51 protein-coding genes and 1 pseudogene (1 of these 52 running past the window's edge) are annotated in these 57,671 nt (G+C 32.6%); 40 read left to right on the top strand and 12 right to left on the bottom strand.

Translation table 11 applies throughout. The features are described 5' to 3' along the window. Positions 1 to 479, top strand: the final stretch of a protein-coding gene (locus ABW636_RS17065) for a M12 family metallopeptidase (RefSeq protein WP_367591280.1). Its footprint begins 514 nt before the window's first position; 479 of the gene's 993 nt are visible here — the last part of the coding sequence; the start codon falls outside the window, past its left edge; its stop codon occupies positions 477 to 479. Positions 480 to 580: 101 nt separating this feature from the next. Here ABW636_RS17065 and ABW636_RS17060 read toward each other — a convergent pair whose 3' ends face one another. Together ABW636_RS17060 and ABW636_RS17055 are read right to left on the bottom strand one after the other, a co-directional pair. Continuing rightward, complete coding sequence (locus tag ABW636_RS17060; RefSeq protein ID WP_367591279.1) at positions 581 to 2,176, bottom strand: FAD-binding protein; 1,596 nt, start codon at positions 2,174 to 2,176, stop codon at positions 581 to 583. Between the two features lies 1 nt (position 2,177). Then, complete coding sequence (locus ABW636_RS17055) at positions 2,178 to 2,510, bottom strand: hypothetical protein (RefSeq protein WP_367591278.1); 333 nt, start codon at positions 2,508 to 2,510, stop codon at positions 2,178 to 2,180. Between the two features lie 835 nt (positions 2,511 to 3,345). On the opposite strand from ABW636_RS17055, the gene ABW636_RS17050 reads away from it, so the two are divergent. The 3 genes from ABW636_RS17050 (at position 3,346) to ABW636_RS17040 (ending at position 5,941) form a co-directional block, all read left to right on the top strand. Continuing rightward, positions 3,346 to 3,993, top strand: a complete 648-nt coding sequence (locus ABW636_RS17050; protein WP_367591277.1) for a hypothetical protein — start codon at positions 3,346 to 3,348, stop codon at positions 3,991 to 3,993. Beyond that, positions 3,983 to 5,041: an alpha/beta fold hydrolase gene (locus ABW636_RS17045; protein WP_367591276.1), complete on the top strand. Its 1,059-nt coding sequence runs from the start codon at positions 3,983 to 3,985 to the stop codon at positions 5,039 to 5,041. Before ABW636_RS17050 ends, ABW636_RS17045 begins: the two co-directional genes overlap by 11 nt. A 132-nt stretch (positions 5,042 to 5,173) precedes the next feature. Then, complete coding sequence (locus ABW636_RS17040; protein WP_367591275.1) at positions 5,174 to 5,941, top strand: hypothetical protein; 768 nt, start codon at positions 5,174 to 5,176, stop codon at positions 5,939 to 5,941. A gap of 13 nt (positions 5,942 to 5,954) precedes the next feature. Here ABW636_RS17040 and ABW636_RS17035 read toward each other — a convergent pair whose 3' ends face one another. Continuing rightward, positions 5,955 to 6,854: an EamA family transporter gene (locus ABW636_RS17035; RefSeq protein WP_367591274.1), complete on the bottom strand. Its 900-nt coding sequence runs from the start codon at positions 6,852 to 6,854 to the stop codon at positions 5,955 to 5,957. Positions 6,855 to 6,943: 89 nt separating this feature from the next. Here ABW636_RS17035 and ABW636_RS22585 point away from each other — a divergent pair, with 89 nt between their 5' ends. Continuing rightward, on the top strand, positions 6,944 to 7,201 hold the full coding sequence (locus ABW636_RS22585; RefSeq protein ID WP_445012696.1) for a hypothetical protein: 258 nt from the start codon (positions 6,944 to 6,946) through the stop codon (positions 7,199 to 7,201). Between the two features lie 446 nt (positions 7,202 to 7,647). Here the strand turns inward: ABW636_RS22585 and ABW636_RS17030 are convergent, their stop codons facing one another. Further along, positions 7,648 to 9,477 carry a cation:proton antiporter gene (locus ABW636_RS17030; RefSeq protein ID WP_367591273.1) on the bottom strand — a complete coding sequence of 610 codons (1,830 nt, stop codon included), beginning with the start codon at positions 9,475 to 9,477 and terminating at the stop codon, positions 7,648 to 7,650. A gap of 195 nt (positions 9,478 to 9,672) precedes the next feature. Between ABW636_RS17030 and ABW636_RS17025 the strand changes: the two genes are divergently transcribed. From ABW636_RS17025 to ABW636_RS16960, 14 genes are all read left to right on the top strand, one after another. After that, entirely contained in the window at positions 9,673 to 9,972 is a 300-nt protein-coding gene (locus ABW636_RS17025; RefSeq protein ID WP_367591272.1) for a hypothetical protein, read from the top strand. Then, a complete protein-coding gene (locus ABW636_RS17020; protein WP_367591271.1) occupies positions 9,959 to 10,933 on the top strand; it encodes a Gfo/Idh/MocA family protein in 975 nt (324 codons plus the stop codon). Before ABW636_RS17025 ends, ABW636_RS17020 begins: the two co-directional genes overlap by 14 nt. Before the next feature lie 92 nt (positions 10,934 to 11,025). Further along, the gene (locus tag ABW636_RS17015; RefSeq protein ID WP_367591270.1) at positions 11,026 to 12,387 is read left to right on the top strand and encodes an NAD(P)/FAD-dependent oxidoreductase; all 1,362 of its coding nucleotides are present in this window, start codon (positions 11,026 to 11,028) and stop codon (positions 12,385 to 12,387) included. An 87-nt stretch (positions 12,388 to 12,474) separates the two neighbouring features. Then, positions 12,475 to 12,663 (top strand): hypothetical protein, encoded by a 189-nt coding sequence (locus ABW636_RS17010; RefSeq protein WP_367591269.1) that lies wholly within the window; start codon positions 12,475 to 12,477, stop codon positions 12,661 to 12,663. Continuing rightward, positions 12,654 to 13,832 carry an MFS transporter gene (locus ABW636_RS17005; RefSeq protein ID WP_367591268.1) on the top strand — a complete coding sequence of 393 codons (1,179 nt, stop codon included), beginning with the start codon at positions 12,654 to 12,656 and terminating at the stop codon, positions 13,830 to 13,832. The genes ABW636_RS17010 and ABW636_RS17005 overlap by 10 nt, the downstream gene beginning before the upstream one ends. Next, a complete protein-coding gene (locus ABW636_RS17000) occupies positions 13,804 to 14,346 on the top strand; it encodes a sigma-70 family RNA polymerase sigma factor (protein WP_367591267.1) in 543 nt (180 codons plus the stop codon). Before ABW636_RS17005 ends, ABW636_RS17000 begins: the two co-directional genes overlap by 29 nt. Positions 14,347 to 14,370: 24 nt before the next feature. Beyond that, a complete protein-coding gene (locus ABW636_RS16995) occupies positions 14,371 to 15,549 on the top strand; it encodes a MalY/PatB family protein (RefSeq protein ID WP_367591266.1) in 1,179 nt (392 codons plus the stop codon). Between the two features lie 412 nt (positions 15,550 to 15,961). Next, positions 15,962 to 16,153, top strand: a complete 192-nt coding sequence (locus tag ABW636_RS16990) for a hypothetical protein (protein WP_367591265.1) — start codon at positions 15,962 to 15,964, stop codon at positions 16,151 to 16,153. Between the two features lie 193 nt (positions 16,154 to 16,346). Next, complete coding sequence (locus ABW636_RS16985) at positions 16,347 to 17,108, top strand: helix-turn-helix domain-containing protein (protein ID WP_367591264.1); 762 nt, start codon at positions 16,347 to 16,349, stop codon at positions 17,106 to 17,108. 53 nt (positions 17,109 to 17,161) lie between these two features. Next, entirely contained in the window at positions 17,162 to 18,454 is a 1,293-nt protein-coding gene (locus ABW636_RS16980) for an aspartate aminotransferase family protein (protein WP_367591263.1), read from the top strand. 165 nt (positions 18,455 to 18,619) lie between these two features. After that, entirely contained in the window at positions 18,620 to 21,868 is a 3,249-nt protein-coding gene (locus ABW636_RS16975) for a GEVED domain-containing protein (protein ID WP_367591262.1), read from the top strand. Positions 21,869 to 22,108: 240 nt separating this feature from the next. Beyond that, complete coding sequence (locus ABW636_RS16970) at positions 22,109 to 22,486, top strand: VOC family protein (protein ID WP_367591261.1); 378 nt, start codon at positions 22,109 to 22,111, stop codon at positions 22,484 to 22,486. Positions 22,487 to 22,618: 132 nt separating this feature from the next. Continuing rightward, complete coding sequence (locus tag ABW636_RS16965) at positions 22,619 to 23,311, top strand: helix-turn-helix transcriptional regulator (RefSeq protein ID WP_367591260.1); 693 nt, start codon at positions 22,619 to 22,621, stop codon at positions 23,309 to 23,311. Positions 23,312 to 23,327: 16 nt separating this feature from the next. Continuing rightward, the gene (locus tag ABW636_RS16960; RefSeq protein WP_367591259.1) at positions 23,328 to 23,816 is read left to right on the top strand and encodes a hypothetical protein; all 489 of its coding nucleotides are present in this window, start codon (positions 23,328 to 23,330) and stop codon (positions 23,814 to 23,816) included. Between the two features lie 16 nt (positions 23,817 to 23,832). Here ABW636_RS16960 and ABW636_RS16955 read toward each other — a convergent pair whose 3' ends face one another. Then, a complete protein-coding gene (locus ABW636_RS16955; RefSeq protein WP_367591258.1) occupies positions 23,833 to 26,079 on the bottom strand; it encodes an APC family permease in 2,247 nt (748 codons plus the stop codon). Between the two features lie 243 nt (positions 26,080 to 26,322). Here ABW636_RS16955 and ABW636_RS16950 point away from each other — a divergent pair, with 243 nt between their 5' ends. Both ABW636_RS16950 and ABW636_RS16945 read left to right on the top strand, forming a co-directional pair. Continuing rightward, a complete protein-coding gene (locus ABW636_RS16950) occupies positions 26,323 to 27,165 on the top strand; it encodes a YitT family protein (RefSeq protein ID WP_367591257.1) in 843 nt (280 codons plus the stop codon). A 351-nt stretch (positions 27,166 to 27,516) separates the two neighbouring features. After that, the gene (locus ABW636_RS16945; protein ID WP_367591256.1) at positions 27,517 to 32,841 is read left to right on the top strand and encodes a T9SS type A sorting domain-containing protein; all 5,325 of its coding nucleotides are present in this window, start codon (positions 27,517 to 27,519) and stop codon (positions 32,839 to 32,841) included. A 92-nt stretch (positions 32,842 to 32,933) separates the two neighbouring features. Here the strand turns inward: ABW636_RS16945 and ABW636_RS16940 are convergent. Continuing rightward, positions 32,934 to 33,837 (bottom strand): annotated as a pseudogene (locus tag ABW636_RS16940) (IS982 family transposase). 325 nt (positions 33,838 to 34,162) lie between these two features. Here ABW636_RS16940 and ABW636_RS16935 point away from each other — a divergent pair. The 4 genes from ABW636_RS16935 to ABW636_RS16920 all read left to right on the top strand — a co-directional run bounded on the left by ABW636_RS16935 (position 34,163) and on the right by ABW636_RS16920 (position 36,484). Next, on the top strand, positions 34,163 to 34,726 hold the full coding sequence (locus ABW636_RS16935) for a hypothetical protein (RefSeq protein ID WP_367591255.1): 564 nt from the start codon (positions 34,163 to 34,165) through the stop codon (positions 34,724 to 34,726). A 113-nt stretch (positions 34,727 to 34,839) separates the two neighbouring features. After that, positions 34,840 to 35,100: an immunity 17 family protein gene (locus tag ABW636_RS16930; RefSeq protein WP_367591254.1), complete on the top strand. Its 261-nt coding sequence runs from the start codon at positions 34,840 to 34,842 to the stop codon at positions 35,098 to 35,100. Between the two features lie 574 nt (positions 35,101 to 35,674). Further along, positions 35,675 to 35,932 (top strand): ArsR/SmtB family transcription factor, encoded by a 258-nt coding sequence (locus ABW636_RS16925; protein ID WP_367591253.1) that lies wholly within the window; start codon positions 35,675 to 35,677, stop codon positions 35,930 to 35,932. A 102-nt stretch (positions 35,933 to 36,034) separates the two neighbouring features. Beyond that, on the top strand, positions 36,035 to 36,484 hold the full coding sequence (locus ABW636_RS16920; RefSeq protein ID WP_367591252.1) for an SRPBCC domain-containing protein: 450 nt from the start codon (positions 36,035 to 36,037) through the stop codon (positions 36,482 to 36,484). Between the two features lie 115 nt (positions 36,485 to 36,599). Here ABW636_RS16920 and ABW636_RS16915 read toward each other — a convergent pair whose 3' ends face one another. The 4 genes from ABW636_RS16915 to ABW636_RS16900 form a co-directional block, all read right to left on the bottom strand. Continuing rightward, positions 36,600 to 37,178: a PhnA domain-containing protein gene (locus tag ABW636_RS16915; protein ID WP_367591251.1), complete on the bottom strand. Its 579-nt coding sequence runs from the start codon at positions 37,176 to 37,178 to the stop codon at positions 36,600 to 36,602. A 56-nt stretch (positions 37,179 to 37,234) separates the two neighbouring features. After that, on the bottom strand, positions 37,235 to 38,035 hold the full coding sequence (locus ABW636_RS16910) for a TerC family protein (protein WP_367591250.1): 801 nt from the start codon (positions 38,033 to 38,035) through the stop codon (positions 37,235 to 37,237). After that, positions 38,035 to 38,412, bottom strand: a complete 378-nt coding sequence (locus ABW636_RS16905) for a DNA topoisomerase IV (protein ID WP_367591249.1) — start codon at positions 38,410 to 38,412, stop codon at positions 38,035 to 38,037. Before ABW636_RS16905 ends, ABW636_RS16910 begins: the two co-directional genes overlap by 1 nt. A 66-nt stretch (positions 38,413 to 38,478) precedes the next feature. Next, on the bottom strand, positions 38,479 to 38,973 hold the full coding sequence (locus ABW636_RS16900) for a helix-turn-helix domain-containing protein (RefSeq protein ID WP_367591248.1): 495 nt from the start codon (positions 38,971 to 38,973) through the stop codon (positions 38,479 to 38,481). Between the two features lie 371 nt (positions 38,974 to 39,344). Between ABW636_RS16900 and ABW636_RS16895 the strand changes: the two genes are divergently transcribed. From ABW636_RS16895 to ABW636_RS16870, 6 genes are all read left to right on the top strand, one after another. Continuing rightward, positions 39,345 to 40,490 (top strand): M14 family zinc carboxypeptidase, encoded by a 1,146-nt coding sequence (locus tag ABW636_RS16895; protein ID WP_367591247.1) that lies wholly within the window; start codon positions 39,345 to 39,347, stop codon positions 40,488 to 40,490. A gap of 86 nt (positions 40,491 to 40,576) precedes the next feature. Continuing rightward, positions 40,577 to 41,056, top strand: coding sequence for an Lrp/AsnC family transcriptional regulator (locus ABW636_RS16890; RefSeq protein ID WP_367591246.1), 480 nt, complete (start codon positions 40,577 to 40,579; stop codon positions 41,054 to 41,056). Positions 41,057 to 41,177: 121 nt separating this feature from the next. Further along, the gene (locus ABW636_RS16885; RefSeq protein ID WP_367591245.1) at positions 41,178 to 43,763 is read left to right on the top strand and encodes a phosphoenolpyruvate carboxylase; all 2,586 of its coding nucleotides are present in this window, start codon (positions 41,178 to 41,180) and stop codon (positions 43,761 to 43,763) included. An 84-nt stretch (positions 43,764 to 43,847) separates the two neighbouring features. After that, positions 43,848 to 44,363, top strand: a complete 516-nt coding sequence (locus ABW636_RS16880; RefSeq protein ID WP_367591244.1) for a DinB family protein — start codon at positions 43,848 to 43,850, stop codon at positions 44,361 to 44,363. A gap of 784 nt (positions 44,364 to 45,147) precedes the next feature. Then, a complete protein-coding gene (locus ABW636_RS16875; protein ID WP_367591243.1) occupies positions 45,148 to 46,176 on the top strand; it encodes a sensor histidine kinase in 1,029 nt (342 codons plus the stop codon). 98 nt (positions 46,177 to 46,274) lie between these two features. Next, on the top strand, positions 46,275 to 47,039 hold the full coding sequence (locus ABW636_RS16870) for a LytR/AlgR family response regulator transcription factor (RefSeq protein WP_367591242.1): 765 nt from the start codon (positions 46,275 to 46,277) through the stop codon (positions 47,037 to 47,039). Positions 47,040 to 47,117: 78 nt separating this feature from the next. Here ABW636_RS16870 and ABW636_RS16865 read toward each other — a convergent pair whose 3' ends face one another. Further along, positions 47,118 to 48,995, bottom strand: a complete 1,878-nt coding sequence (locus ABW636_RS16865; RefSeq protein WP_367591241.1) for a transthyretin-like family protein — start codon at positions 48,993 to 48,995, stop codon at positions 47,118 to 47,120. Between the two features lie 179 nt (positions 48,996 to 49,174). On the opposite strand from ABW636_RS16865, the gene ABW636_RS16860 reads away from it, so the two are divergent. The 9 genes from ABW636_RS16860 to ABW636_RS16820 all read left to right on the top strand — a co-directional run bounded on the left by ABW636_RS16860 (position 49,175) and on the right by ABW636_RS16820 (position 56,737). After that, complete coding sequence (locus tag ABW636_RS16860; RefSeq protein ID WP_367591240.1) at positions 49,175 to 49,351, top strand: hypothetical protein; 177 nt, start codon at positions 49,175 to 49,177, stop codon at positions 49,349 to 49,351. A 205-nt stretch (positions 49,352 to 49,556) separates the two neighbouring features. After that, positions 49,557 to 50,114, top strand: coding sequence for a hypothetical protein (locus ABW636_RS16855; RefSeq protein ID WP_367591239.1), 558 nt, complete (start codon positions 49,557 to 49,559; stop codon positions 50,112 to 50,114). Positions 50,115 to 50,582: 468 nt separating this feature from the next. Next, positions 50,583 to 51,311: a hypothetical protein gene (locus ABW636_RS16850; RefSeq protein ID WP_367591238.1), complete on the top strand. Its 729-nt coding sequence runs from the start codon at positions 50,583 to 50,585 to the stop codon at positions 51,309 to 51,311. A gap of 7 nt (positions 51,312 to 51,318) precedes the next feature. Continuing rightward, entirely contained in the window at positions 51,319 to 51,744 is a 426-nt protein-coding gene (locus ABW636_RS16845; protein WP_367591237.1) for a hypothetical protein, read from the top strand. A 319-nt stretch (positions 51,745 to 52,063) separates the two neighbouring features. Next, positions 52,064 to 52,744, top strand: a complete 681-nt coding sequence (locus tag ABW636_RS16840) for a DUF2461 domain-containing protein (RefSeq protein WP_367591236.1) — start codon at positions 52,064 to 52,066, stop codon at positions 52,742 to 52,744. 284 nt (positions 52,745 to 53,028) lie between these two features. Then, positions 53,029 to 54,123 (top strand): HBL/NHE enterotoxin family protein, encoded by a 1,095-nt coding sequence (locus ABW636_RS16835; RefSeq protein WP_367591235.1) that lies wholly within the window; start codon positions 53,029 to 53,031, stop codon positions 54,121 to 54,123. Then, positions 54,120 to 55,211: an HBL/NHE enterotoxin family protein gene (locus ABW636_RS16830; RefSeq protein ID WP_367591234.1), complete on the top strand. Its 1,092-nt coding sequence runs from the start codon at positions 54,120 to 54,122 to the stop codon at positions 55,209 to 55,211. Before ABW636_RS16835 ends, ABW636_RS16830 begins: the two co-directional genes overlap by 4 nt. Continuing rightward, positions 55,180 to 55,803, top strand: coding sequence for a hypothetical protein (locus ABW636_RS16825; protein ID WP_367591233.1), 624 nt, complete (start codon positions 55,180 to 55,182; stop codon positions 55,801 to 55,803). Before ABW636_RS16830 ends, ABW636_RS16825 begins: the two co-directional genes overlap by 32 nt. Next, positions 55,790 to 56,737 carry an HBL/NHE enterotoxin family protein gene (locus tag ABW636_RS16820; RefSeq protein WP_367591232.1) on the top strand — a complete coding sequence of 316 codons (948 nt, stop codon included), beginning with the start codon at positions 55,790 to 55,792 and terminating at the stop codon, positions 56,735 to 56,737. Before ABW636_RS16825 ends, ABW636_RS16820 begins: the two co-directional genes overlap by 14 nt. A 227-nt stretch (positions 56,738 to 56,964) precedes the next feature. Here ABW636_RS16820 and ABW636_RS16815 read toward each other — a convergent pair whose 3' ends face one another. Next, positions 56,965 to 57,507, bottom strand: a complete 543-nt coding sequence (locus ABW636_RS16815) for a hypothetical protein (RefSeq protein WP_367591231.1) — start codon at positions 57,505 to 57,507, stop codon at positions 56,965 to 56,967. Positions 57,508 to 57,671: the final 164 nt, after the last annotated feature.

Below are 57,671 nucleotides of genomic sequence, written 5' to 3'. Positions count from 1 at the left end.
AATTTAATTTTAATAGCCCAACAAGCTCTGCAGATATAACCATTTCTTTTGAGGACGAAGGATATTGGTCTTATGTAGGTACAAAATCCAAGGAACGTAACCCATCGATGAGTTTAACAGGTATCCAAAATGAAAACCCTGCTAACTTTAGAGGAACTGTTTTGCATGAATTTGGTCATGCCCTTGGTTTAATACATGAACATCAAAGTCCCGGCGCTAATTTTGAATGGAACGAAGATGTAGTTATTCAATACTATGCAGATAACTATGGATGGAGTGAGGAAGAAACAATTGCCAATGTAATTTATAAATATAGTTTTGATCAAATGAATCATGAAGATGTAACAGTATTTGACCCAGAATCAATTATGATGTATTATATCCCCAAAGAATTTATAAAATATGGATATGAATCTTTTGAACGCAACAATACCTTATCTCTAATAGATAAGAAGCTAATAAGTGATAAATATTACTAGAAATTAGGATGAATAGTTTACTACTACTTATTTATGTCAAAAAAGTTTTAGCACTTGCTAAAACTTTTTAAGTAGTTGGTAATGTGGTGATTTGTCATTGCTTATGCAATGAGATCTTCATTAATTGGTAATGGATCTGAAAGTTTTGTAGTATCTAAAAAAGGACTAGAAAATACATCTTGCATAGGCATGGATAAAAGAGAATTTCTAACTTTTTTCCACTTTTTAACATTATCTCCAAACATATGATTTACCAAGTCAGGAAAACTCCAATCAGCATTTTTACCCCAGTGTATGGTAAAAGGTATATTATTGTTTTTTAGGGCCTCAATCATTTTGGTACAATAGTTTTTTAGACTGATGATGTTTTCTTGATCGTTCCATTGTATCCCATCAATTTCTATCATACAAGTAAACGGAAATTTTGAAAAGGCCATCGTAGCTTCTGATTGCTTAATAAAACGCATAGCAAAGATCCCAGGTACAGGATGTTCTCTTGTAAGTTTAGCTAGTACTTCTAATGCTTTGGAAGAATTCGAATGATCGACACCAAAAGAACAGGCAAAAGCTTTTCCTTGGTAGCCTGCATCCCAGAAAATTTCAGATAATTTTCCTACGGTAGTTTTCTCTTCTTTTGGAAGGATAGAGGTTTTAAGAAGATTGATAAGCTTAGGAATCGCCTTTGGTAATTTTTCTGCTATTTTGATAAACAAGTATATAAGATCTAGATAAACAAACTCTTTCTGAAAAGGGATTGGATTTCCAAAATCTGCTTTATAATTTTCGTAGTATTTTATTTTATAGATAAACTCTACCGCATATTCCTTTTCATCTGTATTATAAGGATTCATGAAGATTTTATAATGAAAAGGGCGTGAGCCTTTAAAATCGGCTTGTGGAATTTTAGGGTCATAATTGCTAAAGTCTAAAGTGTCTGCAAGTTGAAGCGCTTCTTGTTTATCGATTTTTTTTACATATCTATGAAGAAGGTATAAATCCTCTGTTTCAATAACCACTCCATGTATAAACCCCATTGATCCTAATCCTACTAAAGCAGCATTAAATATGTCGTCATCCCGAATTATTCTGGTTTTATAACTTTTTAAGTAAGTGTCATTTAGTGCAGGTTTGGATTTTCGTTCTATATAGATATTATCTTCTGGATTAGGACCGGTAATAAGGTTGAGTCCTACTACATAATCCTGTACAGAACCAACATCGATAGTAGAACCGTGTACACCGGTAGAAATACATCCTGCAATTGTTTGACCGTTACTTGCTCCAGAAGTTTTTAGTGACTTTCCTCGTTGTTCTAGATGACGTGAAATTTCTTTAATTTGATTTCCACATTGAAACCAAAATAAATTATTGTGATTATAATTAGAATTCTCATGAAGTTCACCTTCAAAAATTGAGAATTTTAAATTCATAAAACTATTAAAATGCATACGATCCTTACAATGCGCTATATTAGACATAGACCATTTGGAGCCAATGGCTCGAAAACGTTCGTGATTATCGGCAGCTTCTTTAATAAGTTTCTGAATTTCTTGTGCAGCATCATTATATTTTTCACGCTTCGAAAAACGAGAAGATCCTTTTTCTAGTTTGGTAGTAAGAAATAGTTTTAAAGGAAAAGGGCCATTCTTATGTAAGGTGTCCCAACGTGTTCTTTCATCAATTTTTGTAGTAGCCATGTTACAAACTGTTTTCTTTTATACAAACATATTTTATTGATACTTTTTTCTTTCTTCCAAAAGTGATCGCATTTAATAAAATACCACCAAAAGTAGATCTGTACTCTACTGTATGAAGGGCTCCCGAGGGGCAGTTCGATATGTTAAAATAATGTTCTCTTGTAGTTAATTTTCGTGTAACTATGGTATCTAGTTCATACACATTATATCCAGCATATGCATCTTCTCTTTCGGTATCTGCGGGTTCCCATTGCCCATTTTCTACCTGAAACCTTATAGAATAGCAAGAGTTCATCATCAAAATAAGACTGCACCAAATTATTGTTCTAATCAAGAAAGGCATAGTGTTTTTTTTAGGATATACATCAAAAATAACTCGTTTCTAGGTATTTACAAAGAGGTAATTCTCCCTTCTTTAGAGAGGTTTTTCCCCCTTTCTATAAAATTATCTCTACCCAACACTTATTGTTAAATGTCATTTACAGATTGTATCGAGCCATTAACAGATAAAATTACAGTAGAAAAATGCTTGCCAGTACTTTTGAAAATAAAGGAAACTAAAAATATAAGGGATATGACGAAGCTAATATTACTGGGCATTGCAATTTTTTATGTAGTGTAACAAACCTATTCACAGTCATTAAAAAGAACAAATGATGATAAGAAATACTATCGAAAACATACAAACAACTAATTAGTAAAAAAGTAACACAGGTAGGTAAAGGTTTAATGGCTGATAGAGAAGATGTAGCAAATTTAGTTACCATTGATATTAGTACCGATAGTTTTAATCAAGACTAATTTTATAATAAGACAAATTCTTAATAATATATGACAACATAAGATGGTCCTGTACTCCTTAAATCACATTCATTTATCAATTCAGAAATACTTATTACTAAATAAAAAATGTCCATATTGGACATTTTTTATTGCATAAAGTTTGGTTTGATTAGGTTTTTAGAGATGTTTATGTAAGGTTTTTTTATATATATTATTGCTTTAGGTTAGTTAATTCAAATAGCTTATAATGTGTCAATTGAAATTTTTTTTAAGTTTTGTGATTTATTTTTTTTGCAACGACGAGATTCTACGTACGTCATTTAAAGCAGATTTGATCCGGACAAAGAGATTCGACAATTAATTAAAACTTAAACAAATAATTATAAATGAAAAAAATAGCACTCTGCTGTTTCTATTTTATTTCATTACAAAATCATGCTCAGCTTATTTCAGAAAAACAAAAGGTAGTAGATTCTACAGCTAGTTTTTTAGAGAAAACAGAGTTTAAGCTGGGATATTTCGGAAACGTACTCTGGAATCCAGGATTAAGTAGTGGGGCAGAATATGTGATTAGAGAAAAAATTAGGATCAAAGAAAGAAAAAGAGGAAACAAGACTGTTACAAAGCAGTTATTACTGAATGGTAATTTAGGTTTTTACTGGGATCCCCGAAGTCATGTAGGTGTTTTTACCGATTATGGGATCACTTGGCGACGCACCAATAACAAAGGAAAGCAAATTAGTATAGAGTTTAATCCCTTGGGATATCATCGCTCTTTTTTACCAGAAACTTATGAAGTGAAAAATGGAGAAGTAGACAAAGTATTTCTTCCAGGAAGAGGTTATTATGCTCCCTCACTCTCATTAGGTTTTGGTAGACTAAGAAAAGGTAGGAAATTAACAGCTAGTTATTTTAATATCAATTTTAAGCTGTTAACACCTTATAATACTGGATCTTTACCTATGGTTTCTTTTAACTATGGATATCGTTTTAAATTAAAAAAGAATAAAAAACATACAAAGGATGAGAAATAACTACTTAAAAATTGGATTATTTTTTGTATCGGCTTTATTCTTCATGTCTTGTGCAAAAGAAGATATTAATGATCTTAGTGATACATTTTATGTTCGTCATAAAGGAGCCGATATGCCCGCTCATATTTATGGAAATGCATCAGAAAAAGTGTTTTTGATTCTTTTGCATGGTGGACCTGGGGATAGTGGTTTGAGCTATCGTTTTGGTACCATCAAGAATAGGATAGAAAAATCTTGTGCAGTAGTATATTTTGATCAAAGAGGTTCTGGAATGTCTCAGGGAAGATTTTCTGAGAATGATTTTAATATTGATGTCATGACCGAAGATGTCATGGCTCTTGTAAAAGTGATTCAGCACAAATATGGAAATGATAGTCGTTTCTTTCTAATGGGACATAGTTGGGGAGGAACCTTAGGAATTGCTACGTTACTAAAAAATAACAATCAAGATTTTTTTAAGGGATGGATTAATGTTGATGGTGTGCATGATTGGAGACAACTTTATTTTGGTTATATAGAAAATTATAAGGTGTTATCTAAAGAGCAAATAGCATTAGGAAATAGGGTTGACTATTGGCAAAAGGTTTTAAATAAAGTAAAAACGGTGGATCCATTGAAACCAAACTTAGAAGATTTTTTTAAGCTTAATAGAGAAGCTTTTATTGCTGAAACAAATATAAGAAGGGATGGTTTCATAGTAAGTGATGATGACTATGAAAAAGAAATTGTAAATAATTATGTGTTCAAAAATAATTTGCTTACCACGTTTTGGAGTGGTGCAATGGCTAGAAATGTATTAATAAGAGAAGATATTTTTAAGAATTGGAGTTTTGAAGACAGACTTAATGAAATAAAAATACCTTCTTTGCTTTTATGGGGAAAACATGATGTAGTGATTCCTTATCAAATTGGAGAACGTATTTCTGTTAAAATGGGGTCTAAGTATAAAAAACACGTTCTTTTTGAACAATCGGGTCATTTTCCTGGGGGGACTGAATCACAAAAATTTGCAGATGAAGTAGAGGCATTCATTAGTATGAATAAATAGAGGCTATATTCATTTATTATTCCCCTAGGATTAGTTTGGTCTTGGGGGATACTTCAAAAAATAATTAAAACTGGATATATTTATAGTAAAGTTAGGAGAAATTTCTCTATTTTTTACAAAACATATTTAGTGATGAAAAAAATAACCGTTTTTGTGTTTCTATTGATAACGTATATGAACTTTGCGCAAGAAACCTGTGGTAAAGAAGTTATAGAGAATTTTATTCAGGAAAAACTAGGAGAGAGTAGGCAAAAAGAAGTACAAAATCAAAAAAGATATGAAAAAGCGGTGGGTAAGTTAGCCGTTCTTAATAAGTGGGATAAAAAAGCAGAGTTGGCATACCTATCAAAGGTGTTAACTTCAGAATCATATCAACAATCTACCAAAGTGAAATATACAATCATAAGTGAAGTAATGGATTTGCTTTCTACGGTTGATGCAAAGGCTTCTTCAGGAAATTGTAAAATATTGACATCATTACAAGATATGTTGCAAAAGGTGATTCAGAAAAATAATGAAGAGTGGAATAAATTGATAGATGAAGTAAATAGCGATTATGAAAAGGTGGCTGCTACAAAAGGAACATCACCAGAATCATCTGAACGAGAAGAGATAGAAGAAGTAACTCCTAATCCTTTGAGGCCAGTTGCATTCATTGGTACCTGGTTAGATACAGAAAAAGAAGAAAATTTTGTGTTTGCTCCAGATGGCACCGTGTTTAATCAAAAATCTGGAACCGATAACTTATATAATATGCGTTATTGGTATAGTAAAGAAGGAAAAATTTGTTTTACTTCTTCTGATGAAACCGAGGGAGGTATCTGTGTCCCTTATTTGCTTGATAACGATACACTATCAATGACTATTTTTGGAGATGAGATGAAGTATCAAAGAAAGTAGTATAGCTATTGGATTAAGAATATAAAATAAAAAACACACCAAGTAAAATACCAAATAGCGGGATTAATTTTTTTCTTTTGTTTTTTTCCTTAAAAACAAGCCCACCAATAACCACAGCAATGAGTATTTGACTTCGCTTTATAGCAGACAATAACATAATTAATGCTTCTGGATCTTGTAAAGCTTTAAAATAAAAATAATCCGCTGCTTGTAATAATACTCCAACAGCTGGTATGCTCCAACGCCATTTAAATTCTATTCTTTTTTGACGATAAGGAAACCATGTTAAAGATAAAATGATGAGTAGGATTAATACAGAGTACCAGCAAAACCAAAATTGTAAGGTTTGGGGGTTTAAAGCCAGATTCTGAATTAAAAACTTATCGTATAAACCACTAGAGGCTCCTAAAAATGTGGCACCAATAATAGCAAATATCCATTTATTTCTTTTAAAATTAATTCCCTCTTTTTTACCGATCCTAGAGTAGAGTAATACCGATAGAATGATAAGAAAAAAACCAATCCATTGTAAGAAGTTTGGTTTCTCCTGATAAATTAAAATAGCACCGATAAACGTAAAAAAGGGACCAGCAGAACGTATTGGAGTTACAATTGTTATAGGTAAATGTTTTAGTGCCTGATAGGCAAGTACCCAGGAACTTGCCATGATCATTGATTTTATAAAGATGTAACCATGAGTTTTCCAGGAGATTTCTGCGATATGAAACCCAATTTGTTGAGTTAATTCTGGAAAATAAAAAGATAGTATTGAAAAAGGGAGGAGTGCTAAAAACCCTGATCCAATGGTACCCAATAATACAGGAAACACTTCATTTCCTTGCACTGCATGTTTTTTACATAAATTATGTAAACCCAAAAATAATGCTGCCAAAAGGCCTAAATACATCCACATGGCCGCGAATATAGTTTTTTAAATCTTTACCGCAATTTGAACACATTGGTATTTAATTAGGTTAGGAGTAACCTACTTGTGATACAGTTATTTATAGTATTATTTTTTTATCTGTTAATAATGCTATCACCAGTTTAATTAAAACAGGATTGATTAGCTCTGCCAGTTTAAGTTCTAGCGAGTCTATTGTATTTAATACTTGTTTATTCAATTCAAATTCATTGAAAACCAATACATTTTGTTTTCAGTTTTTAAATAAATTGATGAATTTAGATGACCTCTTAAAATTAGAACTAGTTATAGAGCGTGATATTCCTATAAAGAGTTTGCTTTATCAAAATTTATGACGAAAAGTTATCCGACTTTACTATTACAAGAGGAAGATAATGTTACCACGATTGCTTCAGGTTATTTTGATCTAAAAACCGTAGAAAGTAAATTAATGTAATTAGATAGCTCTGTTATAAAAACAACAAGACAATAACCACAATTATTGTAAAATAAACAGAGATTGTTAGCAAAAATACAACAAAAGAAAATTGTAAGAAATATGAAAAGACTCTGTAATTACTACATGTTTACAACGTTTTAAACCAATTTTATTAGCTACGTTTACTACTGTTTTAGGTTTAATTCCTTTGTATTTAACAGATTGTAAAAAAAGCTGGAATTTTAGTGGGGTTAATTGGGCAATTTTATATTGTAATTATTACTGGTATTGTGGTAGGTAAATATATTAATCAAACACACAATAATTCTTAAGCCATATAATGATATATAGTGTTTTTAGAAGTTATGTTAATACATCTTGTTTGATTTTATTTCCTAAGTAAACAAGTTTGGTTCCTTTTTCAATTTTTAACTCTCCATTAAAAGTACCAATAGTTTCTAACTGATTGTTACCATGTTTCAAAAACAAAGGAATAATATCCTTTTCATTTTTGGTATATGTAATGAGGTCATGAAAATCGTTTTCTGATTCTATATGTATCTCACGTATATTTGGCTTTTTTCTAGCCAATTCTAGTAACGATAAATAATCATTTGTATAGGAGAACAAACCTTGATGTTTAGTTTGATTACTAATTTCGTCTTTTGTAGCAATACGATATGCACCGTTTTCACCAAATTGCTTTTTAAATTTATCAATAGCAAATTTATTAATATCGGTATTACCAGTTAAAGCAATTAAATAACCAATATTATTTAATTCTATATTGTCTATTAATTCATCAGAGTATATATCCACGTTCAATGCATCTAATCCCAATTGCTTTGCGTGATTTATATTGGTTTGATTGGTGTCAATTAGCACTACTTGTTTTTCATTTTCGTTTAGGTATTGAGCAATTATTCGTGATGCTTCAGAAGCTCCTATGATTAATATTCCTTCTGATTTATTTAGAAAAACACCAGCTATTTTTGCAAACAATCTGGCAGTAGTTGCATTTAACAATACGGTCCCCAACACAATCATAAAAACCAACGGAGTTATATAGGCCGCTCCCGGAACACCATTTTTAGCTAATTTTAATCCAAATAATGAAGCAATACCTGCTGCTACAATACCTCTAGGGCCTACCCAGCTTATAAATAATTTTTCATTCAATTTTAAGGTAGAATTTATTGTAGAAGCAAATACACCCAAGGGTCTTATAAAAAAGACGACAATTGCAAAAAGTAATAATGTTTTCCAGTTAAAAATTAGTACCAGATCATCAAAGTTTATATTTGCAGCTAGTAAAATAAAGAGTATCGAAATAAGTAAAACGCTTAATGACTCTTTAAAATATAGTAGTTCTTTTAAGTGAGGGAGTCCAGAGTTTCCTAACACCATACCCATAACAACCACCGATAATAAACCAGATTCATGAGCAAAGGCATCTGACAATACAAAAACACCTAAAACAGAAGCTAGAAGTACTACATTTAATAAATAATGAGGAATTAGTTTTCTTTTGAGTGCCATACTAAAACCATGAGCAAAGGTAAAACCAAATGTAACTCCAAATAAAATAATCTTAGCAAACTCTATAAATGCTGTTTTTGTATAGGTACTTCCGCCACCTACACTAATAAATTCGAATACCAAAACTGCTACAAGTGCACCAATAGGATCAATTAAAATTCCTTCCCATTTCAAAACTGCAGCGATATCTTTTTTTAAAGGGATATTTCTTAGAATGGGAGTTATTACCGTAGGTCCTGTTACAATAATAAGCCCAGAGAAAAGAAAAGAAATTTCCCAACTTAGGTAAAATATATAATGAACAGCAATGGCAGCTCCAAAAAAGGTTACAGCAGAGCCCAACGTAATTAATTTCGTAATTGCCGGACCAACATTTTTTACCTCACTCATTTTTAAGGTTAGTCCACCTTCAAATAATATGATACTAATAGCAAGTGAAACAAAATAGAACAAGCTTTCACCAGGAAATAGCCCTCTATTACCATTCCAGATAGGTTCGATTAATTTTCTTCCATCGGCAGTTAGAAATTCGGCAGCAATAGGCCCAACAAATAAACCGATTAATATTAACGGTAAAATTGCGGGTAACCTAAATTTCCATGCAACCCATTGCGCGAGTATTCCTAAAATAATAATTCCTGCTAATTCTACCATACTATATAATTTATGCTAACATAGACCAATATATTCAACTATTTAAAAGTATACAAATTAAAAAAAAATATGAAACTTTTTATTGTATACTATTAATGAAAATGCAGATGAATTATTTAACAATGATTTATTTGATTTTTGAAATAGTTTAAACTAGTTTGGCTCTTTTAAAAGCTATTTGATAAGAATATTTACATGAAATTATTAGAATCAATCCCAGAGCCAATATTCGAAATTTTAGGATTAGTAATTGGTTTTTTTGTCTGTTTTATTACGATAGTACAAATTATTAAAGAATATAAATCAAAAAATAAAAGCAGTCTCTCTTTTGGCTACGTATTTGGTTGGGTATTTGTCTATTTATTTTGGTCAATTTATGGACTTCGGTTTGGAGCTTTAGCACTTTTAATAACAAATGCTCTGGCACTATCCATACAAATAATTTTATGTGTTATAGTCTTTAGAAAAAAAAGAGCAGTTTATGTCGAAAATTAAAATAGGAATCATCGGGTTTGGTAATTGGGTTAAAGATTCCTATTTACCAGCACTTGAATATGACGGTCGAGCACAAGTTGTTGCCATTTCTGCAAAAAGTGACAAAACGATTAAGTGCATCGAGTCCAAATATGGAGATACCATAGATGTCTATAATAACTATGAAGATTTGTTAAACTCTACATTGGTTGATGCAGTCATGATTGCAGTTCCCGATCATCTACATGGAACCGTAATTCTAAAAGCGATTGCATCTGGAAAACCTTTTTTTTATGAACCTCCTATAGGGCATACTCGAGAGCTAATTGCTAAAGTTCTGCAAGGATTAAAAGATGCTACACAAATTACACATGCTGATTTAGAATTGGCACTTATACCGGTAATACCAAAGGTTTCTAGTATACTGAAAACTGGAGTTTTGGGAGAGGTTCAGAGTGTGGCTATTTCTTTAAAATCCAATTGGGGAGCAGAACCCAATGAGGATACTAATGTTATAAATCGACTTACGTTGTGGTATGTACATGTTCTTAATACCATTCTGGATGCAACTCCAAAAAGAGTATTAATTCTCGATGGTAAGGGGGTAGCAGGAAGAAGACAAAGTCAAAGTACCGGTATTTTTGATTATAACGGGATTTGGGGAGAATTAAAAGTAAATATTGATAGTATGGATGAGCTTATAATTACCATAGATATTGTGGGAAGTAAAGGAGACATATTCATTGATATCTTAACAGGCGAACTAAAACTGAGAACCAAAGAAAAAACAGAAACAAATTTTTACCCTGCAAAACAACCTTATGCAGATTGGCCTGGAATGAGAGAATGTATTTCCAGTTTTTTGGATGCTATAGAAACTAATACCCCTAGTTTTGCAAATATTAAATTGATTGAAGAACTACAAGCTATTGGTATGGCTACCGAAGTATCTAAAGATACAGTGGGTTGGGCCAAAATTTAAAATCTTGATATGTATTAGTTTCTAATTTGTACTAGATTATTGCATCATTTTTTAAAGGACTCGTCTTAGAAGATGAACTTAAATTTAAAAAGATGCAAAATAATAATTTACCCATAGCAATTATAGGTGCAGGCCCGGTAGGACTGGCAGCAGCGGCACATTTAACCCTTCAAAAGCTTCCATTCATTGTCTTTGAAGCAGGAAAGTCAGTTGGGCAAAATATGTTATCATGGAATCATGTTCGAGTTTTTTCTCCTTGGAAATATAATATCGATACAGCCGCAGAAGAACTGTTACTTCAGACAGATTGGATAGCACCAAATAAAGATGAATTACCTACAGGACAAGAATTGGTAGAAGTATACTTTAGACCATTATCAAATTTACCACAAATTAAACCACATATTCATCTGAATAGTAAAGTACTTTCTATCGGAAGAAAAGGCTTGGATAAGATGAAAACCTGGGGTAGAGAAGACAAACCTTTTTCAATTAAAGTAGAAGAAGATGGTGTTGTTACATATTATGAAGCCAAAGCTGTTATTGATGCTACAGGTACTTGGAATCAACCAAACCCCATAGGATCTGGAGGTGTACTTGCAGAAGGAGAAGAAGAGTTAAAAGAACATATCTATTATGGTATTCCTAATGTCAAAAATGAGGATTTAGATTGTTATAAAAATAAAAATATTGCTGTAGTAGGAGGAGGGCATTCTGCAATCAATGCATTGTTAGATTTGGCAGATATTCAAAAAGAATATCCTCAAACACAGCTTAACTGGATTCTTCGAAAAGATACTATGGATAGGGTGTATGGTGGTAAAGAAGACGATGCATTAGAGGCTAGAGGCGCTCTTGGTATTCGAATTGAGAAATTGGTAAATAACAGAAAACTAAATGTATATACTCCTTTTCATATTCTAAAACTTACCAAAGGAGAAAAAGGGATTCAAATTATAGGTGACTTGAATGGTGATATCGAAACTATTAATCAAATAGACGAAATCATCAGTAATACTGGATCACGACCAAATTTGGATATGATTCGTGAAGTACGATTGGATTTGGATGCATCGTTAGAATCCGTATTTGATTTAGCAGAACTAATCGATCCAAATATTCATAGTTGTGGTAGTGTAAGGCCTCACGGAGAAAAAGAACTACGACATCCCGAAAAAGATTTTTATATCGTAGGCTCAAAAAGTTATGGTAGAGCCCCAACCTTTCTGATGGCAACCGGTTATGAGCAAGTAAGATCTGTAGTGGCGTATATGGCGGGAGATGTAGAAGCCGCAGAACGAGTAGAACTTAATCTTCCCGAAACAGGAGTGTGTAGTACCGATTTTGCTACTAACGAAAAAGGCGGTAGTGCAGGCGGTTGCTGTACTACAGAATCAGATTTGGTAGAAACAGAAGCTTCTGGTTCTAGTTGTGGAACATCTGGATGCAATTAAAAAATAAAAAAAATGCATCATTTTATAAGCCCTACGTCTTAAAGAGTGAAAACAATAAAATAATACTATAAATTAAAAGCGATACCTATGCAAACAAGAAATTTAAACAAAGAAACAGTAACGGTTCAACAAGGAGGTGGATGTTGTGGAACAACATCACAAGTAGAAGTATCACCAAAGGAAAGCTCTTGTTGTGAACAACCTGTCGATGGATCATCTTGTTGTGATAAAGAAGAGAGTAGAGATACAAATAGTGTCTTGACAGGATGCTGCTAATAAAAAGCACTATTATATCAAAAGATCAAAGCCCTTCGTTTAGAGGGGCTTTACGTGCTAGTGGAGTAATGGCTTTTGCAGGATTAGGCGATGCTATTTTATACCCTGTACTCCCTATATATGGTAAAGAATTAGGCTTTTCCGTATTTTTTATAGGAGTATTGCTATCCATAAATCGTTTTGTAAGAATTATAGCCAATACGCATATTGCAAATTGGGTACAAAGAATCGGAATGAGAAAAATATTGATTGTTACCTCATTGGTAGCAACCGTAACTACTTTTATGTATGGGTTAAAACTAGGATTTATTTGTTTTTTAATTGCTAGAGTTTTATGGGGATTAAGCTATTCTGGGTTAAAAATTGCAACGTTACATTATGCCTCTCAGGCTAAACAAAAATCCGGTTTAGCATTTGGGATATCCCAAAGTCTAAAATCATTAGGAGCATTAGGTATACTATGGTTTGGACCCATACTTATTGATAACTTTGGAATACAAAATGGACTTTTTAGTATCGCATTAATTAGTCTTTTAGGTGTTTTTTTAGCCTATTCCTTACCTAAAATGGAAGCTAAACCGAAAAGTAACTCTGTAAAAGTTAATCTCACATTTTATCCTAATGCAACCAATCTATTGGTGTTTATCCTATCTGTTTCAATAGATGGTATTTTGGTAGTATCTTTATCATATTTACTATCAGGAAGCATTGCAAATTCAAATGAGTTACTGGTTTATGTTGCTTTTTATTTATTGATAAAGCGATTATTTGTTTTATTTTTTTCAATAATAGGCGGTATCCTAACAATATACTTTCGCCCCTTATTACTATTTTTATTTTCAATAAGCATTTGTCTTTTTGCCATGATATTGATCGCATTCGATTATACTATTTTAGGTATCGTTTTAGCTTTTTTATTTAATACAATTGTGGTAACTTTTTCACCATTGATAGCAATACAAAAGCAAGAAGAAGATAATCCATTACAAGCAATTTCTAGTGTAACTACCTGGTGGGATTTAGGTGCTGCAATAGGAGCTTTTATAGGAATCTATGCAGTGGAATACTTAGGGGTACAAAACCTATATGCATCTTTATGTATCGTAGGAACAATTTTATTCATCAATTTTTATATGAGATATGCAAAATCAAATCGTTCAATTTTATAATCCATTACTTGGTTATGTCAAAAAACGTGTTCGCAGTCAAGAGGATGCAGAAGATTTAACACAAGATGTATTCTTAAAGTTATCAAAATCTAATAATGAGGGTATCGATAACCTGAAAAGTTGGGTATATACAATTGCCAAAAATACAATTACAGATTACTACCGAAAAAAACAATTGCATACAAATACCATCGAGGGTGACTTTTTATTAGATTATGAAACCAATGATGATGCAGGTATAGCATTGAGTAAATGTGTAAGTTCTTTTGTAAATCAGTTGCCAGAAGAATATCGAGAATTGATGATATTATCTGAACTGAAAGAAATCCCCCAAAAGGAAATTGCCGAAAAGCTCAATATGAATTATGTAACCGTTCGTTCTAAAATTCAGCGAGGGCGAAAAAAATTAAAAGAATTGTTTGAAGGATGTTGTACCATTTTACAAGGAGGAAAAGGAAGTATTTTAGAATATAAATCAAGAGACGGAGACAATAAAAAATCATCTTGTTCTTAATACCCATAAACACAAATCAATTTTATGAATATATTCGATACAATTCACACTAACTATGAACATCATTTTGTAAAGAGTAATCCTCTTTTTCTAGAATCCATGTTTGGGTCAAAGGATCTAATGCCATTATGGATTGCAGATATGGATTTTAAAATAGCAGAACCAATTACTAATGAATTGCAGCGTTTAGTCGATAGAGGAGTGTATGCATACGAGTTTAATCCAGATAGTGTTTTTAAAACTATTTCTGATTGGAATTTTAAAAGACATCAATTAAAATTAGAAACGAAAGCGTTTATACAGGTTTCTGGTGTACTTACAGGAATTGCATTGTTAATTAGAGAATTAACAAAAGAAAATGACAATATTCTTATTCAAACACCTGTTTATCATCAGTTTCATAAAGCTATTGAAACAGCGAATAGAAAAATAATATCCAATCCATTAAAAGCTGTAGAAGGAAAATATGAAATGGATTTTGAAGATCTGGAGCAAAAACTTCAATCAGAGAACATAAAATTAATTATACTCTGTAACCCACATAACCCAGTTGGTCGTGTATGGAATAGAAAAGAGTTACAAAAACTAATATCGCTTGCAAATACCTACAATGTTACTATAGTTAGTGATGAAATTCATGCCGATATTATTTATTCTAAGACAGCTTTTACTAGTATTGCCTCATTTAACAACGAGTCGCATATTACCATCTTAGGTTCTCCTGCAAAAACATTTGGGATGCAAAGCATTTCTAACGGATATCTATATATCCCAAACAAGGATGTTTTCAATAAGATAAAATCTACCGTAAGTTCTATGTACCTTGATCATGGTAATGCGTTTTCTACTTTTGCGACCATTGCCGCATATACAAAAGGTGAAGCGTGGGTGAATGAGTTATTAGTATATTTAGAAAACAGTATAAATTGGATTCAGGAATTTTTACAAAAAGAGATTCCAGAAATAACTTTTTTTGTTCCTGAAGGTACTTATCAGATTTGGTTAGATTTTGGTAATTTCAATTTATCAGAAGAAGCTTTAAAAGAGTTAATTTTCAGCAAAGCTAAGTTAGGATTAACACCTGGAACCTGGTTTGATAAAGAACATTCTCAATTTATGAGAATGAATATAGCAACGCCATTATCCAATATACAGGAGGCATTTTATCGACTTAGAAGAGCTCTTGATGAAAAAAGTTTATAATAATTCTAGTTGTAGATACAGGGTAAGCCGGGTTTTTTGTTGCATATGTGTGAATCGATCATCGATAAAATTACCTTAAGAGTTATGGTTTTAAAGAACCGTAATTCAAAGCAAATAACGTCAAACAATAAAAACTCCGGTTAGAGGGTTCTATTTTTAAACTAATTTAATTTCAATTGTTAAATTAAAGGCTAGGTTGTTATAATTGGCTAATGAATTGATTAGCTATTAATTAAAAGAGCTCATGACAATTGAAGTGATTATTTGGAACCTCATAGGTTAGATTAACATTTCAACTATATTTATTTTTTACATCAAATAGAAAATTTCAAATTTGAATAACTTTTTTAAGTAATTAATGATAAAAAGAAGAAATTCATGAAATAGTATAGATTTAAATTTGAATGTAATTATGAATATTGTAGAGTTTGTAGAAATTTATAAAGAATTCCCTTTGATAGAACAATTACGACACTTATCCTTTGTAAGGATTACAGATGAGTATATAGTATCCTTAATTGATGTTGATGGAAATGAAATTATCAGAGGTTATGGAAAAACTGCTATTGAAGCACTGAATGACATGCATAGCAATTTATTATAAATATAGAAGCTTATTTCCTAATAGGTTTTTGATGTAAAAAGCACTAGTATACAAAAGCAGATTTTATGTATTCGATGTTTTTAAAGACAAAATGAAATTCAACAACAGTTGTCATTCTTTTTAGTTTATTAAGATATTCTTTTTAAAGAAATAATCATTTTTTTATAACTTTAAAAATCTTATTCTCTATAAAATGGAATGTGCTGCACTATATTTGGATAAAAAACATTACTTCCCGTTGCATTTGCATCCAGATAGGTATACATTTTCATATGTATTAAAAGGAGAATCCAATCTTTTATGTAATAATTCTTTACTAGTATTAAAAGCTGGTGATTTGGTCGTAATCCCTCCTTATGTAGCACATCAAACATTTGTAGAAAACTTTTTTCACTATAAGGTAATTAGGGTGCCCATATTGCATAGCTTTAATATGATCTCAACTAATCAATTAGGGGTAACAATAGTCAAAAATTGTTATTCGTATAAGTATCATTTTAATAATTGGTATGATTCTATAAAAGCAGATAAAAATAATAATCTAATTAGTACTACAAATAAATTGGATGAAACTAAAGTGCCAAAGATATTTAGACGTTTTTTAATGACTAATAATACAAGTTTAACGCAGCCAAAGATTATTTTTAAAAAGGTATTGATTCATTTAGAAAATAATTATAATCGTCCTATTTTAGTTAAAGAACTCTCTGATTTATCGCATTTAAGCGAAAGTCACTTTCAGCGATTGTTTAAATTAAATATTGGGATTTCTGCATCTCGATATTTACAAAATTTACGAATAGAGAAAGCCAAAGAGTATATAAAAACCAGAGATCGTTTTACAAGTATCGCATTTGATACAGGTTTTTTTGATCAAAGTCATTTTAATAAATACTTCAAGATTAATGTAGGAATGAATCCTAAAAGATATGCCGATTTGGTTAAAAATGATTGAATTATACAATTTTATGATATAATATTAAATGTACTTGCATAAAAATAAAAGTCATGCAAGATCAAATAATAGAAGCACGAAAAGGACTAATACGATATTGTGGTGAATTTTCTGAGTTTATAGCAGAAAAAGCTTTTGGAAGCTATATTTATGATAAGAAAGGAAATGCAGTTCTTGATTTTACCTCTGGGCAAATGTGCGCTGTTTTTGGGCATAATCACCCAAAATTTGTAGAAATACTTAAAAAGTCAGGAGATAGTGCAATTCATTTATTAAGTGCTATTCTGTCTCCACCCGTTATCGAACTTTCTAAAAAGCTGATAGGAGAATTACCTGATAGTTTATCCAAATGTATCTTTCTAAATACAGGTTCAGAATCTAATGAAGTAGCTATAAGAATGGCAAAACTTGTAACTGGAGGATTTGAAGTTATTGCCTTTTCAGGCTCTTGGCATGGCATGACTGCTGGTGCACAATCTTATACTTATTCAAAGACTCGTAAAGGATATGGCCCTGTTATTCCTGGAAGTTTAATGATTCCTGCCCCTTATGAATATCGATGCCCAATAGCACATTGTAAAGGTAGTTGTGATCATACATGTTTAGAAGTTGGAATGAAAATGTGTGATCAACAATCTATGGGAGCCTATGCTGCTTTGATTGCAGAGCCTTTATTAAGCGCTGCCGGAATGATTGAGTTAAAACCAGACTACGTAAAAAGATTAAAGGAATTATGTGAAGAACGGGGGTTATTATTAATATTTGATGAAGCGCAAACAGCATTGGGAAGGCTTGGTAAAACTTTTGCTTTTGAGCAATATGATGATGTAGTTCCAGATTTTTTAACGCTATCAAAAACACTTGGAGGAGGACTGCCTCTAGCAGCTATGGTAACGACAAAAGCTATAGAAGAAAAATGTTATGAAAAAGGGTTTGCCTATATCACCTCTCATGTATCTGATCCATTTTGTGCCAGTTTTGGTTTAACAGCTTTTGAAATTTTATATGAAGAAGAACTTGCCAATAAGGCTTTAGAAAAAGGAAAGTATTTAAAAGAGCAATTAATGAAATTGCAACAAAAGTATGAATGCATAGGTGATGTAAGAGGAAAAGGACTTTTGTTAGGTGTAGAAATTGTAAAGGATAGAGAAACCAAAATACCAGATGATATTTTAGGCCAAAATATATGTAATAAATGCTTAGAATTAGGTTTAAATATGAATATTGTTAGAATGAAAGGATACGGAAGTGTTTTTAGAATTGCTCCCCCTTTAACAATAAGCCTAGAAGAAATAGATCTTGGAATTACCATACTTGACGCATCCATACAAAATTGTATCAAGTAGCAGTAGTTACCTTTATTACTCATAAGGGGAAATATTACTCTTAAAATTTGTATAAACCTCTCATTTTTAGGTAATATAATACAATATATTTGATAGAATACTATGTAATTAATCCTACAATAGTTCTTACATTCATAGTAACTATTTACACAAATTTGATTAATTATGAATAACATATTTAAAATTTTGCTATGCCTTTTAATTTGGCATGCAAACTCATTCGCGCAATCGGTTACCACATCCGATAAATGCCAAAGTAATCAGGCACAAGAAAAACTTGATAAGAAATATCCAAAAATGAAGTTAGCGAGAGAAATTCAGGAAAAAGAATTTTTAAAGCAAAACAAAATTAATGGCTATCAGAAATTACCTGTAACACATACCATCCCTATTGTATTTCATATAGTACATGGTGGAGGAGCAGAAAATGTTACCGATTCCCAAATTCAGGAAGCAGTAGAATTAATAAATGAAGACTTTAATGGTCAAGATTTGGATCGTGAGTCTGTGGTTCCTGCTTTTAAAAACCTGTATGCAGATGTTGGTTTTAAGTTTGTACTGGCACGTTTGGATCCTAATGGAAATCCAACCGATGGAATTACTCGTAATTTGGATAAAGCAAATACCAACCAAACAAATGGAGGTGAAGGAGCTATGAAAAATAAATATAGATGGCCCCGAGACAAATACCTTAATGTATATGTTTTAAGAGCGGCAGGATTAGAAAGTGGTTCTGCATGGGCGTATTTACCCGGTGTGAATGAAACTTTTGATGGTGTTGTTTCGTCTCATTGGGCGGTAGGAAGAACAGGTACTGCAACGCCCACCCATTACAAGATTATGACACATGAAATTGGTCATTGGGCCAATTTAAATCATACATTTAACGGTGGATGTAGTGGTAATGGTGATAATGTATCAGATACTCCTCCTTGTACAACAGGATCTGGGTGTAACCTTACAGACGCACCGTGTGGTACTTTGGCGAATCGTCAAAACTATATGGACTATGGAGACTGTACCGTTATGTTTACAGAAGGACAAAAAGCCAGAATGGTAGCTGCTCTTAATGGCTCTGCAAGTAGCAGAAATAATTTATCTACCACCCAAAACCTAACCGCAACAGGAGTAATTGGGCAGCCAGTAAGTGCACTGTTCTCGATCGATAAAAACTTTACAACTCCAGGAGGAAGTATTAGTTTTGATGAAAAATCTGAAGCAGAGGTAGGAAATATAACTAGTTGGGCATGGTCATTTCCAGGAGGAACTCCCGATAGCCATAATGGAAAAACTCCTCCTGATATAACATACAATACAGCGGGAGTTTATGATGTAACATTAACAGTAAGTAATGGATCGTCAAGCAATAGAGTAGTTAAGAAGAATTATGTAAATGTGAGCACTAATATTTATATGCATGATAATACCTTAGTAATAGATCAAGGTAAATTGTATGATGATGCATTCGATGGTCGTTATTCTGTTAGAGAAGATCATACCTTAACATTATTACCTAAGACTAGCGGTGCTAAGATTAGTGCTAACTTCACCACATTTAGACTGTTTAATGAAGGAACCTGTGGTGCACCCCTAGAAAATGATTTTCTAAAAATATATGATGGACCAAATGACAGTTCTCCTTTGATAGGGACGTACTGTGCTAGTAATTCACCAGGAACTATAACAGCAACAAATGCCCAGGGAGCCCTTACCTTTTATTTTCATACTAATGTATCTAACAGGCAAGAAGGCTTTTTGGCAGATATCTCATCAGTAACTAGCCAGGATACCGAAGCTCCAAGTACGCCTATCGGATTGGCGGCATCCAATATTGCGCAAACCAGTTTAAATCTCAACTGGACTGCATCTACAGATAACGTAGCAGTAACAGGGTATGATATATACCAAGGTAGTAATGTGATTACAACAGTAACCAGTACTAACTATACCGTTACCGGTTTAACGGCAAATACTGCTTACCAGTTTAGGGTAAAGGCCAAAGATGCTGCAGGAAATGAATCAGGGTTTAGCAATACGGTAAATGTAACTACAGAGAGTGATATAGGAAATGATTATTGTAGTATGAATGGTACAAATACTGGAGAAGATTCGATTGCCAATGTAACTTTTGCAGGAATCAATAATAGTTCATCTAATAGTACTACCGGATATGAAGATTTTACTGCTATTCAGGGTAATGTAGACCCAGGAACTTCTGTAAATCTTAGGGTAACTATTGTTGGATATCAGGGAGGGGCTAATAATGAAGTATACGCTTGGTTTGACTGGAACTTGAATAAGGATTTTAATGACCCAGGAGAGAAGTATAGTATCACTACTGCACCAAGTGGAACGGTACGAGAATCTGTTATCAATGTCCCTGCTAATGCGGTAGGAGGAACAAATGTTAGAATGCGAGTAGTTGTGGGATATAATGCAAGTGATGGGGATAGTGCTTGTGGAACGATTACCTATGGAGAAGTAGAAGACTATACGATTTATATTGGAGGAGATGCCCCAACCTGTAATGATGGTATACAGAACGGAGATGAGACGGGTATTGATTGTGGAGGATCTTGTGAACCTTGCATAGCAGAACCGTCCTGTACAGATGGAATCCAAAATGGAGATGAAACGGGTATAGATTGTGGTGGATCTTGTCCTAACCCATGTCCAATAGATGTTACTTATTGCTCGGCAACAGGAAATGCAGGCCCAGAAGGAGTATCTAATGTTACTTTTGCAGGAATTAATAATGCTTCAGTAAGAAACGCATCGGGATATGATGATTTTATTACTGTTTCAGGAAATGTAAGTGCAGGAACAAGTTATAATTTAAATGTAACTATTATTGGGTATCAAGGAGGATCTACCGATGAGATATATGCTTGGATCGATTGGAATATTGACGGTGATTTTGAGGATGCGGGAGAATTTTTCGAAGTAACTAAAACCACCAACCTTACGGGAGAAATATCGATTACCGTACCACAAACTGCCAAAAATGGTACGACTAGAATGCGTTTGTTAGTTTCCTACTATGATAATGAAAATAACCCTTGTGATACAGGAACTAATGATGCACGTTATGGGGAGTATGAAGATTATTCACTGGTAGTAAGTGGAGGTATAACAGCGGGTAAGTCAGATATCGTAACCACCAGAAGTATGGTGTATCCTAACCCGTTTACGAATTCTATAACACTTGATATTTCAAACTTAGATAATGATGGTAAAGTTACTGTGAGAATTGTTGATATAACGGGGAAAGTAATTGCCCGAAAAGAATACCAAAAAAATACAGAAATAATAACCATGAATGAAGTTGGTAGCCTGAAATCAGGAACTTATTTTATGAAAATACAAACCAATACTAAAACAGAGATATTAAGTATAGTTAAAGGAGAAAAATAGTTTAAGTTTAACTAATAGTATGTAATTTGTTAATCCCGGTAAATAGTACAATTTACCGGGATTTTTTTTGTTTTTAAAATAGATCTTTAAAGTATATATAGTCAGTAATTAACACGGTTATTTAATTTTAATTTGTTGGGGTTAACTACAATTATTTCGAATAAAAATACACCCCTGACATACTCTGTCACCAACCCAAATAAATTTGCAGTATTACTAACAATTTAAAATATTATAAAAATGAAAAACGCAGTTAATTGGTTTGAGATTCCGGTAAGTGATTATGAAAGAGCAAAGAAATTCTATTCAGAAATTTTAGGAGCCACCATTACAGATCATCACATGGAAGAGAAAAAAATTAAATACGGAATTTTTCCATATGATATGGAAAATAACAAAGTAGGAGGGGCAATTGTTCAAATGGAAGGAATAAACCCTTCTAAAGACGGATCTACAGTTTACCTAAACGGAGGAGATGACTTAAGTATTCCTTTATCAAGAGTAGCGAAAGCCGGTGGAAATATAGTGATGAAAAAAACAGATATCGATGAAAACGGATTCATAGCTCAATTTATCGATACCGAAGGAAATCGCGTAGCGCTTCATTCGATGCAGTAACTATTTGTAATTTATGAGCTGTTTTTTTTAATGGTATATTCATCAATTCAAAGAAATTAAAAACATTAGCCAATTTTAATTCAAAATAATACCTTAGCGAATCCTGATAAGGGTTCGCTATTTTTGTTTTATATGTCACAATTATCAAGACTCATATCGATACTTACATTGTTAAAGTCAAAAAGACTGTTAACAGCAACAGAATTGGCTACAAAGTATAATGTTAGTATCAGAACAATTTATAGGGATATACGTAAATTAGAGGAAGCAGGAGTACCTGTGTATTCTATAGAAGGAAGAGGATATAGTTTGGTAGATAATTATACGGTTGCTCCAGTACAATTTACAGAAAAAGAAGCCAATGCACTTATTACTGCAGCACATATTATTAATCAATCAAAAGATATTTCTTTTGTAAATGATTTTAATGAGGTACTCACCAAAATAAAATCTGTTTTTAAAACATCGGTTCAAGAAAAAAGTGAGCTACTAAGTGATAAAATACATGTGTTTAACTGGGAGTACGAAGAATGCACGAGCAATATCTTATCCGAAATCCAATTAGCCATTACCAATTTTAACTACATTGAAATTGCATATCAAAAGGTAGATGATACTGTTGCTTCTTATAGGAAAATAGAACCTTATGCTATGTATGGAACTAATAATAAATGGATTTTGATTGCCTTTTGTCATTTGCGAAGTGATATTAGAGCTTTTCGAATTGATAGAATCCAACAATTTGTAGTTTTGGGAGAACAATTCGAAGACAAAAAGTTTAGTTTAAAAAAGTATTTTGAAATGTCCCCTTATAAGGACAAATAATATAATTATAGAAACCATGAAAATAGTACTAAATCTATTTCTAATGCTAACCACCATTTCGTGTTCTGCTGACACTAATGATTCATTGTCAAATGATGAAGTTGATAACGTCGCTTCTAATGAAGAAATGGCAAGTATAGTAAGTGTAGCTTCATCAGGAACAGAGAATAATTATACCTTTAGCGTGGGTATTTCTAGTCCAGATACGGGATGTAGTCAATATGCAAATTGGTGGGAGGTAGTAAAAGAAGATGGAACACTTTTATATCGTAGAATCCTAGGACACAGCCATGTCAATGAACAACCTTTTGTTAGGTCGGGAGGAACGATAGATATTCCTAGTGATCAGGTTGTTATTGTGAGAGCTCATATGAACACTTCGGGTTATGGGATTAAGGCCTTTATTGGATCTGTTAGTGGTGGATTTAAGGAAACTATACTTGAAAATGGATTCGCAGAAAATCTAGCTACAGTTGCTCCTCAACCAGATAAATGTGCTTTTTAGTGTAAACTATAAATAGTTATTCTTTTGAAGTGTTCGGATCAAAAATGACAGGAATCTCACTCTTCATACCGTTATTTTGTACCAGTACTGCTCGATTCAATTTAGATAAAATCTTATCTATAAATAACACATGTTCGTCAATTAGATTGTTTTCTTTAGTTAGGCCTAAAAAGACTAAGTCTACATTTTTACTTTTTACAAGCAATATATCTAAAGCGTTCTCTTTTGGTTTTGCTAAAATTACAATGACTTTGGCATCAATTCGAGCTTCTCGAATTGAGAAACGAATATGATGTTCCAGAATTTGCTTTTCTTTTTCAGAATGAGTAACAGAAAATATACGAATAATAGACTTCTTCCATTTATTATTAAGTTGAATCAAGTAGGCGAGTAGAACCATTAGATCCCCATTATTTTCTTGTCCACGCCACCATATATCGATTCTTTTCTTAACTTTTTTAGGAAAAGGTTTGTTTATATGAGCAATTAAGATGTTTTTACCAGATCGAGCCAGTTCACCAATAATCTCTAATTCCTTTATTTTACCACTTTTTGTAGAAGACCAACCAAAAACCACGGTATTGGTTTTAATTCCTGCAAGCCCATGTCCCGCAGCTACCTGATTCATACCATATTTAAGATCTGTTACCACATGTACTTCTGTAAGTGCTTGTAAACCGAAAGAATACAAATCTTTCTGCATTTCATGAGCTACTTCATTACGTAGCGGAAGTTCTTCTTTATCTTCTGGAGTAATAAGTTTTGAGATGGTTAAAAGTCCACTGTTTTGCCCAAGCATTTCTGTAAACCTGACCAGTTCGATATGTTCCTTTAAATCATGAATGAATAATATAATTATAGGTCTCCAATTTCTTGGATGTAATTTTTTAGAATTCAGCCTAAGTAAGGCATATCTTCCTAAATGCATCCAAATTCCTGTCGAAGCGTCACCCCATTGTTGTTCGAGTTTTTTACTCATAAGATATACAAAGATGATGAGTTCAAGTCCTAATGCAAATGCAAAAGCAAGAGGGTTAATTAACCACATTACAATCATAGCAGCTACGGCTCCAGATATAGAAACATACCAAGGAACATTTATGGTAGGTCGGTACGAGGGTTCTTTGATCAATTGTTCTACAGCTGCACTCATATTTACGGCAACATATAAGGTGAGAAATAGTACCGAAACATATTGTGCAATTGTATTTAGTCCACCCAAAAAGACAGCACTTACAGCAATGGCTCCACTAATCCAAGTGGCAATAGTAGGTTGTCCTGACTTAGAAAGCTTGGATAAGAATTTAGGAACCAAACCATCCATTGATAATGCTTGCAGAATTCTTGGTCCACCTAATATACTTCCAAATGCAGAGGATAAAACCGCACCCCAAACTGCGGGGTATACAATCCATGGTCCAAAAACCGCTAAGCGTGTCCATATAGTAACTCCGGCTTCAGGATCTGTCATTTGTTCGATGGTTAGTGCTCCTGTTATGGCTAATAAAAGAGGGATTATAAGGTAGATAATAGCGCCCGATATAACTGCACCTAAAGTTCCTCTTGGGATTGATTTTTGTGGGTTTTTTAGGTCTCCACTCATGCCAACTCCAGCCGTAAAACCAGTAACCGCAGGAAAAAAAACAGCAAATACATACCAAAACCCTTCGGGAGCAGTAAGATAAGTCGCTTTTGTAATGGGAGTTTGTATATCATTACTTAACACACCGATCACTAAAGCTAGAATAGAAGCACCTACGATAATCATAATAGGAATTTGAGAACGCAATACCAGTTTAGCACTTTTGCCTGAAAGCAGCGTAATAATCACAATAAAACCAATAGTCATTAATTGTAAAGCGTAGGAGGGAAGTACCAGCCCTGTATTAGGTAGTAATACCAAAATTGCTTCAGAAAGACCGTAACAATAAAAGGTAACACTTAGTGTTCTACATAAGTATAAAGGAATACCAATAGCTCCTCCTGGTTCTAATCCTAGGCTTCTAGAAATCATGAAATATTCTCCTCCAACACCTACCTTAATATTAGTTGCAATAGCCGATGCGCTTAATCCTGTTATAAAAGTGATAGAACTAGCTATCAAAACAACGATAATAGTTTTGATTAATCCCAGATTACCCAAAACCCAACCAAAACGCAAATACATAATCAATCCCAATATGGTAAGAATACTGGGCATATAAACCCCCAAAAAAGTACCAAATTTATGGGCAGAATGAGATGATCGCGATTTTCCTGTCATTAGAGATATGTTAAACTATTATTTGTCGAAAACTACAGCTGTATTAAAGATAGCAGAAAAATAGCAGAGTTATACGCTGACTTCAACAAAAATGACTGTAATGATAAAAGATAAATGACGAATATTTTATGATCAGATGACTGGATGATACACCTAAAATATGCACATGATTTGAAATGAAATGATGTATCTATAGTTACAACTCACAGATTGTTATAACTTTGTACCCAGAATCGGTATAGAATGAAAAAAGAATTTCTTAATTACTCTTTTATAATTATTGGTTGTGCCCTAATGGCATTTGGGGTTGTAGGTTTTTTAAGCCCTAATAGTATTGCAATGGGTGGTACAGGGGGATTGGCGATTATTTTTAATCATCTATTTAGTATCTCTATAGGTATTCTATTTGCGATTATAAACATCCCGATATTAGTGATAAGTATAAAGTATTTAGGAAAATATTTCGCCATAAAAAGTACGATAGCGATCATATTGATTAGTTTGTTTATAGATGTGCTTTCTCAATTTGTTGGTCTACATGCTTTAAGTAATGAACCTTTACTAGCCACCTTGTATGGTGGAGTTTCTGTAGGAACCGGAATTGGTTTTATTTTTAAAGGAGGTGGTTCTGCTGGAGGAGGAACTATTATTGCCAGAATTATTACTTCAAAAACTTCATTAAAAACAGGAACAGTTATTCTTATCTTAGATGCAATTGTGATTGTGGCTACTGGTATTGTTTTTAAGAATGTCGAATTAGCATTATGGAGTATGATTAGCATATTTACCACTACAAAAATGGTAGATGTAGTATTAACGGGGCGTCCTAATGGACGAATTGTTCATATTTCCTCATGCAATAACCTAGAGAGAATTGGTTTATTAATCAATGAAAAAATTGGTGTAAATGGTATGTTGGTAAACGGTAATAACCTAAGTCTTACTAAAGAGAAATATGTTATTTTTGTGACGGTGCCGGCCAACAGACTCAATGCTTTACGACAATTGATTAATGCAGAAGATACTACTGCAAAAATGATCGTAATGGAGGCATCAGAAATGTTGGGGACTAAGTTTTTGGATTAACCTTTTAAAATTAAGGTATCCATTTTTTTATCTATAACAATTTGAAAAATATTTTGGGTCTTCCAATTCTTTTTCAAAACTCTTTCTAGGTAAAGGAAACATTAAAACTTGTATATTTTGTTGTATATGAATAACTTAATTGTTTATTTTGCAACCTTTTAATAGTCTAGATTATATAGTCTATTATCTAAAAATGATATCTCTTAAAACCTAAAAGTATCGTGAATTATATATGTTTTTGGAATATTATAATAAATATGTAATTCCTCGATAGGACCAATAAAAAATTGTTTTACATGTTTAGTATTAATTTCTATTCGTTATAGAAATTAATACTATAAATAAAGTCTAATGGGGAAAAAACTAGTTTGTATTTGTTTTCTTGTTTTTTTGGGGAATCAATTTCTGACCGCGCAGGCAGACCATATTAGTTGGGAGTTTAGAGGAGGAAAACTTTTAAGAAATATAGATGGGACCTCTACAGGCCCTGGGCCCGAACCAGCAGGACTTGATGTTGCTGAAATACCTAATTTACCCAGAAGTTTTGGTCGTTTACGTTCAGCTGTTTTAGGTGATTTGGACGGAGATAATGATCTAGATTTTATTTCAGGAAGTCAAGCTGGTAATATACACTATTTTGAGAATAATGGAACAACAACAGCTCCAAATTGGGTAGCCGCTTCTATTCCGACTATAGATACTATTTGGATTCATAAACCTTTAACCAGTAGAAACCAAAACAGACCACAATTAGTAGATATTGATAATGATGATGATTTAGACCTATTTATTGGCACTGACTATGACTATGAAGGAGATCGTGATAACGATATTCTTTTTTATAGAAATGTCGGAACTCCACAAGTTCCCATATTCGAATTTGTTCCCGAGTGTCTTCCTGGCTTAAAAAATAAAGAAATTGCAGAATATCCTGGAATGGGTTTTGTAGACCTCGATAATGATACTGATCTTGATTTGGTTTGTCTTGGTAGTGATAAACTTACATATTTTAAAAATATTGGAAATATAAATAACCCTATTTTCGAACTCCAATCGGAAATGAATAGTCCCTGGGATGATGAAGATGCATATTCAAATATGGATGTCCCTATACCCGTATTTGAAGATTTTGATAAAGACGGAGATTATGATATGTTTTTTATGATTGATACCGGATTTGTTAGATGGATAGAAAATATTGGTACGCCTACGAATCCAGATTTTGGAAATGGTCCGCAAAAACTATTTAATGGAGAACTAACTAATGGTGAAATAGGGAGTTATCCTACTATTGATTTTGGCGATGTTGATGGCGATGGTTTAAAAGATGCAATTTTAGGAAGTTTTAATATACCTCGATTTGCTTGGTTTAGACAGGTCCCTATTTGTATAACCCCATCAACACCAACACTATATGCAACTGCGGTTACCTGTGAAGGGGAAACATCTACCATTACGATCTCAGGAACTTTAAATATTGCAAAAAGTTGGAGGGTCTATTCTGATTCTTGTGGAGGAACACTTATTGGAAGTATTTCAACTAATGGAGGTACTTTGGAAGTCACACCCAATGCTCCTGGTTCTACATACTATATTCGCGCAGAAGATGGTGATTTATTATCGTGCATAGATGAGTCTTCGGCAACTTGTGAAACAATTTTTATTCCTGTAAGTACAGTAGATGATGCAGGTTTTAGCTATGCTGATAGTTTATACTGTAAAGATCAAAGCAATCCTACACCTACCATAACTGGTTTGGCTGGAGGAACTTTTAGTGCTGCTTCTGGATTAAGTATTGATGAGGATACGGGTACAATTGATATCAACGCCAGTACACCTGGATTATATACAGTTACTTATACTACAGTAGGAACATGTCCAAATTCTAGTGATGTTACTATCACTATTACAGCTTTGGATGATGCAGGTTTTAGCTATGCTGATAGTTTATACTGTAAAGATCAAAGCAATCCTACACCTACCATAACTGGTTTAAGTGGCGGAACTTTTAGCACTGCTTCAGGATTAAGTATTGATAGTGATACGGGTACAATTGATATTAATGCCAGTACACCTGGATTATATACAGTTACTTATACCACCGCAGGAACATGTCCAAATGCTAGTGATGTTACTATCACTATTACAGCTTTGGATGATGCAGGTTTTAGCTATGCTGATGGTTTATACTGTAAAGATCAAAGCAATCCTACACCTACCATAACTGGTTTGAGTGGCGGAACTTTTAGTGCTGCTTCAGGATTAAGTATTGATGAGGATACGGGTACAATTGATATTAATGCCAGTACACCTGGATTATATACGGTTACTTATACCACCGCAGGAACATGTCCAAATTCTAGTGATGTTACTATCACTATTACAGCTTTAGATGATGCAGGTTTTAGCTATGCTAATAGTTTATACTGTAAAGATCAAAGCAATCCTACACCTACCATAACTGGTTTGAGTGGAGGAACTTTTAGCGCTGCTTCAGGATTAAGTATTGATAGTGATACGGGTACAATTGATATCAACGCCAGTACACCTGGATTATATACGGTTACTTATACCACCGCAGGAACATGTCCAAATTCTAGTGATGTTATTATCACTATTACAGCTTTAGATGATGCAGGTTTTAGCTATGCTGATAGTTTATACTGTAAAGATCAAAGCAATCCTACACCTACCATAACTGGTTTGGCTGGAGGAGCTTTTAGTGCTGCTTCAGGATTAAGTATTGATAGTGATACGGGTACAATTGATATTAATGCCAGTACACCTGGATTATATACGGTTACTTATACCACCGCAGGAACATGTCCAAATGCTAGTAATGTTGCTATTACTATTACAGCTTTAGATGATGCAGGTTTTAGTTATGATGATGCGTTGTATTGTAAAAATCAAAATAATCCTACGCCTACCATAACTGGTTTAAGTGGCGGAACTTTTAGCACTGCTTCAGGATTAAGTATTGATAGTGATACGGGTACAATTGATATCAACGCCAGTACACCTGGATTATATACAGTTACTTATACCACCGCAGGAACATGTCCAAATTCTAGTGATGTTGCTATCACTATTACAGCTTTGGATGATGCAGGTTTTAGCTATGCTGATAGTTTATACTGTAAAGATCAAAGCAATCCTACACCTACCATAACTGGTTTGAGTGGCGGAACTTTTAGTGCTGCTTCAGGATTAAGTATTGATGAGGATACGGGTACAATTGATATCAACGCCAGTACACCTGGATTATATACGGTTACTTATACTACAGTAGGAACATGTCCAAATTCTAGTGATGTTACTATCACTATTACAGCTTTGGATGATGCAGGTTTTAGCTATGCTGATAGTTTATACTGTAAAGATCAAAGCAATCCTACACCTACCATAACTGGTTTAAGTGGCGGAACTTTTAGCGCTGCTTCAGGATTAAGTATTGATAGTGATACCGGTACAATTGATATCAATGCCAGTACACCTGGATTATATACAGTTACTTATACCACCGCAGGAACATGTCCAAATGCTAGTGATGTTGCTATCACTATTACAGCTTTGGATGATGCAGGTTTTAGCTATGCTGATAGTTTATACTGTAAAGATCAAAGCAATCCTACACCTACCATAACTGGTTTGGCTGGAGGAGCTTTTAGTGCTGCTTCAGGATTAAGTATTGATGAGGATACGGGTACAATTGATATCAACGCCAGTACACCTGGATTATATACAGTTACTTATACCACCGCAGGAACATGTCCAAATTCTAGTGATGTTACTATCACTATTACAGCTTTGGATGATGCAGGTTTTAGCTATGCTGATAGTTTATACTGTAAAGATCAAAGCAATCCTACACCTACCATAACTGGTTTGAGTGGAGGAACTTTTAGTGCTGCTTTAGGCTTAAGTATTGATGAGGATACGGGTACAATTGATATCAACGCCAGTATACCTGGATTATATACGGTTACTTATACCACCGCAGGAACATGTCCAAATGCTAGTGATGTTACTATCACTATTACAGCTTTGGATGATGCAGGTTTTAGTTATGCTGATAGTTTATACTGTAAAGATCAAAGCAATCCTACACCTACCATAACTGGTTTGAGTGGCGGAACTTTTAGCACTGCTTCAGGATTAAGTATTGATGAGGATACAGGTACAATTGATATCAACGCCAGTACACCTGGATTATATACAGTTACTTATACCACCGCAGGAACATGTCCAAATTCTAGTGATGTTACTATCACTATTACAGCTTTGGATGATGCAGGTTTTAGTTATGATGATGCGTTGTATTGTAAAGATCAAAGCAATCCAACACCTACCATAACTGGTTTGAGTGGCGGAACTTTTAGCGCTGCTTCAGGATTAAGTATTGATGAGGATACGGGTACAATTGATATTAATGCCAGTACACCTGGATTATATACGGTTACTTATACCACCGCAGGAACATGTCCAAATTCTAGTGATGTTACTATCACTATTACAGCTTTGGATGATGCAGGTTTTAGCTATGCTGATGGTTTATACTGTAAAGATCAAAGCAATCCTACACCTACCATAACTGGTTTAAGTGGCGGAACTTTTAGTGCCGCTTCAGGATTAAGTATTGATGAGGATACGGGTACAATTGATATTAATGCCAGTACACCTGGATTATATACGGTTACTTATACCACCGCAGGAACATGTCCAAATTCTAGTGATGTTACTATCACTATTACAGCTTTGGATGATGCAGGTTTTAGCTATGCTGATAGTTTATACTGTAAAGATCAAAGCAATCCTACACCTACCATAACTGGTTTGGCTGGAGGAACTTTTAGTGCTGCTTCAGGATTAAGTATTGATAGTGATACAGGTACAATTGATATTAATGCCAGTACACCTGGATTATATACGGTTACTTATACCACCGCAGGAACATGTCCAAATTCTAGTGATGTTACTATCACTATTACAGCTTTGGATGATGCAGGTTTTAGCTATGCTAATAGTTTATACTGTAAAGATCAAAGCAATCCTACACCTACCATAATTGGTTTGGCTGGGGGAACTTTTAGTGCTGCTTCAGGCTTAAGTATTGATGAGGATACGGGTACAATTGATATCAACGCCAGTACACCTGGATTATATACGGTTACTTATACCACCGCAGGAACATGTCCAAATTCTAGTGATGTAACCATACATGTTATGGAATTAGTAACAACTATAACAAGAAATTTTTTAACACTTTCTGTACCTGCTTTGCCTGAAGCAAATTATCAATGGTATGATTGTGAAGAAGATCATCTTATTGTTGGAGAAACAAATCCATCATATACCGTTACTCAAAATGGTTCTTTTGCAGTAATGGTAACTGTAAACGGATGTACAAAAAAATCTTCTTGTTTCGATATTAAGGATTTCAATTCTAGTCTGTATAATTTAAATACTTTAAAAGTGTATCCAAATCCAACAAGTGAAATGGTTAACATTACGTTGGATAATTTACAAAGGGTTACTATATATAACAATCATGGTAGAATTGTATTGCTTACTTTTCAAAATAGTTTTTCTATTTCTCAACTACAATCTGGTATCTATTTTGTTGAAATTAAAACTAACAAAGGCACTACGATCAAAAAAATAGTAAAAAAATAATCGGATATTGATTAATGCAGAAGATACTACTGCAAAAATGATTGTAATGGAGGCATCAGAGATGTTGGGGACTAAGTTTTTGGATTAGAGTTTTAAAGAGATGATCTAATAACCTGAGTTCGATTGTTAAGACAGACAAATTTGATTTGTGTTTTTTTAGGTAGGAAACTATATGCAATAAGCCCCGCCTATTATGTTGCTAAGAAAATTACCGAAGCTTCTATGTCTTGAATCCTCTACTTGACAAATATTTTTGAGTTCATCATTTACGGTTTCAATCACAGAACGTTTCCTAAGCAGTATTTTGTCAGAAAGTGTCATCAGACAGTTTTTCATATTATTTTTGATATGTGTAATGATTTGTATTCCATCTATAAAGAGCAACTTAGCTAAATCTTTTCCCGCATACCCCTTGTCAGCAAATAGTTTTCCAAATATCTTATCCAAAAAACGTTCTTGTTTTAAAGGTGTCCTGTCATCCTCACTAGCTTGGGTAATAGTAAAAGTGAGTATCTCTCCTTTATCATTGATGATAATATGAAGTTTAAACCCATAAAACCATCCCATTGTAGATTTCCCTGTATTAGCAATCCCTTTAAATACTTTATTTCTCTTGATCCGTTTGTTTTTGCAAACTCGGATAGGAGTTGAATCTACAAAAGAAATTCCTGTACAACATCCCATACAACAAGTTTTTAAAAATAAACTCATCGCTATCAAGTTACCATACATCAATTCTGTGAACCTATTGTAGGATACTGTTTGAGGAAACTCTTCCTTCATATGCTCTTGGGCATAATAGATATAGAAGTGTTTAAAAGTTCTAAAACCTCCCAAATGAAAAAGAACCGTAATTGTAATGATTTCACTCTTAGACATCACAGAAGGGCGTTTTGTAGGATTACCAAGTAAGGCTTTATCGACTACTTGACCATATTCCTTGCAAAATTCATCAATAACACAAAATATTTCAGTAATTTTAGAATAAGAAATCATAGATAGATTTTTAGATTAATAAATTGAATTTCAGAACTTTGATTTGCTAAAAATCTATCTTTTTTGCTATAAAAAACTTACCTAAAATTAATCGAACTCAGGTTAGTAGTATTATTTGGTTATAGTAAAATGTTTAGTAATTTACTTTTTTATGACTATTTTGAAAACCATTAGAGTTTCGTAGTATGTAAGAACAATTTTAATAACTTACAACATACCTGTTCAAAGAAAAATATAGCAATCACTATGCATAAAAATCAAAAAGCAAGGTAACAATTTACTTGATATGAAACTTATAGTAAATACTGTGATAATAAAATAGGAAATGAATACGCATAGAAAAATTATAGAAGAGTTTAGATTAAATAATGATGAATCTTTATTAAATGATTTTGCATGTACTCATAATGGTAAAAATGGATATGAGTATAGTGATGATAAAAACTATAAAAAAAGAAAAAACCTGATTCTTGAATTGTATAACGATTATTCTTCTGTGGACAAACCTTTAATAAAGAATCTGTTACAAGAAGAATTAAAAGGGTTTGAATATGATATTCCTGTTTATACTATTGATTTATGCGCCTTTATGTTGTATAAACACATGGAGGTAGATGACGTTTATGATTTGTATGAGGCAAAGTTTGGAACAGGCTCTGATGCAGAAGCTTATGTCGACATAGAACTAGTTTTTGGATTGAGTAAAGAAGAAACCAAGACTTTTCTAAAAAAAGAAAAAACTCAAAAAAAACTGAACCAAGAAATACTTGCAACGATTGAATGGTACGAATCCAATCCTAAAGCAAAATTTAAAAGTAGAGAAGAATATATTAATTACTTTGAAACCATAAAAGTAAATAACATAAAGTCTGATTTAGAAGAATATTAAAGCGCTCACAACAAAATAAATTAACTTTTGTTTATTCGAGCATCGTAAATTGGAGCAATAATTTATTAGCCAATTTTCACAAAAATTAAAGTATAACAAACTGAAAAACAATATTGGAAGAACAACTAAATAACTTAAAAGATTTTTTTACCGATTTTCCTGAATATATCTATCTCATCATCGGGATCGTTTTTATCATACTATTTATTGGAGCATTAAAAAATAAGAACTGGGCGATTGATCCAGCAAGTGGAAACCAAAGAATGTTGTATCATACCTTTGGGCACAAAGCATTTAGAATAGTCATTAGTATTATTTATTTATTAGGAATAATAGCAGGATTTGGCGGTTTTTTACTTTACTACTTTCAATAATTGTTACTCATCATCAGAACCAAAATAAAAGTACTGATCAGGGATTGATCTTTTTGTTATAACATATTGAAAATGTTATGTTTAAATCTTGTTATGTGATTTAAAAATTCAGAAAATGAAAAAAGTAACATATACGTTATCTACGATATTTATTATTACTCTTGTAGCATAACTTTTCTTTTCTGAGCTTGGAGTTAAAAAATATATAAGTCCTGACGGTAATTATTCATTAGAAATCAAAGTGTAAACTTTTTAAAATAACCTCTCTGGGTGATGTTGGAAATTGTGAAGTTATAGTGGTGTTAAAAGTCAAAAAAAGGTACTATTATAAGAAAAAGCAATAACAATCCAGACTTTGGGATATTTTATGATAGCATAGTTATAAAATGGGATATACCAAATGATCTGGTTTGGTATGGTAAGGGAAAGACTATTAATCTTAAAACCGGTAAAGTAGAATGTTAACAAAGAACGTTTTAGTTAATATGAATTCTACATCATTGCTTTAAGTGCAGAAAAACTAACGTATTGTTTTAGTACTTCGAAATTTACTTATAATTATTTGTGTAACCGAATGATTACGCTTGTATTTGAAACTGTTCAGTTACGTATTATGAGAAGAGATGTATATCAAGCAATTGCAGACCCCGTTCGAAGAGAGATAATAGATTTGTTGTCTGATAAAACTCCTTCTGTTAATGAACTAGCGCACCAGTTTGAAATAAGCAGACCCGCTATATCTAAACATTTAAAAATATTGAACGAGAGTGGAGTAATTACTATTCATAAAAGTGGAAGAGAGCGTACTGCCAAATTCAGGCTCAGAATCTGATTCCTGCATTTATGTGGTTAAAACAGCATAAGAGACAATGGGAAGAGAGAATTGATTCTTTTGAAGAATATTTAATGAAACTAAAAACAAAAAACAAAGAAAATGAAGGATAGAACAGTAACTATAAAAAGAATTTTTGATGTTCCCTTAGCATTAGTTTGGACAGCATGGACAGAACCCAAGCATATTGCTAGCTGGTGGTCTACAAAAGGAATTACAACCAAAATAATTGAGCATGAATTTAAAGTAGGAGGTATATGGAAATTTGCGATGCCAATGCCCGATGGAAAAGAATTTATTGCAGAAGGAGTTTATACAGAAATTGTGAATCATAGTAAAATATATTCTAAAGCAGATTTTAAACCCATGACAGAAGGAGTAGAGATTCAGGCTTTGTTCAAGGCGGTTGTGGATAAAACAGATTTTACTTTTAATGTTATTCATCCGACTGAAGCATATCGTATCCAGCAGGAAAAAATGGGAATATTAAATGGGTGGGGTTCTGTTTTTGACAGACTTGAAGAACTTATTACAACATTTGTTATAAAATAAAATCAGATTAATTATAAAAACCAAGAACAAGCGAATAGTTTGGACAGTACTTGTAGTAAAACATAACTCTTTATAATGATAAATAACATCACAATACTATTTATCATTATTCGTGCTATGATTTCTTAACAAACTTGGTAAGAATCACAATATGTTGGCCATTTGCACGACCCTCTATTTGCTCGGCATTGTCATGAACCAAAGAAATATTTCGTACATGCGTACCTCGTTTGGCAGTAAAATTAGCACCTTTTACCTCGAGATCTTTTATCAAAACTACCGAGTCACCTGCTTGCAGTATAACCCCATTAGCGTCTAGGTGTTTAATAGCCTCTTCCTTATCATCACCATCACCAGTTGCATTGGCCCATACCATCATATCATCATCTAAATAGAGCATATCCAATAAATCCTGTGGCCACCCTTCTGATTTTAAACGATGTAACATTCTCCAGGCCATTACTTGTACCGCAGGAACTTCGCTCCACATACTATCATTAAGACAACGCCAGAAGTTGGGATCCATTTTTTCTGGATTTTCAATTTGCGTTATACAAGTTTGCGAAATTAAAATATGTGAATCGATTCCTGTTTTAGGTGATTTAGGCACTTCATAAACAACTAGGTTTTCTGATGCTCCTGATAATTCGCAAACAGATCCACTTCGTTTATGCAACTCTCTTTCAAAGCTCATAGAAACATTGTTTTAATATAATAAGATTGTAAAAGGGGATTAAAATGGCTCTCCCTTTAGCTTTTTACCTTTTTTTGTTTTTTTCGTAGTTTGAAATTGACAAACTCGACAAACAAAGAAAATGCAATTGTAAAATATAAATATCCTTTCGGAATCGTTCCTACTTCACTTTCAAATATTTTAAGATGTGATAAATGTGCTGCTTCGGCAATTAGCATAAATCCAATAAGAATTAAAAAAGCAAGTCCAAGAATTTGTACAGATGGATGTTTATTTACAAAACGACCTACCGGATTGGCAAATATCATCATAATCAAAACAGAAATAACAACTGCAATAACCATAATGATAAGTGCATCATTTGGATTATCACTTAATCCATTGGTCATACCTACGGCAGTTAATATAGAATCAAAAGAAAAAACTACATTGATCAAAGTAATCTGCAGGATAGCTTTGGACAAAGTGCTAGAACTTTTAGCTTCTATTTCTTTTTCTTCTTCTCCCTTTTCATCCACCTTTTCATGAATTTCATGAACACTTTTATATAAAAGAAATAATCCGCCCCCAAACAAAATAACTGCTTGCCCGCTAATGCCAGCCTCTATCCAGGGTAGATTAATATGCCAAAAAGGAGCTTCCATAGCCACTAATAAGGATATACCAAATAGCAAAACAATACGCATCACCATTGCCAGTAATAACCCTATGTTGGTAGCTTTTTTTTGTTGCTCACTGGGTAACTTGTTAGAGGCTAAGGAAATAAAAATAATATTATCGATCCCGAGTACAATTTCTAAGAATGTAAGTGTTAATAGAGCGACCCAAGCATCAGCCGATGTAAAAATTTCTAGCATTAGTTTATTTTTTTTGCAGTTCCACGTTGTTTTTTAGTTTCACCTACCAAGCCGTATTCGAAAGTATAAATAGTAGCATCGGTAGTTAGAATTTTCATATGTATGGCTTTTTCTTCACTCATGCTCTTAGGGTTTAATTTTTGTAGGATATACTCACAATCATTAATCCATCGAATACTAGAAGTATCACTTTTCCCTCGAAAGTAATCAATTTCTATACTGTCATTACGAACAAAAGTTGTTTTTACCAATTCAGCATCAAGAAAAGTTTCAAATTCAAAAGTACCTGTATGAAAGTTAACACAGTTACGTTCTTGTTGATAGCAACCACTTATAATGGCCGTATATAGAAATAAAAAAATAAATTTCTTGATCATGCTCTTAATTCTATCGACGAAAATAAATCTATTTCCAATAAATTAATAGATAAGTATGAAAAAAAATTAAGATTTTTTCATCTCATAAGAATTAAAAGTACCATCTGCATAAAAAATAACAATTCGATCTATTTCTTGGTTTGTTTTGATTACCTGTTTAGAATCTTCATTTTCTTTAATTGATTGAATATCGATTGTATCTGTTAATTCTTGTTGAAATTTTGGAGTATTAGAAAATAAATCTTGCTCGTTAGCTAATTGCGCGGTATCTGAAACGGTGGGCATTTCTTGTGTAGGAGTGGGTATGGAGTGTGTAGTTTTCTGAACATTTTCGGATCTGGGAAAGGTACCCTTACCATATAATAACCATTGAAGATCTACCTCTTTGTATGCGTCAACAATTTTCATTACAAAATCTAAACTAGGTTTATTTCTACCACTTAAAATATGTGATATAGAAGAGCGTCCTACACCCATATAATCAGCAAAAGCTGCAGCCGATATAGCATAGTGATTCATTATTTTTTGAATTCTTTTACCAAAATCAGCACTGTTTACCATTGTAAATTATATTTAAAGAGAAGGATGTTACAAAGGTAAACAAAATATAAAGATATTTAAGGTTACATATGTAAACATTAGAATATCGTATATATATTATTACTTTAGGTAAACAACTTTAAATATTTAATTTATAAACATTTATATATAATTATTAATTGTTTAAAAGTATTTTTATTAACCTCTTAGATAGAGATGTTCTAAAGTAAATTATCTGTTTAAGAATGTAAATTAACTAATGTTTACAACTGTAAATAGTGTTGAATTACATTTGTGAATAGGAGTATAGTTTACAACTGTAATTACTATTTAATTTTCTATGATTCTTCACTAAACTACGTTAATTTCGTACTCTTATTTAAGTCATTTTTATGGATATTAACACGCTTCAGGATTGGTTTGTTACTTATAAGGTAGATACTTTATATGGACGGTATATAACGCATGAGACTATTAAACCTTTATTAGATGCTTTGTCATCAAAAATAAGCATAGAGCAAATTGGTCTTTCAGAAAATAATGAACCAATCGATTTGATCAAAATTGGTCGAGGAAAGAAAAGATTGTTATTCTGGTCACAAATGCATGGTAACGAAAGTACTACTACCAAAGCCATTTTTGACCTTTTAAATCTTCTTACCAACGATAAAAGTGATTTAGTAACACGTATCCTTGAACAAAGTACCTTATATATTATTCCTATTTTAAGCCCCGATGGTGCTCGTGCGTATACAAGGCTCAATTATAATCTTGTGGATTTAAATCGCGACGCACAAGAAAAAACTCAGATAGAAAGTAGGGTATTTAATCAAATAGTGGATCAGATACAACCTGATTTTGCTTTTAATTTGCACGGGCAACGTACCATTTTTAGTGTAGGTAACACTAATATACCTGCTACCGTTTCTTTTTTAGCTCCCTCTGGGGATCAAGATCGATCTGTCACCTCTACAAGAAAGATTGCTATGGAGATTATCGTTAAAATGAATGATATACTTCAAAAGGCAATACCAAAAGGGGTAGGACGATATGATGATGGTTTTAATTTAAATTGTGTTGGAGATACTTTAACCTTTATGGAGATACCTACTATTCTTTTTGAAGCAGGTCATTTCCCTAATGATTATGATAGAGAAATTACAAGAGAGTATATTTTTTACTCTTTATGTACTGCGATCGATTATATTAGTAATAATAATATCACAGGAGATCAATTTGAGGAGTATTTTTCAATACCAGAAAACGGAAAATGTTTTTATGATATTGTCATTAGAGATGTGGTTCTAAACGAAGAAAACGTAGATATAGCGGTACAATTTAAAGAAGAATTGATCGAAAACAAGGTGAAATTTGTTCCTGAAGTAGCAAAAATTGGTGACTTAAGTAATTTTTTTGGCCATAAAGAGATTCTTGGTAAAAAAAGAACAATACACAACGAAAACGTTACAGTAGAGATAGTTCCAAAGGCCAAGCTGTTAAAATTTACACTAGATACTGAATTATTCTTAATAGAATAAGCAAAAAGATGAAATAAAATACCCGAAAACAGTATTTTTCTGCTAAATTTGTAATGTAAATAATCGGGAAAATAATACACAATACTATGGCTAAATTTAAATTAGACGAGGTTGACCACCAAATTTTGGATATGTTAATTGAAAATACGCGTACTCCTTTTACAGATATCGCAAAGAAATTATTGATTTCTGCTGGAACTGTACACGTAAGAGTAAAGAAAATGGAAGAAGCTGGTATTATAGAGGGCTCTTCGTTGACATTAGATTATAAAAAATTAGGATATTCATTTATTGCATATGTAGGTATATATCTTCAAAACACATCGCAAACCAAATTTGTTTTAGAGAGAATTGCACAGATACCATATGTAACAGTTGCTCATATTACAACAGGAAAGTTTAATATCTTTTGTAAAATTAGAGCAAAAGATACGAATCATGCAAAAGATATTATATTTAAGTTAGATGATATAGAAGGAATCTATCGTACCGAAACAATGATTTCTTTAGAAGAAAGTCTAAACGACAAGAAGCGTTTAATGCATTCTATCTTTCAAGAATTATAAAAGGGTACTTTTTATATACACAAAACATAATTATCGCCCTTTAAGATTACCAACCTTAGAGGGTTTTTTAATGTTTTATTTTGACTTTATTAACCATTATTAACCATTAACCACCACACCAATGGCTAGAAAACCAAAAATTGAACGTTTTAATGAAAACGTTCTGGCTAAGTATCAAATATACAATAGTATATTTATAACATTACCTTTTGATACCATAAGTAATACCGGGGTATTGTTGCCTCTTTTTAGTGAGGTATGTCAAAAAGGATACGATCAACATCAAAACCCGACAGAAATTGTAGAACAATTTTTTGATTTGTATCAAAATAATCCTTCAAATCAAACGAAACATGATTTACTTTTTCGTTTTATACAATATATAGAGCGTCAGGTAGTATTATTTGATGCGATAGAGGATGCAGCTTTTCCTATTGTAAACAATATGGATGGTAGAGGAACTTTGAGGAGTATAAAAGAAGAAGCTCAAGAAAAGGGAAAACTTGACGAACTTCAAGAATATTTAAAGCGTTTTAAAATTCGCCCTACTTTAACAGCACATCCTACACAGTTTTATCCAGGTACCGTGTTGGGAATTATTCATGACTTGGATGAAGCAATTAGAAATAATGATTTATTACGTATCAAACAATTACTGGCGCAATTAGGTAAAACAGGGTTTTTTAAGAAAGAAAAGCCAACACCTTATGATGAAGCGGTTAGCTTAATTTGGTATCTCGAAAATGTATTTTATCATGCTGCCAGTAAGATATATAACTATGTTCAGCAAAATATTTTTGAAGGAGAAGATTTTCAAAACGATCTGATTAATCTTGGTTTTTGGCCAGGTGGTGATAGAGATGGTAATCCATTTGTTACAACAGAGACCACCTTAAAAGTTGCTAAGCGATTGCGAAAAACAATCCTTATTAATTATTATAGAGATATTAGAAAATTAAAACGTAGAATCACTTTTGGAAGCCTGCAGGATAAAATAACAATCTTAGAAAGAGCTTTGTATGATAATTTTTATAATGAACATACTACAGAGCCTTTATCAGAAATAGTGTTATTGGATGGTTTGTTAGAGATCAAAAAAGAAATCATACAAGAGCATCAATCTTTATTTTTAGAAGAGTTACAAGATTTAATTAATAAAGTAAAAATATTTGGCTTTCACTTTGCTACATTAGATATTAGACAAGATTCTAGAGTTCATCATAATGTGATTACAGAAGTAATCGCAAAAACCATAGATTTAGGACTTTCTCTTTTTCCAGAAGATTATGAAGAACTTTCTGAAGGAAATCAGTTAGAAATTCTTACTTCGGTGACAGGGAAATTAGATCCTAATGTCTTTGAGGATGGAATTACAAAGGCTACCTTAGAGTCTATTTATGCTATTAAAACCATTCAGCAAAATAATGGTGAACGAGCTGCAAATAGGTATATCATTAGTAATAATGGTAGCGAACTTAACATCATGGAAACATTTGCTTTAATTAGGCTGTGTGATTGGAAATTTCCAACGTTAGATGTTATTCCACTTTTTGAAACTGTTCCAGATTTGCAAGTTGCGCATAAGGTAATGAAATCCTTGTACGAGAACCCTGTGTATATGCATCATCTTAAGAGTCGAAATATGAAACAAACCATTATGTTAGGCTTTTCTGATGGTACAAAAGATGGCGGGTATCTTATGGCTAATTGGGGGATTTTTAAAGCCAAAGAAGCGCTTACAGAGGTATCAAGACAATACGATGTTAAAGTAGTCTTTTTTGATGGTAGAGGAGGTCCGCCAGCAAGAGGAGGAGGAAATACAAATCAATTTTATGCTTCTTTGGGACCTACTATAGAAGATGAAGAAATACAGTTAACAGTGCAAGGGCAAACAATTAGTTCTAATTTTGGAACCTTAGATTCTTGCCAATATAATTTAGAACAATTGCTGGGAGCAGGGGTAGAAAACGAGTTAACAAATAATGAAGCTAACCTCTTTTCTAAAGCACATAAAGAGGTGATGCAAAAGCTTGCAGATATAAGCTATCGTACATACGTAGATTTTAAAGAACACCCTAAGTTTCTTCCTTATCTAGAGCATATGAGTACTTTAAAATATTATGGAAAAGCTAATATAGGGAGTCGTCCATCTAAACGTAGTAAGAGTGATTCATTAGATTTTGGAGACTTACGTGCTATTCCTTTTGTAGGAAGCTGGAGTCAGTTAAAACAAAATGTTCCTGGTTTTTATGGAGTAGGAACAGCCTTAAAAGCATTTGAAGATGAAGGTAAATTTGAAGAAGTAATTTCATTGTATCAGGGATCAGCTTTTTTTAGAACGCTTATAGGCAATAGTATGATGAGTCTTACCAAATCCTTTTTCGAATTGACTTCGTATATGAAAGAAAATAAAGAGTATGGAGGGTTTTGGGATGTTATTCATAATGAATACCTGTTGACAAAGCGATTATTATTAAAGTTAACCGGCTACACCGAATTAATGGAAAACGAACCTGCAGGAAAAGCCTCAATAGAGATAAGAGAGCAGATTGTACTACCACTATTAACTATACAACAATATGCCTTAAAGAAAATACAAGAACTTCATGCAGCGGGAGATACTAGTTCAAAAGAATTAGCTATTTATGAAAAGATGGTTACCAGGTCCTTGTTTGGCAATATTAATGCAAGTCGTAACTCTGCCTAAAGAATTGTTAACAGTATGAAGTATCAGGATAAGAATTAATACCTTTTCAATCTGATGATTTTTACAGATTTAATTCAATAAAAGATGATAGTACAATTAGAAAAAGAAGAATACCATCCTTATTATGGAACGTATACTTCTAAGGCAGAACATATTGATGTTATAGAGGGGTTATCTGCAGGAAAAATAGAATTTATTGATTTTATAAATACCATCCCCAAAGAAAAACATCAATACGCATATGCCGATGGTAAGTGGACAATTTTAGAGATCATACAACATATCATTGACGCAGAACGTATTTTTGCATATAGGGCTTTACGTTTTGCAAGAAATGATAAAACCCCAATTATTGGGTTTGAACAGGATGATTATGTACCATATTCTGCCGCTAATAATAGGAATATTAATGAGTTAATTTCTGATTACAAAATTACACGAGATTGCTCGATTTCATTGTTTAAAAGTTTTACTAAAGAAATGTTGGTTCGAATAGGTGAGGCAAGTGGTAGTCCAATGAGTGTAAGAGCAGTTGGCTATGTATTAGCAGGACACCAAAAGCATCATATAGAAATAATTAAAGAACGTTATCTGACATAAAACCATGTTTTTAGTGCAAGACGTTTAAGGATAAAAAAAACACTCCCCCATAATTGGGGGAGCGGGTAAACATTTCAAGTATCGTATTAAAAAAAAAAGGGAATTAATTGGATACTTTAGTCTGCCTACCAATTATCGCTTGAATCATGCGATAATTATTTTTATTACTTAAACTGTTCTTTTTGATTGTTCAGGTGTTTGTTTTACTATTTATGTACTATGGGGGAATAGAGCCTTACTACGAATAATGTGATATTTGATCGTAAAAAGGTTTTAATATTATTTTTTTACTTGATGTAAAATCGCGTTGTTTCTTATTTTGTTAAATGTTGAGTGCGTATGAATCAAACAAACCATTGTTTTTACCTTTTATATAATCAAGTTGTTCTATTTTCTAACCTAAATGATTTTTGAATTTTTTATTTAATTCAAGCACAACTTGTTAAAAATGTTACTGTATATTTTTTTATTAAGCATCTAAGTATCTACAATAGTTTCACCATTATTGATAGATAAAATAGATTCATTCTATGATAGGGGTGTGTATAATCCAAATCTATGGAAAAATAAAATTTATATAAGAATTAATGCAACGAACACCCTATCTTTATAAGCGTACTACTTATTTTAAAGGGTTAATTGCTTTAGTTACCATATTTGAAAAAAAGTGCACTCATAGGCTCATTTGTACTTCTCGTGGTATTAATAATGCAATTCACTGCATCACCTTTTAATAGTTAAGCATTGTAGTTATATTTATGTTTTGTAATTAGACAAATAAAATATGAAGCGAATTTCGGGGAAACAATATACTTTAGGATTACATATAGTATTTTGGTCTCTGTTTTTCTTGTTATTTATAATGTCAGAATATGTTTTGAATTACCAATTGCAAAAAAGTAATCTTCAAGTCATTTTACTATTTCGTTTAATATTTGATGCCACAATTTTTTTTGTGCATTATAAGTATTTATCTCCTTTATTTCTTCCTTCAAGAAAATATTTAGCATATTTCACCTCTGTAGTATGCATTATTCTGCTATCGATAGTTGTAGAAATATTGTCCTATGACTTATATCTTCAGGGAGAATTTTTTGATATCCCATTGGTAAATAGACTTCTTGTAGAGATCATAACTACTTGTATTCTAATTATTTCTAGTGGTGCCATGCATTTTTCGGGAGAATGGGTAGCAGCAAAGGATAAAGAAGCCATTTTAGAGAAAAATAATTTAAAGCTAGAAGGGGAACTTAAAATTTTAAAAAGCCAGATAAACCCTCATTTTCTTTTTAATACTTTAAATAGTGTATATTCATTATCATATATTGATAGTCCCAAAGCAGCACATATGATCGAAAAACTATCTAAGATAATGAGATATCTTATGTATGATAGCGGTCAAAAAAGTGTATTGTTAAGTAAAGAAGTCAAGCTTATTCAGGATTATATAGAACTGTATGGTACTCGTTTTGAAGAAGAGCATCATATTGATTTCTATTATGAAAATGTACAGCCTCATCATAAAATAGCCCCGATGTTATTAATCTCATTTGTAGAAAATGCTTTTAAGCATAGTAATATTTATAATTGTGATGAGGCGTGGGTAAAATTCGAGGTAGTCGTAGTTAATGACACACTTCATTTTACAGCAATCAATTCAAAACCTCAAATGAGGATTTCTGAAATCGAATCTAATAATATTGGTCACCAAAACGTAATTAAACAACTACAATATATTTACTCTGAAGCGTATACTATTGATATTGAAGAAAATGATAATGAGTATCATTTAAAACTACAAATTGAGCTGTAGGTTTTGAACATGATCACAAGGGTGATTATTATACTAAGTTTTTGTTAGGTTTTGAATTGTTATTGGACTGGTATTATTTATTAATTAACGTAAACTATATGAAGTTAAAATGTTTGGTGGTAGATGATGAACCCCTAGCACGTAATCTGTTAAAAGGTTATATAGAAAAACTCTACCCCACACTAGTAATAGAAGGTGTCTGTAATAGTGCAATAGAAGCACAGAATTTTTTATTCAAAAACCATGTGGATGTATTGTTTATGGATATTGAAATGCCAAACCTAAGCGGGATGGATTTTCTAAAATCTCTAAGTAACCCACCTTTTACCATTATTACCTCTGCATATTCTGAATTTGCGGTTACCAGTTATGAATTAGATAATATAGTAGATTACTTAATTAAGCCAATTGCATTTAATCGATTTGTAAAAGCAACAAATAGGGTTATAGATTTATTGAATAAGAAGGATGAAGCTACAATTACAAAAAGTATTGGATCATCAGCAAGTACCACTGTCCCCGTTATTATAGAAAAAAAAAGTGATTATATTTTTTTTAGACAAGAGAGTAAAATTATCAAAGTTAATCATAATGGTATTCGATACATACAGAGTTTTGGAGAGTATGCCAAGGTATATACAGAAGAAGGAAGAATCGTTTCTAGACTAGCATTAAGTAAAATATTGGATAATCTACCAAGAGAACGATTTATTAGAATTCATAGATCTTATATCGTTAACCTTCAGTTTATTTCGCATTTAGAAGGAAATCATGTAATGATAGGAGATGCGGCTATCCCCGTAAGTAGAGGTAAAAAAGAAGAGTTGTTAAGTTTTATTAAGGCTAATGGATATCTAGATTAAACTATTCTTGGGTTCATAAATAAAGAGGTACCGTTATTTGATACCTCTTTAAGTGGCTTAAAGTTTAGTTACTAATCCTCAAACTTTACAAAATGATATAAAATCATTGATAGGGCCTGGTTCGCCATCTCCAGTCGTGAGCTTTACAGTTGTTCTTAAAGTAACTGTATATGCACAGGGCAATAAATCATTTACATCCAAAAGAGTAGGAGGAGAGGTTAGAGGTAAATTAACTAGTTGTGTGGTTCCATATGTCTCTGGTGATGCCATTAAAGCTATCGGAGAAAACCCAAAATTTTGTCCGGGCTTTTTGGGCCCTGTAATCGATAACGATACAGAAGACAAGTTTTCGTTTCTTGCGTGATATTTTATATGTAAGGCATTAGTAATTTTATTACACCCGGTAGTACCCGATACAATCTCGTCTATATTTACTGATACCGCTGCCACCTGATTATTTACCACCTGTGGTGCCCAACTACCATGTTTATTAACATTGTCATATTCGACATTAAATATAGCGATAGGTTTAGAGGTTCCTGCTACCACTTCAGTTGCAGCATTATTTATTTCTCTTTGTTTCATACGAATGGCAAAATATCGATTACGTGTATGTGGTCTTGCAGGAGATACAGTTGCATTGCCAATATCAGAAGTTGGTGAACTCATATCTATAGGAATCATGTTGGCAATTTGTAACGTGTTTAGTTTAAGGATCTCTGCGTCTTGATGCGGTTCAAAGTTTCCATTCTGAGGAACAGGAACCCAATTGCCATTAAAATTATTATTAGGTGCTATACTATTGGTTTTATAAGGAACTTTATCTACTGGATTATTAGGATCACCTGTTAATATGATAAAATTACCTATGATTGTAGAAGGTATCATTGCAGGTGTTACAGGAGACCAGCCTCCAGGTAAAAGAATGTTATTTGGAGCTGCAACCTCCTGATACTCGAACATATATTCCATAGGATTACCATTTAACGTTTTGGTAATGGTTCCTATAAGGTTAATAGTTCTAAAAAACGCGAAATCATTAAACCCTGCACGTAGTGTTTTTCCGTTGACCGTATTAATTTCGTCCTGAATCTTTATTTTACGGGTTAAACCAAAATTAGTAAACGATGCTGGAATCGGAATTTCGGGAATCACAATGTCGTCTAAACAAAGTGTAACGCAAAGGCAAGGTCCCACATCTTTTCTTTTGTCAGATGGTTTTTCAAATTCTACCGGACTACCATTAATTTCTAAGTTAAAATATACATCTGGACCACTGTGAAAAGGAGGAAAAGGAGTTTCTACATTTATGAGTGGTGATAAGAAGGTTTGCTTAAAATCCTTACTGCTATAATCTATTCTAAAGTGCCCATTTAGATCTGTTACGTCGGATCCGAGCTTATCATCACCGATCCAGTCATCATCCATAGCAATAACTTTTACTCCCGGAATAGGAATATTATCATTTTTACAATCCAGTAATATTCCACAAATTACCCAGGCATCAAATAGCTCACGAATTCTGCACCAAAAACGACTATTGATACAATATTTCCAATAAAATACAATACCCTGATTGGTTTGTCTCCATCTTGGTTGTAGTGATGTTAAGGTAAATTGAATTGGATCACGATCTTTACTTTTTTGATTATATACACGTTTTGTGAGAATATCGATCATAATAGGACCATCATATTCTGCATATTTTCCTTTCAATTCGGTCTCATAATTTCCTTTTTCATCGATTTCTGCTTCTGCAATTAATAGTTTTGATTTTGCTTTAACTTGCTTTTCGCCTAATATTTGTAAAGTGTTTTTTGGATCTGCAGTAACATGCGTTACTACGTCTACATTAAGATTTTCTACTCTATAAAAACGTACGATAGAACCCAATAATGGTTCCTTACAATCTCTACATATTTCCCCTGCAAGATTACCTTTTAGAATAAACCCCATTTTGTTTAAGTTTTAAGATTAATTTATTGATATCTCAAAATTATAACTATATAACTTATTGATAAAGAGTTTAATAACTGGTTTTGGTAGCCGTTAAAAACCCTTTTTTTGTACAGGGGTTAAACGGTTAACTTCACTTATGGATGGTTTATTAGAAAATCTGTTAGATTTGTAAACACATGGAAGATTTAGAGCAATATTTTGAAGGAGAAGAAAGTTGGGCAACGTTTTCAAAAATGTTTGAAGATGATTGGACCAATTCTGATATTCAACAACATCTTTTAAAGCTTTGTAAAAACCAAATTGATTTGGCTAAGGTGATAAATTATCACCTAGGAAAACAAAGTGTTATATAGATGAGTTTGAAAGCTCGGGCATTGGATCACTTAACTGCTTTAGAATGTCTTGAAAATGAAACCTTAATAAAAAGGTTGAAAGTATGTTTAATGAGATTTCCCGGCTAAATAGTACACACGAAAATTAAATAGTAGGGTAACATTTGTTAGTATCAAGAACATAATATTAAACGTAAAATGATAATATGAAGAACAGAGTTTTAAATTGGGTACCCATAATTTGGGTATCGATAAGGGAAGTGCAAAAATATATGTTCAAATTAAAGAAGGGATTTTAACTTGGTGGATTGATATCTATTCTGATGTTAAAGAAATTGAAGATATTGATTGGGGAGTTCAGCTTTATTGTGAGGACCTAAGATTAGAATTAAAACATTGGAGAGATTTGGGTACTGTTAAGATTGAATTTGAAGATTGTTGGGATGAGGAAATTGATGATAATATTGCAGGAATCTATGTTTTCGAACATGAAGACGTTAAAAATACGACTATAGAAATGAAAGCTATTAAAGATAATTTTTTTCAGATCGAATGGAAGGGGATTGGTTTGGTTTCAGGAGAAGAGTATGAAATTTTTGTTTTTACAGAAATAGAGTTTACCGAAATAGTTTCCTGGTCGCTAAATCTGGAAGAGTCTAATCAATGGTTTTCTAAATATTTTAATCTAGAGGATTATCATATTGGCGACCCTGAAATTACCAATCATCATAACGGAAAGGATATTGGAAGAATCATTTACACACCTAAATTAAATATGTTATAATTACAATAGGAAATGTGCTATAAGCTAAAAGATTAAAAATAGTTAAACTGAATAATAAATATGTTTAAATTAGGGCTTATACTTAGTGTTACCTGTTTTGTCCTTTGAGATTTTCTAAACGATTTTGGATATTGTGTTAAGTTAATTCTTTTGTAAATCAAGAAACTCTATATCCAAAATAACCTGTATAATGGTTCTAATTAGAAATAATAAAATAACCAAAACAACTCTTCGAGTTAAAACCTCTGATAACTTATTTCAACAATGAGAATTAAAAAATATTAAGTGGTATTTCTTTTTTGTTTTTTTGAATAAATTTATAGTTAATTAAAAGAAAAGCTAATGTTTCAAAATCGGGTCTTTACAATGAAAAAGATCACCAAATAATTTTTGAATTATTGAAAGCTAAATACCTATAAAAAATTACTGTCACAAGCAATCAATTTTGATCAGTATAATTAAAGTTAGATGGATAATATAAAAAGTATTATAAAAAAAGCGCAGGATGATTTGTTTCCTGAGTTGGAGTTAAAAATTCGTAAAGAATTAGAGAAGAAAGACAAAAGTTGGCTTATTGATCAGATTATTTACTTAACATGCGAAAGGCATAGTTTACAAGAACAGAAACACTCTCTTGATGCAATGAAAAAATGTTTGAATCGAATTACCAAAACTGGGTATGATGATCAAATGGTAGTTAAGTTTATTGATAAATATAGAAAGATTAGTAGAGAGGACCTGGAAGAATCTGGATTTCTAATAAATCCACCACATATGGGATTGGATATTATTGAATCTCATCAAAGGTCAAAAAAGGGAGAAGTACTTCTCGAGGAAGCTCGAGATATGCTCTATGCAGCTTTGTATGGAGATGAAACAATAAATGTTGATTTTACACGTGAAAGGGAAGAAGTTTTAACCATAATATTACCCCTAGGTAAATCAGATGCATTGCCTTTTTTGAAAGCAGTTACAGAGGTGAATGTTACAGGAACCTGGAAAGACCCCGAAGAAGTTTCTAATGATGATCACACTAATAATGTTGGATTACAAATCGAATTTAGTGATAATACAAGTGAGATTATAGGAGTTGCAATATTTGTTGCACTACGATTAATTAACCTTTTACATATTAATGAACAGATTTTATATGCTCGTATGGAAAAAGTTGAACGAAGTTCATTACAACCTTTGTAAAAAATAATTGAGAAAAAGAATATACCTTGATATGGATGATAAATACCAAATTGATGAGTTGATTAAACGTTTCTTCAGTATTTTAAAAAATAAGGGAAACCAATCTCCTGATTGGAGTATCATTAATGAAACCTGCTTACCTGAACTATTAATTATAAAAAAGGAAGGCAAAGAACAAGAGGTTTATACTCTTGAAACCTTTATAGCACCAAGAAAAAAGCTGTTGACTGCTGGAAATTTGATAGAATTTGAAGAAAAGGAAATCAAAGAAGAAACAAAAATTATAGGAAATATTGCGCAACGGTATTCGGTTTATACAAAAAAAGGGAAATTGAATGGGACTTATTTCACACAAAACGGAAACAAACTATTTCAACTAGTAAATATACAAAGTGGATGGAGGATCAACGCTATTGTTTGGGAAGATGTTTAGACAAATGAGATATAAAAAACTTTCCTTTTTTGAAGCTCATTTTTGCATACAATATAGGAGTAACCTCAAAATTAAAAACCTGAAAAACAACTTCTATTGTTAAGTATAAATTTTTTTTTTCTTTTAAGTTATAAGTAGCAATACAACTTTGTTATATTTTATAATTCTACAATCATAATTAGAGATATATTTTAGGATGGTACTATATGGTAATTTATTACTGTATAGCGTCATTTGTTTTAGGGTTAAAAACTCTTTCCTAAAAATCAATTATTTTCTTACCTTTTGATTTTTAAATAAAATTTGATAACTATATTTTATGAAAACCATACCTAAAGAAGCATTTCAATTCTTAGAACAATTAAAGGAGAATAATCATAGAGATTGGATGACCGAACATAAAAAACAGTATCAAGGGAATGAGAAGAAGCTAAAAGAATTTTATGCAGCGATTGCAGAGCGTTTAAATGAAAAGGATGAGATAGAAAAAACCAAAGTGTTTAGAATAAACCGCGATGTTCGTTTTAGCAAAGATAAAACTCCATACAATATCCATCGAAGTGTAAGTTTTAGCAGAGCAGGAGCACATCGTAGAGGAGGATATTACCTTAGGTTAGAACCTGGAAACTCACTTATCGCAGGAGGTTTTTTTAGTCCAGAACCAGCAGATTTATTAAGAATAAGAAAAGAGTTTGAAATGGATGACCAGGAGATTCGAGATATCTTATCTGATCCTGATTTTAAGAAAGCTTTTGGTGGTTTTAATCCTTCTAATCAGGTAAAGACAGCCCCCAAGGGATTTAGTAAAGATCATCCAAGCATAGATTTAATCAAAAACAAATCTTTCTATGTAACTCATGATTTTACAGACAAAGAGGTTTTTGCTCCAGATTTTTTAGATAAACTGATCTATCATTATGAATTGCTAAGACCCTATTTTGATTATATGAGTGATGTTTTAACTACCGATCTGAACGGAGTTTCATTATTAGATGATTAGAGATTGTCCTATTAGAATTTTATAAATATTAATTAATCGGTTCAAGGTTAACAATCCATAAAAATAACAACAATGAAAAGGCATAAAAACGTTAAGTTTTATAGCCTTTTTTTTGTGGATATGAAATATGGTGAAATATTTTTTTTAGACATTTTTATTGAAATTAGTAATGTGATCGAAGGTAAATTATTTCGATTAAGTAGCTACAATCAATTTTTTATTTCGGGGGCGTAATTCTGAAAAGCCTTGTTTAATAGAGTAGGACAATCTAAAAAAAAATAACAATGAGTACACCTAAAGTAAATATCGGAGGAAGTCAAGTTAAAGGAGCCATGAGTAATACTCAAGCCGCTTCAATTTTATTGCAAAATTACACACAAACAGTATTAGGAACACCTGATATTATTTTACCAGCCAGTGTAGGTACAGATTCTAAGAGTAATGTTGTTGCAGATTTACCTATTCATCAAGCGTTAGCTAGAAAAAATGCTAACTATTATTTAGATACTGTTAATGTAACCTTGGTACAGGGAATAGCTGATATTGTAGGTTTTTCTAATTTATGGAATGCCGAATACGATCGTTTATTAGCGCTGGCAAAGGATATTAATACAGGCGACAATAAGGAGACCTTTAAAAGTGGTATTGCAAATTTAATTTCACAAACAAAACAAAAAGAAACCAATACGGTAACCGCTCTTAGTTCACTTAATGATTTTCTACCTAAAATAGAGACAGATAGTAGAAACTTTACTACAGATGCACAACATGTTACAGTAGCTTTGGGAGGAGAACATGGTGCTATAGAACAATTAAATAAACAAATTGCTGCCGATAATAAAGCCATCAATAAAGATATGGCGATTATTGCAGGAGGAGCTACCGCAGATGTTGTTGGTGGGTTGATGATTGCTGTTGGTGTATTAGCAGAAATAGAAACAGCAGGTGCTTCTACTGCGTTGGTAGTAGGTGGACTTGCAGTTGTTGCAGGAGGAACCACTGCAATGATAATTGCTGGTAAGAGTTTGTCAAAAACAAAATCAGATCTTGCAGCTGCAAGTCGCCAGTTAGCAATTGATAAATTATGTTACACCAGTACAAAAATGTCTAGTCATACCATCGAAAATTTACAAAATGCAGTAGGGCAGGGGGTAACAGCAGTTACAGGGCTTCAAAAAGGATGGCAATCACTGCAGAGTGATTTTAACGAAGTGGTAAGTCAATTAGAAACAAGTAACCCAGATCTGGGGTCTTGGCTAGTAAATACTCTGGAAGCTGCTAATGCCGATTGGCAAGATGCATTAACATTGGCAAAAAGCTTACAGCAATATGGAACATTACCTACAAAAAAATCTAACGAAACATCTGTAGTAGCATGAGTATCGTAAACAACCCATTTAGTGCTTCAGGTATTTTACTTGGAGCACAAAATGTGATGTCATCGGCCAATTTGTTACAAACTTATGCCATGGCAGTAGCTAATCAAGCAGAGGCAGATATACCAGAAATTCCAGGTTTTGTTACTGATCAAGGAACTGCGACTAGAAATGCGATATCTATCCAAACAGAGTTAATTCCTTCTTTAGTAGATTTAATTGCTCATCCACTGGCGTTTTCAAACCTGATTTTGGCAGAATACGATTCACTAGTATCTGATGCAGAAAAAATTGAAGATGGTAGTCTATCTAAAGAACAACGACAAGTAGCTGTCAAGGATTTTATAAAAGGGATAGATGTACTTATTCAATCTATTGATCAGGGAAACATGCAAATAAAATTAACATTGAATTCTATTGCATTGTTTTTGGATGTTTTGAAAAAAGATAACAATTCCTTGGATGCAGATCTCAAAATGGCAGAGAAATTGCTCAAAAAAGATCAAATAGATAAGTTACAATCTGCTTTAACAGCAATTTTGGGCAAACTAGAAGCTGATAATGAAGAAATTTCTAAAGGAGCAGTAAATGGTTTGGTTGCCGCTGCACAAATTTCTTTAGGAGTGGTTCTATCGTATTACAAAGGCCCGGCAGATGGTTTTAAAATGATTATTGCCGGAATTAAAGGAGCAGCAGAAGAAGGTTCTAGAGAACAAAAAGCATTAGACGATGTGAATACACAGTTTGATTTGTACAAAACTGTAATTACAGATTTGCTCTCTACAGAAGCTATTTATGGTGTGGTGAAAACTTTAACACATATGGATGGTTTATTGTACTCGAATGTACAAAGTGCACAATTATCAATTGAAGCATTTGTACAAGCATCGCAAAATTTTGTCGAAGGTTTAAACCTCGTTAAAACATCTTTAACAGAAAAACTCTCGTTACGAGGAGGTTTGCAGCTTCAGTTAGACGATGCTAAATCAGGTTGGAGCAATTTACACACTCAAATAATGAATTTTCAGATTATAGAAGTTAATCCTACTATAAATACCAATGAACAGTCAAGCGTCAACTATACTACTTAAAACTATTGATCAGTTATTCTATCAGATAGAAAAGACAAGTTTGGCTGCTCATAAAGTTATTGAGCAGCCAATATTACCAAATGATAATAAGAGTTTAGTGTCAGAAATTGTACTGCGATATTTTGATGAAATTCAGAAAAATATTATTCAAATTTTTTCGATGATGCTAAGCTCATCAAACCTCTGGAAAAGTTTTTTTCCTGATCTGAAAAAAAATATAGAAGCTAATAATCCAGAGTTTGCTTTTGATGGGATTGCAATTATAAGAAAAGAGTATGCTCATAAGTTAGAGCGATTTTATGAAATTAGTGAACTATTACAAGAGTACCTACATCAATTAAAACGCTTTTCGCTGAGTAAAGATGATTTGAACTTTAAAAATTATCAGTTTTTTATTCTAAAAATAGAAGAATTACTTCAGATTATAAATGCATTGAATAATTCATGGGAGCATTGGGTTACTTCGTTTGATCTCGAGAATACTAAACTCCTGGCAGAAATTGAAGATAAACATTTTGTATGGTTAGAAATCCATCATAGAATAAGAACAAACCAACTAAACATAAAAAAAACGAATCATGATCATTACTAAAAACGAAGTTACGACCACCAATACAGCTATTAATCCACCTTCACAGTTAATAAGTTCTGTTCCTAGAACGGTTTCTGCAATAACTGCGATCACAAATGGTGTAAAACAATTAGAACAATTACCAGCAACCTCTTCTTCAATAACACCAAGTTTAGGAAGTCATATACAGGCAGCAAAGGCAAACGGAAATACCTGGACAAAAACGTTAAGACCTTCTTTGGTTACAATCCTAAATGGAATTTCTGATTTTAGTTCGACTTTTGATGCTGAATATAGTGCTTTATTGGCCGCAGCCAAGAAGATAGGTACCGATGATACCGAAGCCATTGCAGAATTTAAAACAGAGTTAACAAAGTTACAAACGGTAAGTAAAAAAACAGCAGGAGAAGCTAGTGCAGCTCAATCAGCTATAAGTGCTTTTGATAACAATGTAAATACAGATTCTAGAAATTTTAGAAGTGATCAGCAACAAGCTAATGCGGCTCACGCTTCTGCAGTTCAGAATGTACAAAATGCACAGAGAAGAATTCGATCTCTAGAAGAAGAAAGAGCCAAAAAACAAGAAATTTTAAATTCTTTGGGAATCTTTAGCCCACTTGCCAAGGCGATAGAAGAACTTATAGAAGCTTTATCAGGTCAAATAGGAGCACAACAAAGAGAAATGGAGCAGGCCCAACATATTGCACAACAGGCTTATATGGATTTACAAGCGACACAGCAAGCCTTGGGTGCTACACAGACCTACCTTTCTACAGCTGGTGTTATTAGCAGTGAGGTTAATGCATTAATGGATGGTTGGGAAACCTTGGATAGTAATTTTAATGTACTATTAGCAAGTGAAAAAATTACTTCTTTTAACGTATTTACCCAGGATGTGTTGGCCGCTGTAAAAGCCGATTGGGAAAACCTGGCTAAGCAAGCAACAAGTTTATAGTATCTTTAATAAAAAAAGATTATTGGGAAAAATAGGCTTTTTTAGAAGCCAACATAAAGAAGCTTGTTCATGGAACAGGCTTTTTTTGTGGAGCCATCACCAAGAAATACCATAATTTATTTATTATCAAAATAATGTGATGCAAACATAACTTCTGCAGAAAACCCCGCTCTGTCTTATTCTTCCTTTCCTCAATAGTTATGTTTTTTCATCAGGACTTGTTTTGATTATCCAAAAGCATATATTGAAATTAAAATCAGTATAAAAATAGGTATAACGAATTTTGTCATCACCTTTTTGTATTTGTTTTCTTCTTTCCAAAATCTATTTTTAGTTTCCCGATATTCATTCTTCATTTTAGTTTTAAGATGACTATCTAATCTCTTGTTTATTTCAATTAAAAGTTTTTCCGATTCTTTAATTGAAAACGTTGTAATTATGTAATTTTTACCTTCTGAAAATAACCTTATCTCTTTTCCTGTTTTAAAAGAATAGTCACTACCGCTACTTTTGGTAGTTATAAATCTCATACTGGCATCTGAAATTGTTTTCCATGCTATATATTTTTTCCTTCCTATCAGTAGATAATTTAGAATCAAATAATCTTTAGTAATGATAACTGTGCTTAGAGTAACGGTGTGATAGCCTATTAAAATACCAAGAAAGATAGAACTAAGTGGTATAATTACGACCCAATTTATTATGAATTGAAGCGCATTCCATAAAATATTGACACCAAATCCTATAAAAAAAAGAGTCCCTAATATCATTAATACTAAATTAATAGTTGATAATTGGCTTTGATATAAAGTGGGTGTACGACAAATTTCCCTTAAGCCGCATTTTTTGATAATTGTTTGATTCTATGTTCTTGTTTGCTTTTGTATACTACTCTAAGCTGCGCCATTTGTTGAAACCCTTTCATTGTCCATCG

Origin of the sequence: Aquimarina discodermiae (genome assembly GCF_040786235.1) — a bacterium.
Lineage (GTDB): Bacteria > Bacteroidota > Bacteroidia > Flavobacteriales > Flavobacteriaceae > Aquimarina.
This window is presented reverse-complemented; position numbering and strand designations above follow the sequence as displayed.

Excerpts from the sequence above, each read along its gene's own strand:
- ABW636_RS16925 (WP_367591253.1), top strand. The coding sequence starts at position 35,675 with ATGATTACGCTTGTATTTGAAACTGTTCAGTTACGTATTATGAGAAGA.
- ABW636_RS17015 (WP_367591270.1), top strand. The coding sequence starts at position 11,026 with ATGCAAAATAATAATTTACCCATAGCAATTATAGGTGCAGGCCCGGTA.
- ABW636_RS16920 (WP_367591252.1), top strand. The coding sequence starts at position 36,035 with ATGAAGGATAGAACAGTAACTATAAAAAGAATTTTTGATGTTCCCTTA.
- ABW636_RS17045 (WP_367591276.1), top strand. The coding sequence starts at position 3,983 with ATGAGAAATAACTACTTAAAAATTGGATTATTTTTTGTATCGGCTTTA.
- ABW636_RS17040 (WP_367591275.1), top strand. The coding sequence starts at position 5,174 with ATGAAAAAAATAACCGTTTTTGTGTTTCTATTGATAACGTATATGAAC.
- ABW636_RS16865 (WP_367591241.1), bottom strand. The coding sequence starts at position 48,995 with ATGGGGTTTATTCTAAAAGGTAATCTTGCAGGGGAAATATGTAGAGAT.
- ABW636_RS16830 (WP_367591234.1), top strand. The coding sequence starts at position 54,120 with ATGAGTATCGTAAACAACCCATTTAGTGCTTCAGGTATTTTACTTGGA.
- ABW636_RS16870 (WP_367591242.1), top strand. The coding sequence starts at position 46,275 with ATGAAGTTAAAATGTTTGGTGGTAGATGATGAACCCCTAGCACGTAAT.
- ABW636_RS16975 (WP_367591262.1), top strand. The coding sequence starts at position 18,620 with ATGAATAACATATTTAAAATTTTGCTATGCCTTTTAATTTGGCATGCA.
- ABW636_RS16835 (WP_367591235.1), top strand. The coding sequence starts at position 53,029 with ATGAGTACACCTAAAGTAAATATCGGAGGAAGTCAAGTTAAAGGAGCC.
- ABW636_RS16875 (WP_367591243.1), top strand. The coding sequence starts at position 45,148 with ATGAAGCGAATTTCGGGGAAACAATATACTTTAGGATTACATATAGTA.
- ABW636_RS17000 (WP_367591267.1), top strand. The coding sequence starts at position 13,804 with ATGCAAAATCAAATCGTTCAATTTTATAATCCATTACTTGGTTATGTC.
- ABW636_RS16955 (WP_367591258.1), bottom strand. The coding sequence starts at position 26,079 with ATGACAGGAAAATCGCGATCATCTCATTCTGCCCATAAATTTGGTACT.
- ABW636_RS16885 (WP_367591245.1), top strand. The coding sequence starts at position 41,178 with ATGGCTAGAAAACCAAAAATTGAACGTTTTAATGAAAACGTTCTGGCT.
- ABW636_RS16995 (WP_367591266.1), top strand. The coding sequence starts at position 14,371 with ATGAATATATTCGATACAATTCACACTAACTATGAACATCATTTTGTA.
- ABW636_RS16850 (WP_367591238.1), top strand. The coding sequence starts at position 50,583 with ATGGATAATATAAAAAGTATTATAAAAAAAGCGCAGGATGATTTGTTT.
- ABW636_RS16820 (WP_367591232.1), top strand. The coding sequence starts at position 55,790 with ATGATCATTACTAAAAACGAAGTTACGACCACCAATACAGCTATTAAT.
- ABW636_RS16910 (WP_367591250.1), bottom strand. The coding sequence starts at position 38,035 with ATGCTAGAAATTTTTACATCGGCTGATGCTTGGGTCGCTCTATTAACA.
- ABW636_RS17025 (WP_367591272.1), top strand. The coding sequence starts at position 9,673 with ATGAAATTATTAGAATCAATCCCAGAGCCAATATTCGAAATTTTAGGA.
- ABW636_RS16960 (WP_367591259.1), top strand. The coding sequence starts at position 23,328 with ATGAAAATAGTACTAAATCTATTTCTAATGCTAACCACCATTTCGTGT.
- ABW636_RS16895 (WP_367591247.1), top strand. The coding sequence starts at position 39,345 with ATGGATATTAACACGCTTCAGGATTGGTTTGTTACTTATAAGGTAGAT.
- ABW636_RS16980 (WP_367591263.1), top strand. The coding sequence starts at position 17,162 with ATGCAAGATCAAATAATAGAAGCACGAAAAGGACTAATACGATATTGT.
- ABW636_RS16985 (WP_367591264.1), top strand. The coding sequence starts at position 16,347 with ATGGAATGTGCTGCACTATATTTGGATAAAAAACATTACTTCCCGTTG.
- ABW636_RS16990 (WP_367591265.1), top strand. The coding sequence starts at position 15,962 with ATGAATATTGTAGAGTTTGTAGAAATTTATAAAGAATTCCCTTTGATA.
- ABW636_RS16825 (WP_367591233.1), top strand. The coding sequence starts at position 55,180 with ATGAACAGTCAAGCGTCAACTATACTACTTAAAACTATTGATCAGTTA.
- ABW636_RS16970 (WP_367591261.1), top strand. The coding sequence starts at position 22,109 with ATGAAAAACGCAGTTAATTGGTTTGAGATTCCGGTAAGTGATTATGAA.
- ABW636_RS16880 (WP_367591244.1), top strand. The coding sequence starts at position 43,848 with ATGATAGTACAATTAGAAAAAGAAGAATACCATCCTTATTATGGAACG.
- ABW636_RS17005 (WP_367591268.1), top strand. The coding sequence starts at position 12,654 with ATGCTGCTAATAAAAAGCACTATTATATCAAAAGATCAAAGCCCTTCG.
- ABW636_RS16815 (WP_367591231.1), bottom strand. The coding sequence starts at position 57,507 with ATGATATTAGGGACTCTTTTTTTTATAGGATTTGGTGTCAATATTTTA.
- ABW636_RS16840 (WP_367591236.1), top strand. The coding sequence starts at position 52,064 with ATGAAAACCATACCTAAAGAAGCATTTCAATTCTTAGAACAATTAAAG.
- ABW636_RS17020 (WP_367591271.1), top strand. The coding sequence starts at position 9,959 with ATGTCGAAAATTAAAATAGGAATCATCGGGTTTGGTAATTGGGTTAAA.
- ABW636_RS17050 (WP_367591277.1), top strand. The coding sequence starts at position 3,346 with ATGAAAAAAATAGCACTCTGCTGTTTCTATTTTATTTCATTACAAAAT.
- ABW636_RS16935 (WP_367591255.1), top strand. The coding sequence starts at position 34,163 with ATGAATACGCATAGAAAAATTATAGAAGAGTTTAGATTAAATAATGAT.
- ABW636_RS17060 (WP_367591279.1), bottom strand. The coding sequence starts at position 2,176 with ATGGCTACTACAAAAATTGATGAAAGAACACGTTGGGACACCTTACAT.
- ABW636_RS16890 (WP_367591246.1), top strand. The coding sequence starts at position 40,577 with ATGGCTAAATTTAAATTAGACGAGGTTGACCACCAAATTTTGGATATG.
- ABW636_RS16915 (WP_367591251.1), bottom strand. The coding sequence starts at position 37,178 with ATGAGCTTTGAAAGAGAGTTGCATAAACGAAGTGGATCTGTTTGCGAA.
- ABW636_RS17030 (WP_367591273.1), bottom strand. The coding sequence starts at position 9,477 with ATGGTAGAATTAGCAGGAATTATTATTTTAGGAATACTCGCGCAATGG.
- ABW636_RS16965 (WP_367591260.1), top strand. The coding sequence starts at position 22,619 with ATGTCACAATTATCAAGACTCATATCGATACTTACATTGTTAAAGTCA.
- ABW636_RS16945 (WP_367591256.1), top strand. The coding sequence starts at position 27,517 with ATGGGGAAAAAACTAGTTTGTATTTGTTTTCTTGTTTTTTTGGGGAAT.
- ABW636_RS17010 (WP_367591269.1), top strand. The coding sequence starts at position 12,475 with ATGCAAACAAGAAATTTAAACAAAGAAACAGTAACGGTTCAACAAGGA.
- ABW636_RS16860 (WP_367591240.1), top strand. The coding sequence starts at position 49,175 with ATGGAAGATTTAGAGCAATATTTTGAAGGAGAAGAAAGTTGGGCAACG.
- ABW636_RS16900 (WP_367591248.1), bottom strand. The coding sequence starts at position 38,973 with ATGGTAAACAGTGCTGATTTTGGTAAAAGAATTCAAAAAATAATGAAT.
- ABW636_RS17035 (WP_367591274.1), bottom strand. The coding sequence starts at position 6,854 with ATGTGGATGTATTTAGGCCTTTTGGCAGCATTATTTTTGGGTTTACAT.
- ABW636_RS16950 (WP_367591257.1), top strand. The coding sequence starts at position 26,323 with ATGAAAAAAGAATTTCTTAATTACTCTTTTATAATTATTGGTTGTGCC.
- ABW636_RS16905 (WP_367591249.1), bottom strand. The coding sequence starts at position 38,412 with ATGATCAAGAAATTTATTTTTTTATTTCTATATACGGCCATTATAAGT.